The organism is Streptomyces sp. NPDC026589 (assembly GCF_040638385.1).
Classification (GTDB): Bacteria; Actinomycetota; Actinomycetes; order Streptomycetales; family Streptomycetaceae; genus Streptomyces.
Map to the genome: position 1 here is coordinate 328,481 of NZ_JBEZYG010000003.1, position 57,671 is coordinate 386,151.

Annotated in this window: 45 protein-coding genes and 2 tRNA genes (2 of these 47 running past the window's edge); 43 read left to right on the forward strand and 4 right to left on the reverse strand. The window is 71.7% G+C overall.

Annotated features, from left to right (window positions below; all coding sequences use genetic code 11):
- The 13 genes from rodA to AB0F29_RS07475 all read left to right on the forward strand — a co-directional run.
- Positions 1-984: the 3' portion of a rod shape-determining protein RodA gene (gene rodA / locus AB0F29_RS07415; protein ID WP_361868402.1), read on the forward strand. Its footprint begins 210 nt before the window's first position; the window shows 984 of its 1,194 coding nt (coding positions 211-1,194); its start codon lies off the left edge, out of view; the stop codon is at positions 982-984.
- Between the two features lie 30 nt (positions 985-1,014).
- Positions 1,015-2,541, forward strand: a complete 1,527-nt coding sequence (locus AB0F29_RS07420) for a CYTH and CHAD domain-containing protein (RefSeq protein WP_361868405.1) — start codon at positions 1,015-1,017, stop codon at positions 2,539-2,541.
- A gap of 52 nt (positions 2,542-2,593) precedes the next feature.
- Positions 2,594-4,522: a TIGR03960 family B12-binding radical SAM protein gene (locus tag AB0F29_RS07425; protein WP_361868407.1), complete on the forward strand. Its 1,929-nt coding sequence runs from the start codon at positions 2,594-2,596 to the stop codon at positions 4,520-4,522.
- Between the two features lie 68 nt (positions 4,523-4,590).
- Complete coding sequence (locus tag AB0F29_RS07430) at positions 4,591-5,772, forward strand: hypothetical protein (protein WP_361868409.1); 1,182 nt, start codon at positions 4,591-4,593, stop codon at positions 5,770-5,772.
- 122 nt (positions 5,773-5,894) lie between these two features.
- A complete protein-coding gene (locus AB0F29_RS07435; RefSeq protein WP_361868411.1) occupies positions 5,895-6,677 on the forward strand; it encodes a TIGR03936 family radical SAM-associated protein in 783 nt (260 codons plus the stop codon).
- Positions 6,678-6,905: 228 nt separating this feature from the next.
- The gene (locus AB0F29_RS07440) at positions 6,906-11,216 is read left to right on the forward strand and encodes an Rne/Rng family ribonuclease (protein WP_361868414.1); all 4,311 of its coding nucleotides are present in this window, start codon (positions 6,906-6,908) and stop codon (positions 11,214-11,216) included.
- Between the two features lie 335 nt (positions 11,217-11,551).
- Positions 11,552-12,670, forward strand: coding sequence for a DegT/DnrJ/EryC1/StrS family aminotransferase (locus tag AB0F29_RS07445; RefSeq protein WP_361868417.1), 1,119 nt, complete (start codon positions 11,552-11,554; stop codon positions 12,668-12,670).
- Positions 12,667-13,692 (forward strand): Gfo/Idh/MocA family oxidoreductase, encoded by a 1,026-nt coding sequence (locus tag AB0F29_RS07450; protein WP_361868420.1) that lies wholly within the window; start codon positions 12,667-12,669, stop codon positions 13,690-13,692. The genes AB0F29_RS07445 and AB0F29_RS07450 overlap by 4 nt, the downstream gene beginning before the upstream one ends.
- Positions 13,689-15,302, forward strand: a complete 1,614-nt coding sequence (locus AB0F29_RS07455; protein ID WP_361868422.1) for a glycosyltransferase — start codon at positions 13,689-13,691, stop codon at positions 15,300-15,302. The genes AB0F29_RS07450 and AB0F29_RS07455 overlap by 4 nt, the downstream gene beginning before the upstream one ends.
- Positions 15,303-15,306: 4 nt before the next feature.
- Entirely contained in the window at positions 15,307-16,593 is a 1,287-nt protein-coding gene (locus AB0F29_RS07460) for a nucleotide sugar dehydrogenase (protein WP_018959174.1), read from the forward strand.
- A gap of 2 nt (positions 16,594-16,595) precedes the next feature.
- Entirely contained in the window at positions 16,596-17,576 is a 981-nt protein-coding gene (galE, locus tag AB0F29_RS07465; RefSeq protein WP_361868426.1) for a UDP-glucose 4-epimerase GalE, read from the forward strand.
- A gap of 72 nt (positions 17,577-17,648) precedes the next feature.
- Complete coding sequence (locus AB0F29_RS07470; RefSeq protein WP_361868428.1) at positions 17,649-19,028, forward strand: glycosyltransferase; 1,380 nt, start codon at positions 17,649-17,651, stop codon at positions 19,026-19,028.
- On the forward strand, positions 19,025-21,136 hold the full coding sequence (locus tag AB0F29_RS07475) for a glycosyltransferase family 1 protein (protein ID WP_361868430.1): 2,112 nt from the start codon (positions 19,025-19,027) through the stop codon (positions 21,134-21,136). The genes AB0F29_RS07470 and AB0F29_RS07475 overlap by 4 nt, the downstream gene beginning before the upstream one ends.
- A gap of 138 nt (positions 21,137-21,274) precedes the next feature.
- Here AB0F29_RS07475 and AB0F29_RS07480 read toward each other — a convergent pair whose 3' ends face one another.
- On the reverse strand, positions 21,275-21,871 hold the full coding sequence (locus AB0F29_RS07480; protein ID WP_361868432.1) for an acyltransferase: 597 nt from the start codon (positions 21,869-21,871) through the stop codon (positions 21,275-21,277).
- A gap of 336 nt (positions 21,872-22,207) precedes the next feature.
- Between AB0F29_RS07480 and rplU the strand changes: the two genes are divergently transcribed.
- The 12 genes from rplU to AB0F29_RS07540 all read left to right on the forward strand — a co-directional run bounded on the left by rplU (position 22,208) and on the right by AB0F29_RS07540 (position 38,322).
- Positions 22,208-22,528, forward strand: coding sequence for a 50S ribosomal protein L21 (gene rplU / locus AB0F29_RS07485; protein ID WP_003969204.1), 321 nt, complete (start codon positions 22,208-22,210; stop codon positions 22,526-22,528).
- Between the two features lie 14 nt (positions 22,529-22,542).
- Complete coding sequence (gene rpmA, locus AB0F29_RS07490) at positions 22,543-22,800, forward strand: 50S ribosomal protein L27 (protein WP_026291105.1); 258 nt, start codon at positions 22,543-22,545, stop codon at positions 22,798-22,800.
- Positions 22,801-22,945: 145 nt separating this feature from the next.
- On the forward strand, positions 22,946-24,382 hold the full coding sequence (obgE, locus tag AB0F29_RS07495) for a GTPase ObgE (protein ID WP_361868436.1): 1,437 nt from the start codon (positions 22,946-22,948) through the stop codon (positions 24,380-24,382).
- Between the two features lie 320 nt (positions 24,383-24,702).
- Positions 24,703-26,202: a bifunctional cytidylyltransferase/SDR family oxidoreductase gene (locus AB0F29_RS07500; protein ID WP_361868438.1), complete on the forward strand. Its 1,500-nt coding sequence runs from the start codon at positions 24,703-24,705 to the stop codon at positions 26,200-26,202.
- Between the two features lie 225 nt (positions 26,203-26,427).
- Complete coding sequence (locus tag AB0F29_RS07505) at positions 26,428-28,533, forward strand: hypothetical protein (protein ID WP_361868441.1); 2,106 nt, start codon at positions 26,428-26,430, stop codon at positions 28,531-28,533.
- Positions 28,534-28,713: 180 nt separating this feature from the next.
- Entirely contained in the window at positions 28,714-29,952 is a 1,239-nt protein-coding gene (locus tag AB0F29_RS07510; RefSeq protein WP_361868442.1) for a glycosyltransferase family 2 protein, read from the forward strand.
- Positions 29,953-30,134: 182 nt separating this feature from the next.
- Positions 30,135-32,903 (forward strand): CDP-glycerol glycerophosphotransferase family protein, encoded by a 2,769-nt coding sequence (locus AB0F29_RS07515; RefSeq protein WP_361868444.1) that lies wholly within the window; start codon positions 30,135-30,137, stop codon positions 32,901-32,903.
- 173 nt (positions 32,904-33,076) lie between these two features.
- Complete coding sequence (proB, locus tag AB0F29_RS07520; RefSeq protein WP_361868446.1) at positions 33,077-34,231, forward strand: glutamate 5-kinase; 1,155 nt, start codon at positions 33,077-33,079, stop codon at positions 34,229-34,231.
- A 128-nt stretch (positions 34,232-34,359) separates the two neighbouring features.
- Positions 34,360-34,851: a hypothetical protein gene (locus AB0F29_RS07525; protein ID WP_361868448.1), complete on the forward strand. Its 492-nt coding sequence runs from the start codon at positions 34,360-34,362 to the stop codon at positions 34,849-34,851.
- Positions 34,852-34,939: 88 nt separating this feature from the next.
- Positions 34,940-36,226, forward strand: coding sequence for a glutamate-5-semialdehyde dehydrogenase (locus AB0F29_RS07530; protein ID WP_361868451.1), 1,287 nt, complete (start codon positions 34,940-34,942; stop codon positions 36,224-36,226).
- 155 nt (positions 36,227-36,381) lie between these two features.
- Positions 36,382-36,969 (forward strand): hypothetical protein, encoded by a 588-nt coding sequence (locus AB0F29_RS07535; RefSeq protein ID WP_361868453.1) that lies wholly within the window; start codon positions 36,382-36,384, stop codon positions 36,967-36,969.
- A 207-nt stretch (positions 36,970-37,176) separates the two neighbouring features.
- Positions 37,177-38,322 (forward strand): hypothetical protein, encoded by a 1,146-nt coding sequence (locus AB0F29_RS07540; protein WP_361868455.1) that lies wholly within the window; start codon positions 37,177-37,179, stop codon positions 38,320-38,322.
- Here AB0F29_RS07540 and AB0F29_RS07545 read toward each other — a convergent pair.
- The gene (locus AB0F29_RS07545; RefSeq protein ID WP_361868458.1) at positions 38,234-39,385 is read right to left on the reverse strand and encodes a M48 family metallopeptidase; all 1,152 of its coding nucleotides are present in this window, start codon (positions 39,383-39,385) and stop codon (positions 38,234-38,236) included. The two genes, AB0F29_RS07540 and AB0F29_RS07545, sit on opposite strands and share 89 nt — an antisense overlap.
- A 111-nt stretch (positions 39,386-39,496) precedes the next feature.
- Here AB0F29_RS07545 and AB0F29_RS07550 point away from each other — a divergent pair, with 111 nt between their 5' ends.
- The 15 genes from AB0F29_RS07550 to AB0F29_RS07620 all read left to right on the forward strand — a co-directional run bounded on the left by AB0F29_RS07550 (position 39,497) and on the right by AB0F29_RS07620 (position 53,883).
- Positions 39,497-39,649, forward strand: a complete 153-nt coding sequence (locus tag AB0F29_RS07550; protein ID WP_018961243.1) for a hypothetical protein — start codon at positions 39,497-39,499, stop codon at positions 39,647-39,649.
- A gap of 84 nt (positions 39,650-39,733) precedes the next feature.
- Positions 39,734-39,895, forward strand: a complete 162-nt coding sequence (locus AB0F29_RS07555; protein ID WP_018961242.1) for a hypothetical protein — start codon at positions 39,734-39,736, stop codon at positions 39,893-39,895.
- A gap of 38 nt (positions 39,896-39,933) precedes the next feature.
- A complete protein-coding gene (gene nadD / locus AB0F29_RS07560; protein ID WP_026291102.1) occupies positions 39,934-40,551 on the forward strand; it encodes a nicotinate-nucleotide adenylyltransferase in 618 nt (205 codons plus the stop codon).
- A gap of 19 nt (positions 40,552-40,570) precedes the next feature.
- Positions 40,571-42,421 (forward strand): LCP family protein, encoded by a 1,851-nt coding sequence (locus AB0F29_RS07565; protein ID WP_361868463.1) that lies wholly within the window; start codon positions 40,571-40,573, stop codon positions 42,419-42,421.
- 208 nt (positions 42,422-42,629) lie between these two features.
- Positions 42,630-43,061, forward strand: coding sequence for a ribosome silencing factor (gene rsfS / locus AB0F29_RS07570; RefSeq protein WP_018961239.1), 432 nt, complete (start codon positions 42,630-42,632; stop codon positions 43,059-43,061).
- Positions 43,058-43,711: a histidine phosphatase family protein gene (locus tag AB0F29_RS07575; RefSeq protein ID WP_361868724.1), complete on the forward strand. Its 654-nt coding sequence runs from the start codon at positions 43,058-43,060 to the stop codon at positions 43,709-43,711. Before rsfS ends, AB0F29_RS07575 begins: the two co-directional genes overlap by 4 nt.
- A gap of 139 nt (positions 43,712-43,850) precedes the next feature.
- Positions 43,851-43,923 (forward strand) — tRNA-Ala (locus AB0F29_RS07580).
- Positions 43,924-44,055: 132 nt separating this feature from the next.
- Positions 44,056-44,244 carry a hypothetical protein gene (locus tag AB0F29_RS07585; RefSeq protein WP_361868467.1) on the forward strand — a complete coding sequence of 63 codons (189 nt, stop codon included), beginning with the start codon at positions 44,056-44,058 and terminating at the stop codon, positions 44,242-44,244.
- A 3-nt stretch (positions 44,245-44,247) separates the two neighbouring features.
- Positions 44,248-44,481 (forward strand): hypothetical protein, encoded by a 234-nt coding sequence (locus tag AB0F29_RS07590; protein WP_003969224.1) that lies wholly within the window; start codon positions 44,248-44,250, stop codon positions 44,479-44,481.
- Between the two features lie 148 nt (positions 44,482-44,629).
- A tRNA-Ala gene (locus AB0F29_RS07595) sits at positions 44,630-44,702 on the forward strand.
- A 382-nt stretch (positions 44,703-45,084) separates the two neighbouring features.
- On the forward strand, positions 45,085-47,958 hold the full coding sequence (gene leuS / locus AB0F29_RS07600; RefSeq protein WP_361868470.1) for a leucine--tRNA ligase: 2,874 nt from the start codon (positions 45,085-45,087) through the stop codon (positions 47,956-47,958).
- A gap of 205 nt (positions 47,959-48,163) precedes the next feature.
- The gene (locus AB0F29_RS07605) at positions 48,164-48,949 is read left to right on the forward strand and encodes a hypothetical protein (RefSeq protein ID WP_361868473.1); all 786 of its coding nucleotides are present in this window, start codon (positions 48,164-48,166) and stop codon (positions 48,947-48,949) included.
- 122 nt (positions 48,950-49,071) lie between these two features.
- Complete coding sequence (locus AB0F29_RS07610; protein WP_361868476.1) at positions 49,072-49,917, forward strand: DegV family protein; 846 nt, start codon at positions 49,072-49,074, stop codon at positions 49,915-49,917.
- Between the two features lie 682 nt (positions 49,918-50,599).
- Positions 50,600-51,289: a ComEA family DNA-binding protein gene (locus AB0F29_RS07615; protein WP_361868479.1), complete on the forward strand. Its 690-nt coding sequence runs from the start codon at positions 50,600-50,602 to the stop codon at positions 51,287-51,289.
- Between the two features lie 179 nt (positions 51,290-51,468).
- Entirely contained in the window at positions 51,469-53,883 is a 2,415-nt protein-coding gene (locus tag AB0F29_RS07620; protein WP_361868726.1) for a ComEC/Rec2 family competence protein, read from the forward strand.
- Between the two features lie 11 nt (positions 53,884-53,894).
- Here the strand turns inward: AB0F29_RS07620 and AB0F29_RS07625 are convergent, their stop codons facing one another.
- Positions 53,895-54,353, reverse strand: coding sequence for a pyridoxamine 5'-phosphate oxidase family protein (locus tag AB0F29_RS07625; protein ID WP_361868482.1), 459 nt, complete (start codon positions 54,351-54,353; stop codon positions 53,895-53,897).
- Positions 54,354-54,462: 109 nt separating this feature from the next.
- On the opposite strand from AB0F29_RS07625, the gene AB0F29_RS07630 reads away from it, so the two are divergent.
- On the forward strand, positions 54,463-55,329 hold the full coding sequence (locus tag AB0F29_RS07630; protein ID WP_361868486.1) for an arylamine N-acetyltransferase: 867 nt from the start codon (positions 54,463-54,465) through the stop codon (positions 55,327-55,329).
- A gap of 372 nt (positions 55,330-55,701) precedes the next feature.
- Entirely contained in the window at positions 55,702-56,583 is an 882-nt protein-coding gene (locus AB0F29_RS07635; RefSeq protein ID WP_361868729.1) for a YceI family protein, read from the forward strand.
- Between the two features lie 39 nt (positions 56,584-56,622).
- On the opposite strand, the gene AB0F29_RS07640 is transcribed toward AB0F29_RS07635, so the two are convergent.
- The gene (locus AB0F29_RS07640) at positions 56,623-56,868 is read right to left on the reverse strand and encodes a hypothetical protein (protein ID WP_003969241.1); all 246 of its coding nucleotides are present in this window, start codon (positions 56,866-56,868) and stop codon (positions 56,623-56,625) included.
- A gap of 105 nt (positions 56,869-56,973) precedes the next feature.
- On the opposite strand from AB0F29_RS07640, the gene holA reads away from it, so the two are divergent.
- A protein-coding gene (gene holA / locus AB0F29_RS07645) for a DNA polymerase III subunit delta (RefSeq protein ID WP_361868490.1) crosses the window boundary here: on the forward strand, positions 56,974-57,671 show its 5' portion. It continues 289 nt past the right edge of the window; 698 of the gene's 987 nt are visible here — the first part of the coding sequence; it begins with the start codon at positions 56,974-56,976; its stop codon lies off the right edge, out of view.

Sequence of the window (57,671 nt, forward strand, 5' to 3'; positions counted from 1 at the left end):
CACGCCCTCAACACCGGCATCGGCCTCGCCCTGATGATCGGCACGATCTGGCTCGGCCACCGCACGCTGCGCGGGGCCGTCCCGGTCCTCTACGGCATCTCGGTGCTGCTGGTCCTGGCGGTCCTCACCCCGCTCGGCACCACGGTCAACGGCGCCCACGCGTGGATCAAGCTCCCCGCCGGCTTCTCGATCCAGCCCTCCGAGTTCACGAAGATCACCATCATCCTCGTGATGGCGATGCTGCTGGCGGCCCGTGTCGACGCGGGCGACCAGGCCCACCCCGACCACCGGACCGTCGCCAAGGCGCTGGGCCTCGCCGCCATCCCCATGGCCATCGTCATGCTGATGCCGGACCTCGGTTCGGTGATGGTCATGGCCGTCATCGTCCTCGGCATCCTGCTGGCCTCCGGCGCCTCCAACCGCTGGGTCTTCGGCCTCCTCGGCGCGGGCGTGGGCGGGGCCGTCGCCATCTGGCAGCTCGGCCTGCTCGACGACTACCAGATCGCCCGGTTCGCCGCCTTCGCCAACCCCGCGCTCGACCCGGCGGGCGTCGGCTACAACACCAACCAGGCCCGCATCGCGATCGGCTCCGGCGGACTCACCGGCACCGGCCTCTTCGAAGGCACCCAGACCACCGGCCAGTTCGTGCCCGAGCAGCAGACCGACTTCGTCTTCACCGTCGCCGGCGAGGAGCTGGGCTTCCTCGGCGCGGGGCTGATCATCGTGCTCCTGGGCGTCGTCCTGTGGCGCGCCTGCCGAATCGCCCGCGAGACCACCGAGCTGTACGGCACGGTCGTCGCCGCCGGGATCATCGCCTGGTTCGCCTTCCAGTCCTTCGAGAACATCGGCATGACGCTCGGCATCATGCCCGTCGCCGGGCTGCCGCTGCCCTTCGTCTCCTACGGCGGATCCTCGATGTTCGCCGTCTGGGTGGCGATCGGACTGTTGCAGTCCATCCGGGTGCAACGGCCCATGTCCGCCTGAACCCGGCACACGCCGGGTAGGTGTCCGTACATGGCGGACACCAAGCGCGAGATCGAGCGGAAGTACGAAGCCACCGACGACACCCGGCTGCCCGACCTGACCCGGGCGGCCGGGGTCGACCGGACGGTCCACCGCGGCCTGACCGAGCTCGACGCCGTCTACTACGACACCGCCGACCTCCGCCTCGCCGCCGACTCCCTCACCCTGCGGCGCAGGACCGGCGGGGCGGACGAGGGCTGGCACGCGAAGTTCCCGGTCACCGTCGGCGTCCGGGACGAGATCCACGAACCGCTCTCCGACGCGGTGCCGCCCCCGCTGGCGGCCCTGCTCCGCTCCCGGGCCCGCCACGCGGAGATCGCCCCCGTCGTCCGGCTGCTCTCCTCCCGCGACGTCCACCACCTGCTGGCCGCCGACGGGACCCTCCTCGCCGAGGTCAGCGTCGACAAGGTGCTCGCGGAGCGCCTCGCGGGGGAGGGGAGCGGCGCCACCGCCGCCTGGACCGAGATCGAGGTGGAGCTGGCCGACGACGGCGATCCCGCGATCCTGGACGCCGTCGAGAAGCGGCTGCGGAAGGCGGGGGTGCACCCTGCCGAGTCCCCCTCGAAGCTCGCCAGGGCGCTGGCGGAGACGACCCCCGTACGGGACGGGGAAGGGCGGGAGAAGGACGCGCCGCACACCGCGGGCGACCACGTCCTCGCCTACGTACGGAAGCAGATCTCCGCGATCGTCCGCCTCGACCCCGCCGTCCGCCGCGATCTGCCCGACTCCGTGCACAAGATGCGCGTCGCCACCCGCAGGCTGCGCAGCACCTTCAAGACCCACCGGGCCCTCCTCGACCGCGAGGTCACCGACCCCCTGGGCGCGGAGCTCAAGTGGCTCGCCGCCGAACTGGGACTCGACCGCGACCAGGAGGTCCTGGACGAACGCCTCGGCACCCGCGTGGAGGCCCTGCCCGCCCCCCTGACCCTCGGCCCGGTCCGCGGCCGCCTCCGCGCCTGGTCGGCCGCCCGCCGCACCGGATCGCGCCGGAGGATCATCGACGTACTGGACGGGAAGCGGTACCTGGACCTCCTGGACGCCCTCGACGCGCTGAGCGCCGACCCGCCCCTGCGCTCCGCCGCCGCCCGCGCGCCCGGCAAGGCCCTGCCCAAGGCGGTGCTCAAGGACTACAAGAAGCTCGCGCGCCGTATGGACCGGGCTCTGGAGCAACCGCCGGGCCCCGAGCGGGACACCGCGATGCACGAGGCCCGCAAGGCCGCCAAGCGCGCCCGGTACGCCGGCGAGGCGGCCCGCCCCGCGCTCGGTAAGCCCGCCAAGCGCTTCGCCAAGCGCGTGAAGGCCGTACAGAGCGTCCTCGGCGACCACCAGGACAGCGTCGTCGCCCGCGAGGCCCTGCGCGCGCTCGCGATCCAGGGGCACGCGGCGGGGGAGACCGCGTTCACCTGGGGCCTCCTGTACGGCCAGGAGGAGGCCGCCGCCGAGGCCCGGGAGCGCGAACTGCCCGAGGTCTGGGCCCGCGCGTCGGCCCCCGGACTGCGCGCGGATCTGAGGAACTGAGGAGCGGGGTACGCTGAATGGTCACCCCTGCCGGCTCACGAAGGTTCGCGAGATGTCTGCCGCATCGGTCTTCCCACAGCTCGAAGCTCTGCTCCCGCATGTGCAGAAGCCCATCCAGTACGTCGGCGGTGAGCTGAACTCCACCGTCAAGGAGTGGGACAGCTGCGACGTCCGCTGGACCCTCATGTACCCCGACGCCTACGAGGTCGGGCTCCCCAACCAGGGCGTCATGATCCTCTACGAGGTGCTCAACGAGCGCGAGGGCGTCCTCGCCGAGCGCACGTACAGCGTCTGGCCGGACCTCGAAGCGCTGATGCGCGAGCACGACGTGCCGCAGTTCACCGTGGACAGCCACCGCCCCGTCGGCGCGTTCGACGTCTTCGGGCTGAGCTTCTCCACCGAGCTGGGCTACACCAACATGCTCACCGCCCTGGACCTCGCGGGCATTCCGCTGGAGTCCAAGGACCGCACCGTCGATCACCCGATCGTCCTCGCGGGCGGCCACGCCGCGTTCAACCCCGAGCCGATCGCGGACTTCATCGACTGCGCGGTCGTCGGCGACGGCGAGCAGGCCGTCCTGGAGATCACCGAGATCATCCGCGCCTGGAAGGCCGAGGGCCGCCCCGGCGGCCGTGACGAGGTGCTCTTCCGGCTGTCGAAGACCGGCGGGGTCTACGTCCCGCGGTTCTACGACGTCGAGTACCTCCCCGACGGCCGCATCGGCCGTGTCGTGCCCAACCGGTCCGGCGTGCCGTGGCGGGTCTCCAAGCACACGGTGATGGACCTCGACGAGTGGCCCTACCCCAAGCAGCCGCTCGTCCCGCTCGCGGAGACCGTGCACGAGCGGATGTCCGTGGAGATCTTCCGCGGCTGCACCCGCGGCTGCCGTTTCTGCCAGGCCGGCATGATCACGCGACCCGTGCGGGAGCGAAGCATCACCGGCATCGGCGAGATGGTCGAGAAGGGCCTCAAGGCGACCGGCTTCGAGGAGGTCGGCCTGCTCTCGCTCTCCTCCGCCGACCACAGCGAGATCGGCGACATCGCCAAGGGCCTCGCCGACCGCTACACCGAGGACAAGGTCGGCCTCTCGCTGCCCTCGACCCGCGTCGACGCGTTCAACGTCGACCTGGCCAACGAGCTGACCCGCAACGGCCGCCGCTCCGGCCTCACCTTCGCCCCCGAGGGCGGCTCCGAGCGCATGCGCAAGGTCATCAACAAGATGGTCTCGGAGGAGGACCTGATCCGGACGGTCGCCACCGCGTACGGCAACGGCTGGCGCCAGGTGAAGCTGTACTTCATGTGCGGCCTGCCCACCGAGACCGACGAGGACGTCCTCCAGATCGGCGACATGGCGGTCAAGGTCATCGCCAAGGGCCGCGAGGTCTCCGGCCAGAACGACATCCGCGCCACGGTCTCCATCGGCGGCTTCGTGCCCAAGCCGCACACGCCCTTCCAGTGGGCACCGCAGCTCAGCGCCGAGGACACCGACGCCCGGCTGAAGAAGCTCCGCGACAAGATCCGCGGCGACAAGAAGTACGGCCGCTCCATCGGCTTCCGCTACCACGACGGCAAGCCCGGCATCGTCGAGGGCCTCCTCTCGCGCGGCGACCGCCGAGTCGGCTCCGTCATCCGCGCGGTCTACGAGTCCGGCGGCCGCTTCGACGGCTGGCGCGAGCACTTCAGCTACGACCTGTGGATGAACTGCGCCGGGAAGACGCTGCCCGAATTCGGGGTCGACGTCGACTGGTACACCACCCGCGAGCGCACCTACGAGGAGGTCCTGCCCTGGGACCACCTCGACTCCGGCCTGGACAAGGACTGGCTCTGGGAGGACTGGCAGGACGCGCTCGACGAGACCGAGGTCGAGGACTGCCGCTGGACCCCCTGCTTCGACTGCGGGGTCTGCCCGCAGCTCGACCTGGACATCCAGATCGGCCCGACCGGCAAGAAGCTCCTGCCGCTCAGCGTCGTCAACAAGTAGCGCGTTCCCGAACGAACCGCAGGCCCGGCCCGGCAACCCCGGACCGGGCCTGACGCGTCCTTGACGGCATGGACTACGGCAAGCACCAGGCCCCTCAGGGGGCTCCTCAGGCGTACGAGCCGGGCGAAGGCATGCTGACCACGCTGATCAGGGTCCCGGTGCGGATCGTGGTCGTGGTGCTCGTCCTGCCCGTCCGCATGGTCTGGGACGCGCTCACCGCCCTCTGGCACGCCGCCGCCCGTGTACTGCTGCGCCCGCTGGGCCGGGCCCTGGCGTGGCTCCTCGACACCCTCGTGCTGACCCCGCTGGCCTGGCTGTACACCTGGGTCCTCACACCGCTCGGCAGGGCCGCCTCCTGGCTGGCCGTCGCGCTCCTCCTGTGGCCCTGGATCGGCCTGTGGCGGTACGTGATCGTCCCCGTGGTCCGCTACGGGGTCGCCGCGCCGGCGGCATGGCTGTACCGGGCCGTCCTCACCCCGCTGGGCCACGGGCTGCGCTGGATCGGCACCGCCCTGCTGGCCCCGGCGGCACGCGGCCTCGGAACCGGCCTGGCCTGGCTGTTCGCCACCCTGCTCGTCCTGCCGGTCGCGGCTCTGTGGCGGTACGTGATCGTCCCCGTGGTCCGCTACGGCCTGATCGTCCCGGTGGCGTGGCTGTACGAGGCCGTCCTCACCCCCCTCGGCCTCGGCACCGCCTGGGTGCTGGGCCAGGTGTGGCGGGGGATCGCGGCCACCGGACGCGGGCTGGGCATCGCCCTCGCCTGGCTGGTCATGACCCTGCTCGTCGCCCCGGTCTCCTGGACGTACCGCCACGTCCTCGTCCCGGTCGGCCGGGAGATCGCCGCCGCGTTCGAGGTCGCCTGGCGGATCGCCGGGTACGTCTCCCGGGCCGTCGGCCGGGCCCTCGCGTGGCTGGTCATGACGGTGCTCGTCGCGCCCGTCTCCTGGGCGTACCGCACCCTGTGCACTCCCGTCGGCCACTTCGTGCGTGACTCCGTGTGGGCCCCCGCCCGCCGCGCCGCCGCCGAGGTGCGCCGGGCCGCCCGCGCGGCCCTCACGTCCGCCCGGGAAACCGTGCGTCAGGCGCGCCGCGACGCCTGGCGGGCGCTGGTCGGCTCCACGGACGGCGCACGGTCCCGGGAACCGGTGGGGATCCCTGCGCGTACTCTGGGTAGTACAACGACTGTCCCCAGCGCGGCGCAGGCGTCCGAGACCCCTCTGCTCGGCGAGAAACTCGTCAAGCGGGGGTGAGCCGGAGCGGCGCCCGGGGGGCACCCGAATCTCGTGGGCGGCGCGCCACCGCGCCCGCCCCGCACCGAGGAGAAGAACCACTGGGCAAGCGACAGCCCGAAGGCCCGCCGCCCGCACCGGCAGTGCAGCGCATCCGCCTGCGCTACACCAAGCGCGGCCGCCTCCGGTTCACCAGCCACCGAGACTTCCAGCGGGCCTTCGAGCGGGCACTGCGCCGCTCCGAGGTGCCGATGGCGTACTCGGCGGGCTTCACCCCCCACCCCAAGGTCTCCTACGCCAATGCCGCACCCACCGGCACGGGCAGTGAGGCGGAGTTCCTGGAGATCGCCCTCACCGAGGCGCGGGACCCCGAGGTCCTGCGCGGACTGCTCGACGCCTCGATGCCGGACGGCCTCGACATCATCGACGCGGTGGAGGCCCGCACCTCGGGCCTGGCCGAGCGGCTCACCGCGTCCGTCTGGGAGATGCGCCTGGACGGCGTCGATCCCGAGGACGTCCGCACCGCCGTGGCCGCGTTCAACGACGCCGAGGCCGTGGAGGTCCAGCGCAAGGCGAAGAACGGTATCAGGACGTTCGACGCCCGTGCCGCCGTCGCCGACCTCCGGGTCGTCGACGCTCCGGCCGATAGGCCGGTCGAGCGGCCCTGTGCGATACTGCGCCTGGTTGTTCGGCACGTGACACCTGCCGTGCGACCCGACGACGTCCTGTCCGGTCTCCGAGCTGTGGCCGACTTGGTGCCGCCCGTCCCCGCTGCGGTGACGAGGCTGGCGCAGGGGCTCTTCGACGAGGAGTCCGGCACGGTGACCGACCCTCTCGCGCCTGACCGCGAGGCCGCCCCGACCGCGCATCCCGCGGTCGCCGGGGCAGCCGTCGCGACGGCGCCGGAAGGCGCGGGTTCCGCGTAAGGCGGTCGTCGTAGCGCAGCCCTCCGACTCGGGAGCCACCGGGGTCGGGCCGCGCACTGACCCATAAGACTTTCGCCAGGCCGTAGGCACACCGCATACGGAACCGGCGAGCCAGACATCAGTTCCCGTGCGGCGCCCGCGCCCCGGACGGCGGTATCGCACCACTGCGGACCGTGCCGGACCGGAATCAGACGCGGCGCCCGGGAGCACGACGGGAGAACCGCCCGCATGCCTCAGCCGAACGAACCCGGCACGACCGGGAACAACGAAGAGAACACCCCCGGGGACAAGCTGCCGCCGCGCCGCAGGCGCCGCGCCGCTTCCCGCCCGGCGGGCCCGCCCGGCGCTGCCGTGGCCCCCGCCGAGGACGTCACGCCGGCCATACCGGCCGAGACGTCCGCCGCCCCGGCCACGGACGACACGCCCGGCGAGACGGTCGCCGAGACCGCCCCGCCCGCCCGTACGCGTCGTCGCGCCGTGCGGAAGGCCACCGCGCCCGCCGGAGCCCCGGAGCCGGTGGAGAACACCGAGCCCGCCCCGGTCGCCGAGGCCGCACCGGTCCCCGAGGCCGCACCGGCCGCCGCCGCCGAGGAGGAGCCGGCCGCACCCGCGCCGCGCGCCCGCCGCCGAGCGGTCCGCAAGGCGACCGCTCCGGCCGGTGCGCCGGAGGCCGCCGAGACCGTGGCCCCGGTCGTCGAGACCCCGGTGGAGCCCGCCGAGGAGGCCGAGCCCGAGGAAGAGGCCGAGGCCGTCGTCGAGGTCGTCGAGGAGCCCCCGGCGCCCCGCCGCCGTCGCGCCTCCCGCAAGGCCACCGCCCCCGCGGGCGCCCCGGCAGCGGCCGAGGCCGCCGTCGTGGTCGAGCCGGCCGTCGCCGCCGAGCCCGCCGCCGTGGTCGAGCCCGCCGCTGCCGTCGTCGAGCCGGAGCCCGCCGAGGCCCCTCGCGGCCGTGCCCGCCGCCGTGCTTCGGCCCCCGCCGGTACGCCGGGCGCCGCCGCGCCCGGCGCTCGGACGGTGACCGAGCCGACGCCCGTCGCCGCCGAGACCCCCGCGGCCGAGGTGGAGGCCGTCGAGGAGACGTCGGCCCCGCGCACCCGACGCCGCGCGTCCCGCAAGGCGTCCGCGCCCGCCGGTACGCCGCAGCCGGCCGCCGAGCCCGTCGAGACCCCCGCGGAGGCCGGCGAGAGCCTGCCCGCCGTCGTCGCCGAGGAGCTCGCCGCCGAGGTGGAGGAGGTCGAGGAGGCCGCACCGCGCGGACGCCAGCGCCGCCGGGCCACCGCTGCCGCCGGTCGCCCCGAGTTCACGACCAAGCCCGAGGAGCCGACGCGCAAGGGCCGGCGCGCGACGCGCCCCGCCGTCGCCGTCTTCCAGGCCCCGGTCTTCGCCGAGCCGATGTTCCAGACCCCCGAGACCGCGGCAGCCGCCGCTGCCGCGGCCGGTTCCCCCTCGGCGCCCGACGAGGCCGACGAGGTCGAGGAGCAGCAGACCGCCGAGGTCGAGCAGAGCGCCCCGCCCGCCGAGGCCGCGCCGCAGGGCGGCTCGCGCCGTCGTCGTCGCCGCCGTGGCGAGGCCGACGTGACCGAGCAGGCCGCCGAGCCCGCCGCTCCCGTGGAGGCGCCCGCCGAGCAGCCCGTCGACGAGGCCCCCGAGGCCGAGGCGGACGAGCACGAGGGCGAGGACGCCGACGAGTACGGCGACCGCCCCTCGCGCCGTCGCCGTCGTGGCGGCCGTCGCCGCCGTCGTGGCGAGGCCAACGACACGGACGACGAGCAGCAGCACACTGACGACGCTCCCGCGTCCCGCGCCGAGGAGACCCGCTCCGAGGACGAGCAGGACCGGGGCCGGGGCCAGGTCGCGGACGCCGCCGACGAGCAGGACGAGGACGACGACTCCTCGGCCTCCGGGTCGAGCAGCAGCCGCCGTCGCCGCCGTCGCCGCCGCCGCAGCGGTGACGCCGCGGCCGAGGCCGACCACGGCACCCCCGACGACCCGGAGCGTACGGTCGTCAAGGTCCGCGAGCCCCGTAAGAAGGAGGAGCGCGAGCCGGGCACCGGTTTCGACGAGGTCCAGTCCATCAAGGGCTCGACGCGTATGGAGGCCAAGAAGCAGCGCCGCCGCGAGGGCCGCGAGCAGGGCCGCCGCCGGGTCCCGATCATCACCGAGGCGGAGTTCCTCGCCCGCCGCGAGGCCGTCGAGCGCGTGATGGTCGTCCGCCAGAGCGGCGAGCGCACCCAGATCGGCGTCCTTGAGGACAACGTGCTCGTCGAGCACTACGTCAACAAGGAGCAGGCCACCAGCTACGTCGGCAACGTCTACCTGGGCAAGGTCCAGAACGTGCTGCCGTCCATGGAGGCCGCCTTCGTCGACATCGGCAAGGGCCGCAACGCCGTCCTGTACGCCGGTGAGGTCAACTTCGAGGCACTCGGCATGGCCCACGGGCCGCGCCGCATCGAGACCGCGCTCAAGTCCGGCCAGTCGGTCCTGGTCCAGGTGACCAAGGACCCGATCGGCCACAAGGGCGCGCGTCTGACCAGCCAGGTCTCGCTGCCCGGCCGCTACCTCGTCTACGTGCCCGAGGGCTCGATGACCGGGATCAGCCGCAAGCTGCCCGACACCGAGCGCTCCCGCCTCAAGACCATCCTCAAGAAGATCGTCCCCGAGGACGCGGGCGTCATCGTGCGCACCGCCGCCGAGGGCGCGAGCGAGGACGAGCTGCGCCGTGACGTCGAGCGGCTCCAGGGGCAGTGGGAGGACATCCAGCGGAAGGCGAAGGGCACCAGCGGCTCCAACGCGCCGACGCTGCTCTACGGCGAGCCGGACATGACCGTCCGGGTCGTCCGCGACATCTTCAACGAGGACTTCTCCAAGGTCATCGTCAGCGGCGACGAGGCGTGGGAGACCATCCACGGTTACGTCTCGCACGTCGCGCCCGACCTCACCGAGCGGCTCTCCCGCTGGACCTCCGAGGTCGACGTCTTCGCGACGTACCGCATCGACGAGCAGCTGATGAAGGCGCTGGACCGCAAGGTCTACCTGCCCAGCGGCGGTTCGCTGGTGATCGACAAGACCGAGGCGATGATCGTCGTCGACGTCAACACCGGCAAGTTCACCGGCCAGGGCGGCAACCTGGAGGAGACCGTCACCAGGAACAACCTGGAGGCGGCCGAGGAGATCGTGCGTCAGCTGCGGCTGCGCGACCTCGGCGGCATCGTCGTCGTCGACTTCATCGACATGGTGCTGGAGTCCAACCGGGACCTGGTGCTGCGGCGGCTCCTGGAGTGCCTGGGCCGCGACCGCACCAAGCACCAGGTCGCCGAGGTCACCTCGCTGGGCCTGGTCCAGATGACCCGCAAGCGGGTGGGCCAGGGTCTGCTGGAGTCCTTCTCCGAGACCTGCGTCCACTGCAACGGGCGCGGCGTCATCGTCCACATGGAGCAGCCGACGTCCGTCGGCGGCGGTGGCGGCGGCAAGAAGTCCAAGAAGCGCGGCCGCGGCGGCGCGGGTCAGGACCACGAGCACGGCCCGGACCACGAGCACGGTCACGACGAGCACGCGGCCGAGCCCGCCGAGACCGAGGCCGAGCTGGCCGCGGAGGTCGCCGCCCCGGTGTCCCTGGCGGACCTGGAACCGGCCGCCGACGAGGAGTTCTACAGCAGCCCCGCCGAGGCCGAGGCCGCCGCCACGCGCGGCCGTGGCCGCCGTCGGGCCTCTCGTAAGGCGTCGGCCCCGGCCGGTGCCCCGAGGTCCGAGGCGCCCGCCCCGGTCGTCGAGGCTCCCGTCGTCGAGACCCGGCCCGAACCGGTTCTCGCCACGCCCGCCGAGACCCCGGCCGCCGAGGCCGCCGCTGTGGAGGCCCCGGAGACCGCCGAGGTCCCCGAGGCTCCGGTCGAGGCCGCGCCCCAGGGGCGCCCGCGCCGTCGGGCCACCCGTAAGGCGACCGCCCCGGCGGGTTCGCCGAAGCAGGCCGAGGCCGCGGAGCCGGTCCGGCCGGCCGAGCCCACCACGGACCCGGTCGCGGTCGAGGACCCGGTCGTCGAGGCGCCCGCCGTCGAGACGCCGGCCCCGGAGGCTGCGGAGGAGAAGGCCCCCGAGGCCGAGACCCCCGTGGCCGCCCCGCCGCGCGCCCGGCGCCGGGTGACCCGCAAGGTCACCGCACCGGCGGGCTCGCCCACCGGGTCGGACGACGCGGAGGTCGTCGTGGTCGCTCCGGCGCCCGAGGCGAAGGCCGCGGAATCCGAGGACCTGGGCGCCACTCAGGGAGCCGCGGAATCCGGAACGGCGGAATCCGAATCCGAGTCCGCGGAACCGGCCCCGGCGAAGAAGACGGCCCGCAAGGCCGCGGCCAAGAAGGCGCCTGCGAAGAAGGCCCCGGCGAAGAAGGCCGCCGCCAAGAAGACCGTCGCGAAGAAGACCGCCGCCAAGAAGACAACGGCCAAGACGGCCGCGAAGAAGACGACGAAGAAGACCGTCGCCGCTGAGCAGTCGTCGCCGTCCGTAACGGCTTCCACGCCTTCCGTGGAGGGCGAGTCGTCGGCCGGCTGATGAATCCGTAACCGGTTGTTCATCTAAAGGTGTCCCGCTCCGAGCACATCGGGGCGGGACACCTGCTTTGTTTCAGAACTGATGCAGGAGCCGGTTAACGGGCCCGAAATGGGCTGAGAAATCCCTGATAATGTGACGGCGGTTGCCACGCGTGTGAGCGTTCTTCACGGAAACTACGGTTGGTGACAAGGCCCGGCGAACCTACCGACCGGGCCGGATTCCTCGGCAGGGCGTCGGCATCGCGCCGGTGGGGTTACGCGCGACCTCGGTAAGACGTCCCGCACCTCGGAGCTCTGCCTGGTAACGAGCTCTTGCGGTGTTCAAGGAGGACGTTCATGACGAGCATCAACGAGCAGCCGATTCCTGCTGCCCGCCCGGTCATCGGGGAAGACGAGATCGAGGCCGCCGTGCGCGTGCTGCGCAGCGGTCGCGTCGTGCAGGGCCCGGAGGTCGCGGCCTTCGAGGAGGGCTTCTCCCGCCTGGTCGACGACCGGCACTGCGTCGCCGTCAACTCGGGGACCTCGGCCCTCCACCTGCTGCTGCTGGCCCTGGGCATCGGCCCCGGCGACGAGGTGATCGTCCCCTCCTTCTCCTTCGCCGCCTCCGCGAACGCGGTCCGCCTCGTCGGCGCCGACGTGGTGTTCGCCGACATCGAGCCGGGCAGCTTCGGCCTCGACCCCGCCGCGGTCGAAGCCGCGATCACCCCCCGCACCGCCGCGATCATGCCGGTGCACCTCTACGGCCACCCCGCCGCGATGGACCGGCTCATGCCCATCGCCGACCAGCACAAGCTCGCCGTCGTCGAGGACGCCTGCCAGGCCCACGCCGCGGCGCTGAACGGGACCCCCGTCGGCGCGTTCGGCGCGGGCGGCACCTTCAGCTTCTACCCGACCAAGAACATGCACTCCTTGGAGGGCGGCATGGTCACCACGGCCGACGCCGAACTGGCCCGTACCCTGCGCCTCCTGCGCAACCAGGGCATGGAGCAGCGGTACGCCAACGAGATCGTCGGCGCCAACATGCGGATGACCGACGTGTCCGCCGCCGTCGGCCGCGTACAGCTCGGCAAGGTGGAGGCATGGACCGAGCAGCGCCGCGCCAACGCCGCGTACCTCGACGCCCACATCACCGCCCCGGCCGTCACCACGCCGCCGGTGGCCGAGGGCGCCCGGCACGTCTACCACCAGTACACCGTGCGGATCAGCGGTGACCGGGACGCCGCGATGGCGAAGCTCACCGAGGCGGGCATCGGCAACGCGGTCTACTACCCGACGCCGATCCACCGGCTCAAGCCCTACTGGGAGCCGGACCAGAAGGCCGGCCGCACCTGGGACCTGCCCGAGACCGAGCGGGCCGCCGCCGAGGTCGTCTCGCTGCCCGTCCACCCCTCGCTCACCGAGGGCGACCTGGAGCGGATCGCCGCCGCGGTGAACTCCCTGGGGGAGAACCTGTGAGCACCGTACTGAAGGCCGGACTCATCGGCCTCGGCTCCATGGGCCGCCACCACGCCCGCGTCCTCGCGAGCCTGGAGGGCGTCGAGCTGGTCGGCGTCGTCGACCCGATGGGTGACAAGAACGGCTGGGCCCAGGGTGCCCCCGTCCTCGCCACCGTCGAGGAGCTCATCGCCCTCGGCATCGACTATGCCGTCGTGGCCTGCCCGACCGCGCTGCACGAGGAGGTCGGCCTCCAGCTCGCCGACGCCGGAGTCAGCGCCCTGATCGAGAAGCCGCTCGCCGACACCGTCGAGGGCGCGCGCCGCCTCGTCGACGCGTTCGAGTCGCGCGGCCTGGTGGCCGGCGTCGGCCACATCGAGCGGTGCAACCCGGCGCTCCTCTCGCTCCGCGCCCGCCTGGAGGCCGGCGAGCTGGGCGACGTCTACCAGGTGGTCACGCGCCGCCAGGGCCCGTTCCCGCACCGGATCGCCGACGTCGGCGTGGTCAAGGACCTGGCCACCCACGACATCGACCTGACGGGCTGGGTCACCGGCCGTACGTACACCTCGATCGCCGCCCACACCGTCTCCAAGTCGGGCCGCCCGCACGAGGACATGGTCTCCGCCGTGGGCCAGCTGTCCGACGGCACGATGGTCAACCACCTGGTCAACTGGCTGAGCCCGCTCAAGGAACGCTTCACCTCGGTCACCGGCGAGCGCGGCTGCTTCATCGCCGACACCCTCACCGCCGACCTCACCTTCCACTCCAACGCCGCGGTCACCACCGAGTGGGAGGCGCTGCGCGCCTTCCGCGGGGTCTCCGAGGGCGACATGATCCGCTACGCCATCCCCAAGCGCGAGCCGCTGCTCGTCGAGCACGAGCTGTTCCGCGACGCCGTACAGGGCAAGCCGGCCGACATCTGCACCCTGCGCCAGGGGCTCCGTACGGTCGAGGTGGCCGCCTCCGTGCTGGAATCCGCCACCACCGGCACCACGGTGCTGATCCCGGCGGACCAGGATCAGGAGCAGGGGCCCAGAAGGTGACCACACCCGATGTCACGGTGGTCGTGGCCGTCTACAACACGATGCCCTACCTCACCGAGTGCCTCGACTCGCTGGTGGGCCAGAGCATCGGTCACGAGCGGCTCCAGGTCGTGGCGGTCGACGACGGTTCGACCGACGACAGCGGCAAGGAACTCGACCGCTACGCCCAGCGGTACCCGGACGTCTTCACCGTCGTCCACCAGCCCAACTCGGGCGGCCCGGCCGCTCCGAGCAACCGTGCCCTCGACCTGGCGACCGGTCGCTTCGTGTACTTCATCGGCTCGGACGACCACCTCGGCGAAGAGGCGCTGGAGCGGATGGTCGCCTGCGCCGACGCCAACGAGTCCGACGTGGTCGTCGGCAAGATGGTCGGCACGAACGGGCGTTACGTCCACCAGAAGCTGTACACGGGCAACCGCGACGTCACCCTCGACGACCCCGAGCTGCCCTACACCCTGGCCAACACCAAGCTCTTCCGCCGGGAACTGGTCGAGCAGCACGGGCTCCGCTTCCCCGAGGACATGCCGGTCGGCAGCGACCAGCCGTTCACCATCGAGGCGTGCGTCCGGGCCCGGAAGATCTCCGTGATCTCCGACTACACCTGCTACTACGCGGTCAAGCGCGGTGACGCGAGCAACATCACCTACCGGGCGAACCACCTGGCCCGGCTCCGCTGCGTCCAGCGGATCATGGAGCACACGGCCGCCCTGATCCCCGCCGGCCCGCGGCGTGACGCCGTGTTCAAGCGGCATTTCGACTGGGAGCTGACCAAGCTCCTGCAGAAGGACTTCCCCACGCTCGACGCCGACACCCGTCGCCAGGTGTGCGAAGGCGTCGGCGCCCTGGTGGACGCCCACTTCACCGACGGCCTGCGCGACGGCACCGGGGTCAAGCGCCGGGTGCGCTTCGGCCTCGCCCGGAGCGGCGCCGTCGACGAGCTCACCCGCGCCATCGCGGAGGAGACCGAGCGCGGAGCGCCGCCCTTCCTGCTGGAGGGCGACCGGGCCTTCGCCTCCTACCCCGGATTCCGCGACGCGGCCGTCGGCCTCGACGAGCGGTACTACGAGGTGCTCGGCGAGTCGGTCGCCGGGCGCCTCTCCGCCGGCACACGCCTGGAGTCGGCCGACTGGGAGCAGGAGGGCACGGACCTGGCCTGCGTCCTGCGGCTGCGCGCCGGCATCACCGGCGACACCTCCTCGGCCGTCGTCGCCCTCGCCCAGGGCGCCATGCCCCAGAGCGCGGACAAGTCCGGCGCGCGCAAGCTGCCCGCGGACGCCCCGCGCCCGGAGCGTGCCGGCACGCTCACCGCCGAAGCGGCGAAGGACGGCGGCACCCTGCTGACCGCCCGTATCCCGCTGGCGCCCACCCGCACCAAGAGGGGCGCCCGCCTCTACGTGAACGTGGCGGGCACCCCGTACGAGATCCCGGTCCGCACCGAAGGGCAGCCGATGCCGCTGGCCCGCCGCTGGGGGAGCACCGACCCCCACCGGGTGGCGGCGAACACCAACACCAAGGGCCGGCTCGTGATCACGACGGCCCCCCTGCGGGAACCGAAGCCAGGCGTGGGCGCACGGCTGCGCCGCACGCTGTCCAGGTCGAAGAGGAAGTAACCCGATGAATATCTGTGTAGTCGCGCTCGGCAAGATCGGACTTCCGCTCGCCGTGCAGTTCGCCGCCAAGGGCCACAAGGTCATCGGCGCGGACGTCAACGAGAAGGTCGTCGAACTCGTCAACGCGGCCACCGAGCCGTTCCCCGGTGAGCACGACCTCGACCGCCTGCTCAAGGAGACCGTCGGCGCCGGCCTGCTCTCCGCCACGACGGACACCACGGCGGCGGTCGCCGCTTCCGACGCCGTCGTGGTCGTCGTCCCGCTCTTCGTGGACGCCGAGGGCACCCCCGACTTCGGCTGGATGGACTCCGCCACCAAGGCCATCGCCGCGGGCCTGAAGCCCGGCACCCTGGTCAGCTACGAGACCACGCTGCCGGTCGGCACCACCCGTACCCGCTGGGCGCCGATGCTGGCCGAGGGCTCGGGCCTGACCCCCGGCGAGGACTTCCACCTGGTCTTCTCCCCGGAGCGGGTGCTCACCGGCCGGGTCTTCGCCGACCTGCGCCGCTACCCCAAGCTCGTCGGCGGCATCGACGAGGCGTCCGCCGAGCGCGGCGTCGCCTTCTACGAGGCCGTCCTCGACTTCGACGAGCGCGAGGACCTGCCCCGCCCCAACGGCGTCTGGGACCTCGGCACGGCGGAGGCCTCCGAGCTGGCGAAGCTCGCCGAGACCACCTACCGCGACGTCAACATCGGCCTGGCCAACCAGTTCGCCCGGTTCGCCGGCCAGAACGGCATCGACGTCAAGAAGGTCATCGAGGCCTGCAACAGCCAGCCCTACAGCCACATCCACCAGCCCGGCATCGCCGTCGGCGGCCACTGCATCCCGATCTACCCGCGGATGTACCTGTGGAACGACCCGGAGGCGACCGTCGTGCGCTCGGCCCGCGAGGCCAACGCCGCGATGCCCGCGTACGCCGTCGACCTGCTGGCCGCCGCCTACGGTGACCTGGACGGTGTCGGGGTCCTGGTGCTCGGCGCGGCCTACCGCGGCGGCGTCAAGGAGACCGCCTTCTCCGGCGTCTTCGGCGTCGTCGAGGCCCTGAAGGCGCGGGGCGCGGTGCCGTTCGTCTCGGACCCGATGTACACCCCCGAGGAGCTGACAGCCCTCGGCCTCGTCCCGCACGACGCCCACCAGGCCGTCACCGCCGCGATCCTCCAGGCCGACCACGCCGAGTACCGCGAGCTGTCCGCCGCCGACCTCCCGGACGTCCGCGTCCTGGTCGACGGCCGCCGCACCACGGACCCGGCGAACTGGGCCGGCGTGCGCCGCGTCGTCATCGGCGGCTGACGATGACCTGGCTGATCACCGGCGGGGCCGGCTACATCGGATCCCACGTCGTCGCGCAGATGGCGGGCGAGGAGCGCCTCGTCGTCCTCGACGACCTCAGCACCGGGCGCGCGGACCGCCTCCCCGAAGGTGTCCCGCTCGTCGTGGGCTCGGTCCTGGACCGGGAGCTGCTCGACCGGGTGCTGGCCGACCACGCGGTGACCGGCATCGTGCACATCGCGGGCAAGAAGCAGGTGGCGGAGTCCGTCGAACGACCGCTGTACTACTACCGCGAGAACGTCGACGGCCTGCGCACCCTGCTGGAGGCGGCGGCCTCGGCCGGTGTCCGCCGCTTCCTGTTCTCCTCGTCGGCGGCGGTCTACGGCATGCCCGACGTCGACCTGGTCACCGAGGACACCCCGTGTCTGCCGCTCAGCCCGTACGGCGAGACCAAACTGGCGGGCGAGTGGCTGGTGGCCGCGGCCGGCCGGGCGCACTCCATGGCCACGGCCTCCCTGCGCTACTTCAACGTGGCCGGGGCCGCTTCGGCGGAACTGGCCGACGAGGGCGTCTTCAACCTGGTCCCGATGGTCTTCGAACGCCTGGAGGCCGACGAGGCCCCCAGGATCTTCGGCGACGACTATCCGACCCCGGACGGCACCTGCGTCCGTGACTACGTCCATGTGGAGGACATCGCCTCCGCGCACGTCGCCGCGGCCCGCCGACTGGCCGGCGACCCGTCCGCCGCACTGGTCCTGAACATCGGCCGGGGCGAGGGGGCCTCCGTCGCCGAGATGGTCGGCATCATCCTCGACGTCACCGGCCGCACCGGCCCGCCCCCGGTCACCGGGGCCCGCCGCCCCGGAGACCCGGCCCGGGTGGTCGCCTCCGTGGACCGCATCGCCGGGGAGCTGGACTGGTCGGCCCGGCACGGCATACGCACCATGGTCGAGTCGGCCTGGGCGGGGTGGCGCCTGCGGCACGAGCCACGGGCTTCGGAATGAGGCACCGCACCCCGGGCCGGCCCGGACACCGGGCGTCACGAAGAACGACCACCGAAACCCAGCAGAACAGGAATGACTGAAGTGCCAGGCATGGACGAGCGCAGCGGACCGCGTCCGCATCTGCTGTACTTCGCGATCGGGTTCCCCCCCGCCGCGAAGAGTTCCGCCTTCCGGATGCGGGAGACCGCGAACCAGTTCGCCGCCGCGGGCTGGGACGTCACCGTCGTCACGATCGCGGAGGAGTCCTGGCTCCGCGACTCCGGCGTGGACCACACGCTCTCGGAGTCCGTCGACGAGCGGATCAGGATCGTGGAGCTGCCGCTGTCCCGGGCCGACCTGGAGACGGACATCCGGCTGTACTCCGAGGAGCGGGCGCTGGACCCCGTCAAGTGGCTGACCGGCTTCCGCAACGAAACGCTCAAGAGCTTCCCCGAGCCGGTGTTCGGTGGCTGGCGGGGCGCCCTGGAGACGGCCGCGCTGGAGCTCTACCGGGAGCGGCCCGCCGACCTCGTCCTCGCCAGCTGCGTCCCGTACGTCCAGCTCGCCGCCGTCCGCAGGCTCTGGGAGGAGCACAAGGCCCCGTACGCGATCGACTTCCGCGACGGCTGGTCCCTGGACGTCATCGACGGCGTGGAGGCCTTCCCGAAGGACTCCGAGTCCGGCCGGTGGGAGTCGGACCTGCTGGAGCACGCCCTGTCGCTCTGGGTGGTCAACGACCAGATCGCCGACTTCTACCGCGCCCGCTACCCGGAGCACGCGGACCGCGTCCACGTGGTGCGCAACGGCTACGACCGGGACAGCGTGCCGGAGGTCGAGCTCCGGCCCTCCGCCGGGCGGAACCTCGTCTTCGGCCACCTCGGCACGGTCAGTTTCTCCGTCCAGCTGCTGGAGTCGGTCCTCGCCGCCTGGCGCACCGCCCGGGAGCGGGAGCCGCTGCTCGCCGACGCCCGGTTCGAGGTGCGCGGGCACATCGGCGCGGGCTCCAACCGCGAGGCCAACCGGCACGTCGAGGTCCTGCGCGCCGCGGCCGACGACGGCGTCGTGGTGGGCGGTGCGGTACCGAAGGCCGAGGTCGCCGATGTGTACGGCGCCTGGGACGCCCTCGTGCTCGTCATCATCGGCGGGCCGTTCATGACCTCCGGCAAGGTCTACGAGTACATGGCCACCGGACTGCCGATCGTCTCGATGCACGCCGCCGACCACGACGCCTCGCGTCTGCTGGACGGCCGCCCGCTCTGGACCGGCCCCCGAGGGCTGGACGAGGAGCGGCTCGCGGACGCGTTCTGCGAGGCGGCCCGGATGGTCGTGGAGGCCACCCCCGCGCAACGCGCGGCCGCCCGTGACCACGGCACCGGCTACGCCCGTGATTCCCTGATGGCGAGCGCCGTGGAGGGCCTGACCGCTCTGGTGCTCGGCCAGAAGCCCGCACTTTCCGGAGGTTCCGGGTCATGACCGATGTACTGATGATCGCGGGTTCGACCCCGAAGGCGACCGTGGTGGCCGCGGCGGTGGACAAGTTCCGGCAGCTCGGGGCCCGCGTCCACCTCGTCGGCAACTTCAAGGCCGCCGACATCGACACCGACCTGGGCTGGGCCACCGTGCGCAAGGTGCCCGCCGGAGGCCCGGCGAGCAAGCACCTGCAGCGCAAGACGGACGCGATGCGCTTCCCGGAGCGGCTCTGGTTCCACCTGGAGCGCGACCGGACGGCCCAGGCGGCCGTCCGCTCCGCCGACCTCGTCGTGGCTCTCGACCAGCGCGCTGTGTACAGCGCCTGGCGCATCTCGCAGTTCAGACGACAGCCGGAGGTGTGCTTCGGGCTCGCCGCGGGGCTGCGTGCCCTGGAGAAGCGGCTGGAGACGGGCGCCGCACAGCCCGAGCACGTCCCCGGCCCCCTCACGGTGGCCACCGACGGGCTGCGCCGCCGCGTGCGGACCCTGCCTGCCGCCCTGCTGCGCAACGCCACCGGGCCGCTCGCCCTGCGGAGCCGCGTCGGCGCCCGCGCCTGGCGCGCCGCGGTCTCGGCACCGGGTGTGCCGGACTCGCTGCGGATGACGGCCACCGAGCAGGTCATCGAGGGCATGTGGCTGGCCGGACGCCAGTCCGGGGCGCTCGTCACCGCCCGTGCGGCCGCCGAGAAGCTCGCGGATCCGGCCATAAAGGCCCAGCTGCTGGACAACGTGGCGTCGAGGGTGATCAGGAACGGCCGGACGCCCGCCAACCTCACCGACGCGGTCACGGCCTATCTGGACCTGGCCGACCGGCGCTACGCGGCCGGTGACCTGACCGCTGCCGCCGACGCCCTGCTGCACGCCACGAAGCTGGCCTTCCACCGCGTCGTCCACATCGACCAGGTCCACAGCCCCCTGGCCGCGGATCCGGCCAAGTTCATCGCCCCGTTCCGGAAGTCCACGGCCGCCTCCGCCCTGGTCCGGCCGAAGGGCCGGCTGACCCCGGCCGCGGCCCCGCCCCGGGACCGGCCGCTGCGGCTGCTCGTCGCGACGACCTCCAACGCGAACTTCCTGCACCTGATCCGCTCGTACTACGAGGCCAACCCCGACGTCGAGCTGCGCTTCCTCGACATGGCGGAGCACCCGGGCATGAAGCGGCTCAACGGTGCCGCGCAGCGTCATATGGAGCACCGTCTGGGCGGGGAGCCGCTCTTCGCCCACGGCGTCGAGCAGCAGCTGCGGCCGTATCTGGACTGGGCCGACACCGTGTTCGTGGACTGGTGTGTGGCTCCGGCCGCCCTGTTCACCGTGGTCGACCCCGGAGACACCCGGATCGTCGTCCGGCTCCACAGCTATGAGACGTTCACCCGCTGGCCGCACATGATGGACTTCTCGCGCGTCGACGACGTGGTGTTCGTCGCCGATCACATCCGTGATCTGTCGGTGGCGTCGATCCCCGGACTGGGCGGCGAGCACGCCCCCCGTACGCACGTGATCGACAACGGCATGGACCTCGCCAACTTCCGGCGTACGAAGGACCCGGCGACCCGCTTCAACCTCGGGCTCGTCGGCATCGGCCAGGTGGCGAAGGACCCGCTGTGGGCCCTGAAGGTCCTCAAGCAGCTCCGGGAACGGGACGAGCGGTACCGCCTGTTCCTGATCGGCGGGGACATGGGCCGCCCGAGCAACGCGGCCAAGGCGTACGCGCGCAAGCTGGAGAAGGCGCTCAGGCCGCTCGTGGAGTCGGGCGCCGTCGTACGGGTCGGCTCCACCGACGACGTGCCCGGGGCGCTGGAGGACGTCGGCGTCATCCTCAGTACATCGGTACGCGAGGGCTGCCACGTGGGCCTCATGGAGGGTGCGGCCAGCGGCGCGGTCCCGGTGGTCCGCGACTGGCCGTTCTTCGCGGGCCGTGAGAACGGTGCGGGAACCCTCTACCCGGCCGAATGGATCGTGGGGACCCCCGAGGCCGCGGTCGAGCGGGTGCTGTCGCTCACGGCGTCCGACGAGAGCTGGCGCAACGCCGGGAAACTGGCCACCGAGCACGCGCTGACCACGTGGGACTGGCCGGTCGTCCGGCTCGACTTCGACCGGTTGCTGTTCGACCGCTGAGCCGGAACGTACGAGGGCCGGGAATCGTGGAGAAACGATTCCCGGCCCTCGCCGCCAGGGCGTCGGCGGTGCGCAGGTAGCGCGTCGGCGGTGCGCCGGCGGGCGAGGAAATTGCGCTCGCCGACGCGACCTGCCCGCTCAGCGCTCCGCGAGCACCCCGTCCCTCTCCTCGTACAGCGCTCCGCTCTGCGGGCACTCCCACACGCCCGGCTCGCCCTCGCGCGCCACCAGGCGGACCCCACTGCGGCCGACCCAGCCGATCCGACGGGCGGGCACGCCGACGACCAGGGCGAAGTCCGGGACGTCCTTGGTGACCACGGCGCCGGCCGCGACCATCGACCACCGGCCGACCCGGACCGGCGCGACACAGACCGAGCGGGCGCCGAGCGAAGCGCCCTCGGCGACCTTCACGCCGACCGCCTCCCAGTCGCCGCCGCGCTTCTGCTTGCCGTCCGGGTCGACCGAGCGCGGGTTGTGGTCGTTGGTGAGGACGACGGCGGGGCCGACGAAGACGCCGTCGCCGAGCTCGGCGGGCTCGTACACGAGGGCGTAGTTCTGCAGCTTCACGTTGTTGCCGATGCGCACCCCGGTGCCGACGTACGCGCCGCGGCCGACGACGCAGCCCTCGCCGAGCCTGGCTCCCTCGCGGATCTGCGCCAGCTCCCAGACGCTGCTGCCCGCTCCGATCTCGGCGGTCTCGTCGACCTGGGCGGTGGGCTGGACCCTGTAGTTCACGGCATGCCTTTCGGAGAGCTGGTGAGCCCCGAAAGCATAAGGCGGGCGGTGCGCCGCCTCCCCGGCCGGAGCCGCCCTCGGGGCCTTCCGCCCCGCTCCGGCCGGGGCCCGCCTCCGGCCCCTCGCCCCGGTTTGACCCCCACACCCGCGCCCCGTAACCTTGACCCTCGGTGTGTTTACTTGACGCACCTACCCCTGAGCACATCCCTCCCGGTAACGGTCGGTGTCCGCGCCGTCCGCCAGGAGAGGCCGCTCATCCTTCCGGATCGTCCCGGGCCCCGGCCCGTGCGAGCGGCTGGCATCAGGGGATCCGTTCCGAGCGAGAGAGAGATCCGCGTGTACGCCATCGTGCGCAGCGGTGGTCGCCAGCACAAGGTAGCTGTCGGCGACATCGTTGAGGTTGACAAGATTTCCACTGCCAAGGTTGGCGACACGGTCGAGCTCTCGACCCTGCTCGTTGTCGACGGTGACGCGGTCACCAGCGACCCGTGGGTGCTGGACGGCATCAAGGTCACGGCCGAGATCGTGGACCACCACAAGGGCGCGAAGATCGACATCCTTCGCTACAAGAACAAGACCGGCTACCGCCGTCGCCAGGGTCACCGCCAGCAGTACACGGCGATCAAGGTCACCGGTATCCCCGCGGCTGCGAAGTAAGGGACTGAGAACACATGGCACACAAGAAGGGCGCATCTTCCACTCGGAACGGGCGCGATTCCAATGCTCAGCGGCTCGGCGTGAAGCGCTTCGGCGGTCAGGCCGTCAACGCCGGTGAGATCCTGGTCCGCCAGCGCGGCACCCACTTCCACCCGGGCACGGGCGTCGGCCGTGGCGGCGACGACACGCTGTTCGCACTGGCCGCCGGTGCGGTGGAGTTCGGTACGCACCGTGGCCGCAAGGTCGTGAACATCGTTCCGCTCGCCGTCTGATCCCTTTCAGCGCGCGCAGAACGACACACAGCACCTTCCGAGGGCGGATCTCAGCTTTCCCGGCGAACGGGGAAGCGGGTCCGCCCTCGGCGTGTTACGACAGAGACAATCCCGTATTTTTCTGCTGTACCTGGAGGCACCAACCATGACCACCTTCGTGGACCGCGTCGAGCTGCATGCCGCCGCGGGTAACGGAGGCCACGGCTGCGCCTCCGTCCACCGTGAGAAGTTCAAGCCGCTGGGAGGCCCCGACGGGGGCAACGGCGGACGCGGCGGCGATGTGATCCTCGTCGTCGAGCAGTCCGTGACCACGCTGCTGGACTACCACCACAGCCCCCACCGCAAGGCCACCAACGGTCAGCCCGGCGCCGGCGACAACCGCTCCGGCAAGGACGGCCAGGACATGGTCCTGCCCGTCCCCGACGGCACCGTGGTCCTCGACAAGGCCGGGAACGTGCTCGCCGACCTCGTCGGCCAGGGCACCACCTTCGTGGCCGGTCAGGGCGGCCGCGGCGGCCTCGGCAACGCGGCGCTGGCCTCGGCCCGCCGCAAGGCCCCGGGCTTCGCGCTGCTCGGCGAGCCGGGGGAGAGCCGGGACATCGTCCTGGAGCTCAAGACCGTCGCCGACGTGGCCCTCGTGGGCTACCCGAGCGCGGGCAAGTCCTCGCTGATCTCGGTGCTCTCCGCGGCCAAGCCGAAGATCGCGGACTACCCGTTCACCACCCTCGTGCCGAACCTCGGCGTCGTCACCGCCGGCTCGACCGTCTACACCATCGCGGACGTCCCCGGGCTCATCCCCGGCGCCAGCCAGGGCAAGGGCCTCGGCCTGGAGTTCCTGCGGCACGTCGAGCGCTGCTCGGTGCTCGTGCACGTCCTGGACACCGCGACCCTGGAGTCCGACCGCGACCCCGTCTCCGACCTCGACATGATCGAGGAGGAGCTGCGGCTCTACGGCGGCCTGGAGAACCGGCCCCGCATCGTCGCCCTCAACAAGGTCGACATCCCGGACGGCCAGGACCTCGCCGACATGATCCGCCCCGACCTGGAGGCCCGCGGCTACCGCGTCTTCGAGGTCTCCGCCATCGCGCACAAGGGTCTCAAGGAGCTCTCCTTCGCGCTCGCCGGGATCATCGCCGAGGCGCGCGCCACCAAGCCGAAGGAGGAGACGACCCGTATCGTCATCCGTCCCAAGGCCGTCGACGACGCGGGCTTCACCGTCGCCCTGGACGACGAGGGCATCTACCGCGTGCGCGGCGAGAAGCCCGAGCGGTGGGTGGGCCAGACCGACTTCAACAACGACGAGGCCGTCGGCTACCTCGCCGACCGCCTCAACCGGCTCGGCGTCGAGGCCGCCCTGATGAAGGCGGGCGCCCGGGCCGGCGACGGCGTCGCGATCGGCCCCGAGGAGAACGCGGTCGTCTTCGACTGGGAGCCGACCGTGACCGCCGGCGCCGAGATGCTCGGCCGCCGCGGCGAGGACCACCGCCTGGAGGAGCCGCGCCCCGCCGCGCAGCGTCGCCGGGACCGTGACTCCGAGCGTGACGACGCGGAGAAGGAGTACGACGAGTTCGACCCCTTCTAGAGAGCGTTTGACCGAGGGCTTCCCCCGGTCATGGCCGACGGCCCGTCTCCCCGGAGGCGGGCCGTCCGGTAGCCTCGGGGCCGGGCGCCGGTGGTTTTCGCCGGTCACGCCGGGTGCACGCGCCACGGATGTGCGGATTGAGCAACACATCTGTGGGGTCGGTCACCCCGTGCGACCGCCCCGAAGCGCCCAACCTCCCTGGCCAGAGGGTGAACTGCGGGTATCCGCAGGACGATCGGCGGACGACGTCCACCTTGCGAGACGGTCACGGAGAGTGCGACCATCACACTGTTCCCCCGTCATAGCAAGGTAGGTCGTCTGTGTCTGTGCCGCATGAAGCCAAGCCCCGGACCACAGCGGTCGTGCTCGCCGGTGGGACCGGCCAGCGCGTGGGCCTGTCGATCCCCAAGCAGCTGCTGAAGATCGCCGGCAAGGCCGTCATCGAGCACACGCTGACCATCTTCGAGAACGCCGAGGGCATCGACGACGTCATCGTGCTGATGGCGCCCGGGTTCGTGCCCGACGTCGAGAAGATCGTCGCGAAGGCCGGACTGGCCAAGGTCACCCGGATCATCGAGGGCGGCAACACCCGCAACGAGACCACCGAGCGTGCCATCGCGGCCCTCGGTGAGGGCCTCGCCGAGGGCGAGGACCGCAACGTCCTCTTCCATGACGCGGTACGCCCCCTGCTGTCACAGCGTGTGATCGCGGACTGCGTCGACGCGCTGGACCGTTACCAGGCCGTCGACGTCGCCATCCCGTCCGCGGACACGATCATCGTCACCCGCACGCACGGTGAGGACGGCGAGTTCATCACCGAGGTGCCCGACCGCTCCCGGCTGCGCCGCGGCCAGACGCCTCAGGCCTTCAAGCTCTCCACGATCCGCAGGGCGTACGAGGTCGCGGCGGGCGACCCCAACTTCCAGGCGACCGACGACTGTTCGGTGGTCCTCAAGTACCTCCCCGACGTGCCGATCTATGTGGTCGCGGGCGACGAGTACAACATGAAGGTGACCCAGCCGGTCGACGTCTTCATCACCGACAAGCTCTTCCAGCTGGCCTCCACCGCCGCCCCCCGCCAGGCCGACGAGGCCGCCTACCGGGAGCTCCTCACCGGCAAGACCCTCGTCGTCTTCGGCGGTTCGTACGGCATCGGCGCCGACATCGCCTCCCTCGCGGAGAACTACGGCGCGAAGGTCTACGCGCTGGGCCGCTCCACCACCGGTACGCACGTGGAGAACCCGGAGCACGTGGACGACGCGCTCTCCAAGGCGTACGCCGAGACCGGGCGGGTCGACTACGTCATCAACACCGCGGGCGTGCTGCGGATCGGCAAGCTGGCCGAGACGGACAACACGACGATCCAGGAAGCCCTGAACGTCAACTACCTGGCGCCCGTCCAGATCGCCCGCGCCTCGTACAAGTACCTGGCGGAGACCCAGGGCCAGTTGCTGCTCTACACCTCCAGCAGCTACACCCGGGGCCGCGCCGAGTACAGCCTCTACTCCTCCACCAAGGCCGCCATGGTCAACCTCACCCAGGCGCTCGCCGACGAGTGGGCGGGCGAGGGCATCCGGGTCAACTGCGTGAACCCGGAGCGCACCGCGACCCCGATGCGCACCAGGGCGTTCGGCCAGGAGCCCGAGGGTTCGCTGCTCTCCTCGGAGGCGGTGGCCCGCACCTCGCTGGACGTCCTGCTCTCCTCCCTGACCGGCCATGTCATCGACGTACGGCAGCAGGACCCGACGGCGGGAGCCGCCGAGTCCTCCGGTTTCGAGCAGGCCCTGGCCTCCGTGCTGGACCGTCAAGCAGATGTGTAATAATTCTTGACAAATGTGCTTTTCCGGGCCTCTGTTGTCGCTTTGCGCGACGGCAGAGGCCCGAATGCGTGAAGCCGCACCTTCACATTTCCGCCAATACGTGAATCAACCGGCACCCCCTGGAGCAGGTTCTTCGTGATCTCGACAGCCATTCGCCTGGCCCGTGTGGGCAGCAGGTCGGAACTGGCGGCAGCGTTGTTGATGGGGCTGGGATATCCCTGCGTCATGCTTGCCGCGCTCACTCCCCACATCTGGTTCTTCGCGGCGGCCACCGCTGTCACGTACGCCACCGACTGGTACCTGCACCAGAAGGGGAGCTATCTGGTCAACCGCCTGGGCAAGGTGCGCGCCGGGCTGTCGATCCGCTTCCTGCTGCGGCAGCTCATGGTCATCCTGCTGCTGGCCCGGCTGGACCTCGCCGAGTCGCCGCTGTTCTACTCGGCGGTGGCCTGTTTCCTGCTCTTCTACGGGCTCCAGGCGCCGCACGGCGCCCTGACGACCCTGATCCGGCTCCGCCGCACCATGCCGGTCGTCACCCGCAACGTGGACCTGCACGCGGTCCGCATCCCCGACGCCCCGCCCGGCGCGCTGCTGCGGCGCTCCGCCGAGAAGATGCTGCACCTCGACATCCCGGCCGTGGTGGGCATCCTGATCGCCGCCGGTACCGGTGAGGACGTCGTCGGCTACGCGGGCATCGGCCTGACGCTGCTGCTGGCCCTGTTCTACCTCGCGCTGCTTTTCCCGTACGTGCGCCGCGGCCGGCTGGCGCCTCCGGCCCCCGCCGTGCTCAAGGCCGTCGACAGCTGGCTGCGCGACTACCAGCCGACCGTGGTGCTCTACTTCTCCGGCTCCAACGAGTCCGCCTACCAGGGCAACATGTGGCTGGAGACCATGGCCCGGGTCGAGGGCCGGCCGCTGATCATCATGCGGGAGCGCGGCCTGGTCCCGCAGCTGGCCGAGACCTCCGTCCCGGTCCTCTGCGTCCCGGCGGGCACCCACCTGATGAACCTGGACCTCTCGACCGTCCGGGTCTGTCTGTATCCCGCCAACGTCGGCAAGAACATCCACATCCTGCGGGTCCCGACGATGAAGCACGTCTTCATCGGGCACGGCGACAGCGACAAGCTCGCCAGCGTCAACCCGTACTCCAAGGTCTACGACGAGGTCTGGACCGCGGGCCGGGCCGGCCGCGACCGCTACGCGCTGGCCGACGTCGGCGTCCTCGACCAGGACATCGTCGAGGTCGGCCGCCCGCAGCTGGAGCCCATCAGGAGCTGGACGGGCGCCGTCAGGAACCCCATCCCCACCGTGCTGTACGCGCCCACCTGGGAGGGCTGGGACGACAACCCGGGCAACACCTCCCTGCTGCTGGCGGGCGAGAACATCGTGCGCCGGCTGCTGAACGCCGCCGACCCGGTCCGGATCATCTACAAGCCGCACCCCTTCACCGGTATCCGCAGCGGCAAGGCCAAGGCCGTCAACGCCCGGATCCGGGCGATGCTGGAGAAGGCCGCCGCCGAGCGCGCCGCCGAGCCCCGCTGGGCGAAGGAGGCGTCGTCGGCCGCCGCCGGGCAGAGCGCCGCCAAGGCCGAGCTGACCCGGATCGAGGCGAGGCTCGCGCAGCTGTCGGCCCCCGGCCACGCGGGCGGCGACGAAGCGGAGGAGTCGCGGATCTCACTCGCCGACCCCGCCCGCGAGGCGGAGACCGCCCGGCTGCGGGCCGAGTGGAACGACGCCTACTGGCGCTCCTTCGGCTGGTGGGAGCACCGTACGGTGACCGGCGCACAGCCCAAGCTGTACGACTGCTTCAACGAGTCCGACGCCATGGTTTCGGACATTTCCAGTGTGGTCTCCGACTTCATCGCGAGTGGCAAGCCGTACGCGGTCACCGACTCCGCCGCGCTCGGAGCCGAGGAGTTCAAGCGGCAGAACACCGCGGTGCGCGCCGCGGTCATCCTGTCCAACGGCGCCGAGGAGCTCGACGCGTTGCTGGCCGCGGTGGCCGACCCGACGGCGGACGCGCTGGCGGATGCCCGCCGCGAGCTGAAGACCTACCTCCTGGGGCCGGACGAGCCGACCTCCATGGAGCAGTTCAACGCCGCCGTCTCGACGCTGGCCGCCAAGGCCGAAGCCCGCAACCTGGGCGTCGCCCAGCGCCTCGGCGACCAGTCCGTGGCGGTGCCGGACGAGGAGTCCGTCACCAGCGGCGTCGGGGCCGGCGATCCGCAGGCGGTGGCCGAGGCCGACGCCACGGCGGACCCGGACGCACCGGAGGCCGAGGCGCCGGAGGCTCGGACGGCCCTGGCCGAGGGGTCCTCGTCCGTGCGCTGAGCGCGCCGTACGGCCGAGCACCGCACAACTGATCGAACTGGCTGAAAAGTAGGCAACCCTGATGGCGGCCCGTACGTCTCTCCTTGGGGGAGGGGTGTACGGGTCGTCCGGCATGCGGATGCGCAAAGGGTGCAGAGTCGGGCGAACTGCCCTCTTTCGTGATCAAATCGACAGGTGCACATGGCCGACATGCCCAGGAAGAACGACGAGCCCGATGTCAGTGTGATCATCGGAGCTTATGACGCGATGCCCTACCTGGTCCGGTGCCTGGAGTCCGTCGAGGCGCAGACCATCGGCGCGGACCGGATGGAGATCGTCGCGATCGACGACGGCTCCACCGACGGCACCGGCGCCTGCCTGGAGGAGTTCGCCGCCAGGACCGCGATTCCCATGAGAGTCGTCCGGCAGGCGAATTCCGGCGGGCCCAGCGGCCCGCGCAATCGGGGCCTCTCTCTCGCCCGCGGCCGGTACGTCTTCTTTCTCGACGCGGACGACTATTTCGGCGAGGAAGCCCTGGAGCGCATGGTCGCCATGGGAGACCGGGCGGGCACGGACGTGGTGCTCGGGAAGATCGTCGGCGTCAATCGCGGTGCCGCGAAATCGATGTGGAAAGAGACCGTCGAGCGAGCCGACCTGTATTCCTCCAACGTCAAATTCACGTTGAGCGCGCAGAAACTGTTCCGGCGCGACCTCCTCGTACGCCTCGGAATGACCTTCGACGAGAAGCTCAAGACGGGTGAGGACGCCCTGTTCACGATGGAGGCGTACATCCGCGGCAACGGGATCTCCGTAGTCGCCGACTACACCTGCTACTACCTGGTGGGCCGCGAGGACCGCAACCAGATGACCAAGAAGGGCAGCTACAAGCGCCGCTTCGACTCGGCCCGCGCCCTCATGGGGCTCATCGCCCGGTACGTGCCCCCGGGCCCCCGGCGCGACGTCCTGATGGTGCGGCCCTTCGTCATCACGCTGCTGCCCCAGTTCGGCCCCGGACTGCTGAAGCAGAAGCCCGAGGTCCGCGAGCGGAAGATGGCGCTCGCCGCCCCGCTCATGAAGACGTACTGGACCCCGGAGCTCGGCCGCAACCTCAAGGTGAACGAACGGCTGCGGCTGATGTGCCTCGCCGAGGACCGGCTCGACCTGCTCCTGGACATCGCCGCCTTCCTGCGCGCCAAGGAGGAGCCCGAACTCGTCCGCCGGGGGAACCCTCCCCGTCTCCACCTCGCCTACCCGCACTTCGGGGAGAGCTCCGTTCTCCCCGACCGGGCCTATGAGGTGACCATCACGGAATGGGTCGGCGGACGGCGGATCGATCCACCGCTGGACAAGCCCCGCGTCTCCTTCGCCCGGCGCGTGGTCCGCAAGGCCCGCCGGGTGCTGCTCGGCGCCGTGCGCACCCCCCGCGCCCACCGCGTCTGACCGGACGGGACCGGGGGAGAACAGGCCCCCTCTCCGCCCCGGTGACGACCGGGGCGGTTCGTCCTGTGAGAGGTGTCACGTCATACTGTGGGGCAACCATGAGACCGTTGGAGCCGTCTCATTAACGCCCCGTCCTCCTGGGGTTCATCATCTGCACGTCCCCCCGGAAAGGCCCTCCACCCGTGGCGTCCCTCGAAGCGATCCCCGACGAGCTCAGCCGGCTCATGAAGTACTTCCCGGAGACTCCGGTCGAGGAGCGCCCCGAATTCCACCGAGCGGCCAAGGACTTCCTGGCCCGTGCGGCCCCGAAGGTCGTACGGCAGTTCTCCCCGATGGCCCGGGTCAAGTGGCACCTGGCCGCCAGCGGCCGCGGTGACGAGCTGGTGGACCTGCTGCACTACGAGCGCGAGAACCCGGGAGCCTTCTCCGTCCGCGGCCTGCGGCGCGCCCGCATCGAGCTGCCCGGCGTCGAGAGCTCCTCACTCCCCTCCTCGGTACGCAACTTCAACCGCAGCGAACTTCCCGTACGCGGCAAGCTCCTCGATCTCGGCTGGGAGGACGGCAAGCTCCTCGTCAAGGGCTACGCCTACATCCCCAACGTCCCCTCGGCCACCGGCAAGCGGTCACTGCGCGTCGCCGTGCTCCGCCGCCAGGGCAGCCGCTCCACCCTCCCGCTGCGGATGCGCACCACCCTGGAACCCCGCGCCACCGCCGAGGCCAAGGGCGCCCTGCACACCTACGACTGGTCCGGCTTCGAGCTCGGCATCGACCCGTCCCGACTGCGCGTACGCGGCCAGTGGCAGCCCGGCACCTGGCGCCTGGGCATCGGCATCCCGCGCCCCGGCGGCATGTCCGTGGGCAGCATCACCAAGAACAACGCGGGCGCGTCCGGCCACAGCTACACCCGGGTCCTGGACGACGGCGTCCGCCTCGTCGCCGGCTTCGACCGCAACCGGCTCAAACTCTCCGTGGACGTCGTCCCCGCCGAGATCATCGCCCAGGAAGCCGACGGCGAGACCCTCACCGTCACCCTGCGCTCCCGCGTCACCACCCCCGCGGGCAAGTACCCCACCGCCCTGCGCATCGACCACGAGCCGAGCGGTTTCGCCACCGACCTCCCGCTCCAGCAGGGCGAGACCGGCGCCGACGGCTGGCTCCGCCACACCGCCCGCCTCGACTTCGCGGACCTCCCCGTCGACGACGTACGCCCCGGCAGGTCCGTCAAGTACCGCGCCCAGATCCTCTTCGCCGACGGCACCACCCGCCGCGCCACCAACGGTGCGCAGTCCGTCACCGGAGTCCACCCGCTGCCCGGGGGACGCGAGTTCGCGATCCTCACCGACGGCGCCGGGAACTTCACCCCCCAGGTCCGCACGGTCCAGCCCCTCGTCGACAGCGTCGAGTGGAGCACGGACGGCGAGCTGGTCCTCTCCGGCGTCTACACCGGCCCCGCCGAGCAGATGAAGATGGTCCTGCGCCACACGGGCCGCAACGAGGACCGCCCGCTGCCCGTCGAGTTCGACGGAGGCCGCTTCACCGCCCGCCTGCGCCCGGACACCATGCCCACCTACGAGGGCACCGTGCCGCTGCGCGCCGGCCGCTGGATGCCGCGCCTGCGCCTGCGCACCGAGTGGGACCACACCCGCGACCTCCCCGTCACGATCCGCCCCGACCTCGTGAACACGCTGCCGCTGGCCCACCGCGGCGAGCACCGCACGTACACCGTCGAGCGGCTCGACTTCGACCGGATCTTCGTGGAGTCCGGGCCGGTCCTCGACCCGGAGCTGCGCGGCGCCTACCGCCAGCGGCTGATGCGCGACGTCTACACCCCCGAGCAGCGCGAGCTGCCGCTGCGCGAGGCCGTGCTCTACAACAGCTTCGGCGGCAAGCAGTTCTCCGACTCGCCCCGCGCGGTCTACGAGGAGCTCAAGCGCCGCGGCACCGAGGTCGAGCACATCGCGATGGTCCACGACCAGCAGGTCGTCCTGCCGCCCGGCGTCCGCGGCGTCGAGTGGGGCAGCAAGGAGTGGTACGAGGCACTGGCCCGCAGCCGGTACGTCGTCACCAACGGCGGCATCCGCGAGTGGTTCGTCCGCCGTGAGGGCCAGGTCGTCGTGCAGACCTGGCACGGCACCCCGCTCAAGCGCATCGGCGCCGACCTGCTCGGCACCCCGAAGGCGAACCTGGCCTACATCGCGAGCCTTCCGCAGCGCTCGCGCCAGTACAGCCTGTTCATCACGCCGAACGCCTTCACCACCCCGATCATGACCAACTCCTTCCGCCTCCAGTGCGAGGTCCTGGAAGCGGGCTACCCGCGCAACGACGTCTTCCACGCCCCCGACCGCGTCAAGCGCGCCGCGGCCGTACGGGAGAAGCTCGGCATCCCCGCCGGCAAGAAGGTCGTCCTGTACGCGCCCACCTGGCGCGACGACCAGCGCTATGGCGGACGCCGCTTCAAGCTGGACAACCAGATCGACGTCGAGGCCGCGAAGCGCGAGCTCGGCGACGACCACGTGCTGCTCTACCGCAAGCACCACAAGGTCCTCGACTCCATCCCCGGCGCCGGACAGGGCTTCGTCTACGACGTCACGTACTACCCGGACATCGCCGACCTCTACCTGATCGCCGACGTGCTGATCACGGACTACTCCTCGGTGCTGTTCGACTTCGCGCACTCCGGGCGGCCGATGCTCTTCTTCACGTACGACCTGGAGCACTACCGCGACACCCTGCGCGGCTTCTACTTCGACTTCACCTCCCGCGCCCCCGGGCCGCTGATCAAGACCTCCGAGGACCTCGTCTCCGCGATCCGGAACATCGACGAGGTGAGCGAGGAGTACAAGGAGAAGTACGCCCAGTTCCGGGTCGACTTCTGCGAGCCCTCCGACGGCCGCGCCGCCGCCCGGGTCGTGGACCGGATGCTCGCCGTCAAGGACGAGCAGCGGAGCTGAGCCCACCGCGGCCGCCCCCGCCGCCCGCCCGCACCCCGTTCACCCGCCGTCCTTCGGCGTCCACCGAGCGGAACGGGCAGGCGGCGGGGGCGGCCGCTCGCGTACTGTGCTGTGCCGGGGCGGCACAGCGGGCCCCGCGTCGGACACCGGGGCGATCCAGAGCGAGGAAGCACGTGGCAGAGCAGAGGCCGTCGGGCCGCGAGCCGGCAGTGACCGGCGCCCGCAGGGTCGTCGTCAAGGTCGGCTCCTCCTCGCTCACCACCGCCTCCGGCGGCCTCGACGCCGACCGCGTCGACGCCCTCGTCGACGTTCTGGCCAAGGTCAGGGCCGGCGGCGAACGCGAGGTCGTCCTCGTCTCCAGCGGAGCCATCGCCGCCGGACTCGCCCCGCTCGGCCTCGTCCGCAGGCCCAAGGACCTGGCCCGCCAACAGGCCGCCGCCAGCGTCGGCCAAGGCCTCCTCGTGGCGCGCTACACCGCCTCGTTCGCGCGCTACGCCGTCCGCGTCGGCCAGGTGCTCCTCACCGCCGACGACACCAGCCGCCGCGGCCACTACCGCAACGCCTACAGCACCCTGGACAAGCTTCTGGAGATGGGCGCCGTCCCCGTCGTCAACGAGAACGACACCGTCGCCACCGACGAGATCCGCTTCGGCGACAACGACCGGCTCGCCGCCCTCGTCGCCCACCTCGTCCACGCCGACCTGCTCGTCCTGCTCTCCGACGTGGACGGCCTCTACGACGGACCGCCCGGCACTCCCGGCGCCTCCCGGATCGCGGAGGTCACCGGCCCCGACGACCTGACCGGCGTCACCATCGGCAGCGCGGGGAAGGCGGGCGTCGGAACCGGCGGCATGGTCACCAAGGTCGAGGCCGCCCGCATCGCCACCGCCGCCGGCATTCCCGTCGTCCTCACCTCCGCCAGCCGCGTCGCCGACGCGCTCGCGGGCCGCGACACCGGCACGTACTTCCACCCCACCGGACGCCGCTCCGCCGACCGGCTCCTGTGGCTGGCCCACGCCTCCACCCCGCAGGGCGCGCTCACCCTCGACGACGGCGCCGTACGGGCCGTGGTGGAGCGGCGCACCTCCCTGCTGCCCGCCGGAATCTCCGCCGTCGAGGGCGAGTTCAGCGCCGGCGACCCGGTCGAACTGCGCGACCCGCACGGCACCCCGGTCGCCCGCGGACTCGTCAACTTCGACGCGAAGGAGATCCCTCAGCTGCTCGGCCGCTCCACCCGGGACCTCGCCCGCGAACTGGGGCCCGCCTACGAACGCGAGGTCGTACACAGGGACGATCTGGTCCTCCTCGCGCCGCGCCTCACCCCCTGAAACGGCTGAAAGTCCCGCTATCCAGCGGGGACCTTCCCCAAAACCACCCCACGCCCGCCTGTGGACTGGTCCACTTTGTAGTGGGGGAACAGGGGTACCGCACAGCAACACATCACAGGAGGCCGCCGGTGAGACGAGCGCGCCCGGGGGCGCCGCCCCGAGGCACGGCCGACCGCGCCCTGACGAGCGTCGGAGCGGGGGCGGATTTCGACCAGAATCCGCTCCCGGCGGACACCGTCGAACGGGAGCCGGTCACGACGGCGAAGGAGGAGGCCCCGCAGTCCAAGCTCTGGCACATCACGCTCAGCGTGTCGGGCGCCGAGACTCCGCTGGGGGAGGTCAGACGCGGCCTGGAACAGCTCGCGCACGACCACCCCTTCCTGCTGACCAGCCGCTACGCGAGCGACCACGCGGAGATCCGCTACTGGGAAGAGGCCCGCGACCTGCACGACGCGGCCGCGGTCGCGCTGCGGTTGTGGGGCGAGCACCGCTCCAGCGCCCAGCTCCCGCCCTGGGAGATCGTCGGCCTGGAAGTCATCGACCGCGAGACCTACCACCTGCGGATCGCCGAGGGCTACGGGCCGCCGCCCGCGGCCCCCGTGGGCGTGCACCCCTACTGACCGCGATCCGGTGGCGTCCGCGCCCCGGGGCGTCTCGCATCACGGGATACGTGACGGATGCCCGCAGAGCGCGCATTACTCTGCGGGCATGACCACGCTCTCGCCCTACGACAACCTCTCCCCGGTCGCGCAGACCGCCTACCGGGCCCGCGCCGCCGCCGCCGACATCGCGCCACTTCCGCGCGCGGCCAAGGACGACGCGCTGCTGGCCATCGCCGACGCCCTCGAAGTGCGCACGAGCGAGATCGTCGAGGCCAACGCGAAGGACGTCGAGCGCGCCCGCGAGGCCGGGACGGGCGAAGGCATCATCGACCGCCTCACCCTCACCCCGGAACGGATCCGCGCCATCGCCGCCGACGTACGGGACGTCGCGGCCCTCCCCGACCCGGTCGGTGAGGTGGTGCGCGGCTCGACCCTGCCCAACGGCATCGACCTCCGGCAGGTGCGGGTACCGCTCGGCGTGGTCGGCATCATCTACGAGGCCCGGCCCAACGTCACCGTCGACGCGGCCGCCCTCTGCCTGAAGTCCGGCAACGCGGTCCTGCTGCGCGGCTCCTCCTCGGCCTACGCCTCCAACACCGCCCTCGTCCGGGTCCTGCGCGACGCGGTCGGCGGCTCCGGCCTGCCGGCCGACGCGGTGCAGCTCGTCCCGGGCGAGAGCCGTGACTCCGTGCGCGAACTGATGCGGGCCCGCGGTCTCGTCGACGTCCTCATCCCGCGCGGCGGCGCCTCGCTGATCCGCACGGTCGTCGAGGAGTCCACCGTGCCCGTCATCGAGACGGGCACCGGCAACTGCCACGTCTACGTCGACGCGCAGACGGACCTGGCCATGGCGGTCGACATCCTGATCAACTCCAAGGCCCAGCGCCCCAGCGTCTGCAACGCGGCCGAGACCCTCCTCGTCCACAAGGACGTGGCGGACGCCTTCCTGCCGCTCGCCCTGGACGCGCTGGCCGAGGCCGGGGTCACCGTCCACGGCGACGAGCACGTCCTCGCCCGCGCCGAGGGAACCAAGGCCTCGGTGGTCCCGGCGACGACCGAGGACTGGGAGACCGAATACCTCTCCTACGACATCGCGGCGGCGGTCGTCGACTCCCTGGACGCGGCGGTCGCCCACATCCGGCTCTGGTCCTCCGGCCACACCGAGGCGATCGTCACCACCTCGCAGGCCGCCGCCCGCCGGTTCACCCAATTGGTCGATTCGACGACGGTCGCCGTGAACGCCTCCACCCGCTTCACGGACGGCGGGCAGTTCGGCTTCGGCGCCGAGATCGGCATCTCCACGCAGAAGCTGCACGCCCGCGGTCCGATGGGCCTGCCCGAGCTGACCTCGACGAAGTACATCGTCACGGGGGACGGGCACACCCGGCCCTAGCGCCTCGGCCCCTTCTCGGCCCCTTCTCGGCCCCTTCTCGGCCCCGGCCCCTCCCGACGGGAGGGGCCGGGGCCGACCACGCGTTCTCCCGTGCCGATCCGGGGGAGTTCACGGGGTCCCTGCCCAAAAGGTCCCGGCCGGGCTACCCTGAAACCGTGCCGGACGACGTGGGGGGCAAGCCGTTTCCTGACGGCTGGGAGCCCGACGACGACCGCGGGGGCGCGGACGAGGACTTCGCCTCCGTGGTGTTCGACGAGGACTTCGTCCGGTCGGCGCCCGTCCATGAGCCCACCGCCGTGGAGCGCCTTCTCGCCGCCGCCGAGGCCCGTGCCGAGACCGACGCCGCCCGCGTCCGTCGGAGCCGCCGCGCGGACGACGACGCGTACGACCCCTACGACGGCCCCCGGGGCTACCACGACCCCCAGGACCTCGACTACGACCCCGACCACGGCATCGGGGACGACGACTGCGCCCCGGGGCCGTACAGCCGCCACGGCGGCTCCCTGCGCCCCTACCGCAACTCCGCCCGCTGGCACCGCCCGGTCGCCTGGCTGCTCGCCCTGGTGATGGGCGTCGGCATGGTCTCCCTCGCCTTCACCGCGGTCTACCGGGGCGGCTCGAACAACCGGCAGGACCAGGTGCCGCCGCCCGTCACCAGCGGCGTGGACAAGCCCGGGGCCGCCCCGTCGGCCTCCGCGGACCACTCCCGCCCCACGGTCTCCGCCGAGCCCCGGCTGCCCTGAACCCACCCCCTCCGTCACCCGATCGCCGACGGCCGCCCCAGGCGCTTGCGCACTTCCCATCCGTCTCCGCGTTTACGCGGGCCGCAATCGACCTACCCTCAAGATGTGACCCCTCGTTCCCAGGGGGGCTTCTCGCTGCGGAGGCCACTCGGCCGAAGCAGACCGTTGCGCACCGAACCGACCGGTGTGGAGATGGGGAGAGAAGTCATGACAGGCCGCTCAGAACCACCGGACGGTGCGCCCGAGAACCCCGCGGGCGGCGAGGACGAGTACCGCTCGCTCGTCTTCGACGAATCGTTCGTCCAGGCTGCGCGGATGCAGGAGTACTCGGCGCAGGAACGGATGGGCGAGCACGCCCGCGCCGTCCGGGCGCTGCCCGACACGCAGGTCATCCGCAGCGGCGGCTCCCGGGCTGCCGTAGCCCTGGTCGTCCTCATCGCCCTGGCCTTCGCGGTGGCCGTCTACATAGGATTCCGGAGCCCGTACCCCCAGCCGGCCGCCCGGCGGGCCGAACCCCTGCGGACCACCGTCGTCCCCCTGGCCCCCCGAGGAGCCGTACCGGGCGGATCACCCGAGTGGCTGTACCGGGCCGAGCCGGTCTCCGGATTCCGCACGGGCGCCGACGGCATCAACTTTCCCACCGTGCAGCGCACGCAGAACTTCTCCGACAGCCAGATCACCGCCGCCCTCGCCACGGTCAAGGACTACCTGGTGGAGTCGTCCCTGAACCCCGACGTCCTCACCGGCTCCGTACGCCGGCCCGTCGAGCACCTCCTCGACCCGGACCAGCGCGCCCAGTTCGAACAGAGCCTGAGCAGCCCGGCGGACGCCGAAGGCCACGCCGCCACCGGCTGGCTGGTGCGCTTCGACCCGGAGCAGGTGGAGCTCGCGGACCCGCAGATCCGGGTCGAGGGGACCCTCGGCTACGAGGAAGAGGGCCCTGGCGTGCTCGGCGTCGTCTCGGACCACACGTTCACCTACGCCCTGCGCCCGGCGGACGGGCCCCACCGGGACGACGACGCCTCCCTGTTCACCGTGCGGCGCGAGCTGCGCTTCCGCTTCGACCGGGAGGACCTGCGACTGCACCGCCTGGAGGTGCTCATCGCCCATGTCCAGGCCGGGCCGCAGTCCTGCTCGGCCGACGCGACCGGGATGCTCCGCCCGCTCCTCGCCGGGGAACGGGCGGACGCCCGCGGGCCCGCCGCCACCGACCCGTACGCCACGGGCCGGCCCACGGCGGCGCTGTGCGGGACCCTGGAGGCCGTCAGCTCCCCGACGGCCCCGACGACGTCCCCGGGCTCCCCTCCTCAGGGTCCTGGGGCGGCCGACCGGCCGTCCCGTCCCCGTCCGTAGCGGAACCGCCGGACGGGCCCTGCGCCCCGCCCTTCGCGCCCCCGGTTCCGGTGAACCGGTCACGCAGCTTGCCGCCCAGGTCTCCCGCCCCGCCGGCGATGTCGCCCACGAGCTTCATCAGCGGGTCCTTGCTGGTGCGCACCGTGTCCGCGTAGTGCGAGGCGGACTCCCGGAACGAGTCGGTCACCGAGGTGTCCTTGTCCTCGTCGCGCCGCGGGTAGTGGCCGTCCATGATCCGCTGGAAGTCGCGGGTCTCCGACCACTTCTTCAGCTCGGCGGCCCGCACGGTGGTGAACGGGTGAGTGCGGGGCAGCACATTGAGGATCTTGAGGACGGAGTCCCGGAGGTCGCCGCCCTTCTCGTACTCGTCGGCCTGGGCGAGGAAGGCGTCCACGTTCATCTCGTGGAGGTGATTGCCGCCCGCGATCTTCATCAGACCGCGCATGGAGGCCGTGATGTCCTGGCCGACCAGCAGCCCGGCCCGGTCCGCGGACAGCTCGGACTTGCGGAACCACTCGCGCAGCGCCGTCACTATCGCCATGATCGCCACATTGCCCAGCGGGATCCAGGCGACCTTCACGGCCAGGTTGGTCAGGAAGAGCAGTATCGTCCGGTACACCGAGTGACCGGAGAGCGCGTGGCCCACCTCGTGGCCCACCACCGCCCGCATCTCCTCCTCGTCGAGCAGCTCGACCAGGCCGGTGGTGACCACGATGATCGGCTCGTCCAGCCCGATGCACATGGCGTTGGGCTGCGGGTCCTGCTTCACGTACATCGGCGGGACCTTCTCCAGGTCCAGGATGTAACACGCGTCCCGCAGCATGTCGTTGAGGTGGGCGAACTGCGCGTCGCTCACCCGGACGGAGTCGGAGAGGAAGAGCAGCCGCAGGCTGCGCTCCGGGAGCAGCCCGCTGAGCGCCTTGAACACGGTGTCGAACCCGGTCAGCTTGCGCAGGGCCACCAGGGCCGAGCGGTCGGCGGGGTGCTCGTAGGCCCGGGAGGAGATCCCGGGAAATCGTCGGCGCTGCCTGCTCGGCACGTTCTCGTGACTGTTGTCGGTCATGGATGGCCCCCTGTTCGTACGAGACGTCGCTCGTCCCCCGGACAAAACCCAGCGTATGCGCTGGCGCTACGGTGTGCGGGGGGCTGTGGATAACTTTGAGGAGCGCCCGAAATGTCGCACACCGCCGTACTGCTCGCCGCCGCGTCCGAGGAGCAGGGACCGGGTGACACCCTCCGGATCGTGTTGCTCGTCTCGATCCTCGGAGCGGTGCTGCTCGCGTGGTTCCTGCTGCGCGGATACCGCAACGACGACAACAACGACTGAGTCGCCGTGAGCGTGCCCGGGGGGCCCGCATACGATGTGACCGACGTCTTCCTTCCGATTCACGATCGATAGGTCCTGCCGAAGATGAGCCTCACGAGCACCGCACACCAGCTGGTCACTCTCGCCTCCGAAGGCGGCGAGGGCGGCAACCACGAAAGCCTCAACCCCTACTTCGTCGGCGCCGGGGCGTTCCTCGCGCTGATGTTCCTGCTGTGGGTCACCACCCGCTTCAACCGCGACCGCTGAGTCAGAGGCGTACAGCTGTGCCAGTAGGCTCTGCACGCATGGGAGAGCAGGAAGTGCCTACCGGCCCCGGCAAACGCCGCATCGGCGTGATGGGTGGGACATTCGACCCGATCCACCATGGACACCTGGTGGCGGCCAGTGAAGTGGCCGCCCAGTTCCATCTCGACGAGGTCGTCTTCGTCCCGACCGGGCAGCCGTGGCAGAAGAGCCACAAGAAGGTCTCCCCGGCCGAGGACCGCTATCTGATGACGGTCATCGCCACCGCGTCCAACCCGCAGTTCTCCGTCAGCCGGAGTGACATCGACCGTGGCGGACCGACGTACACCATCGATACGCTGCGGGACCTGCGCGAGGTCCACGGCGACGCGGACCTCTTCTTCATCACCGGCGCCGACGCGTTGTCCCAGATCCTCACCTGGCGCGACGCGGAGGAGCTGTTCTCGCTCTCCCACTTCATCGGTGTGACCCGCCCGGGTCACGTGCTCACGGACGACGGACTGCCCGAGGGCGGTGTCTCCCTCGTGGAGGTGCCCGCGCTGGCGATCTCGTCCACGGACTGCCGTGAGAGGGTCGCGCAGGGGGAGCCGGTCTGGTACCTGGTGCCGGACGGCGTGGTCCGCTACATCGACAAGCGCCAGCTGTACCGCGGCGAATGAGCCACGGAGAGGGGCACCGGTGAACGACCCACAGAACCCGTACGACCCGTACTACCAAGAGCCGCAGATCATCGGCTACGACGCGTACGGGCAGCCGGTCTACCAGCAGCAGGGGCAACAGCAGTACGACCAGCAGGGCCAGTACGACCAGCAGCGTCAGCAGGGCCAGGGTTACGACCCCTACGCCGCACAGCCGGGTCAGGGACACCGGGCCCAGGACGCCGGCTACGGCTACGACGCGTACGGCAACCCCCAGCAGCAGCCCCGGAGTTACGACCCCTACGCCGCCCCGCATCCGGGTCAGGCGCCTCAGCCGCCCCGGACGCAGCAGGGCCAGGGTACGGACCCGGGGTACGGCTACGGCTCCTACACCGACTACGGGTACGCCGCCGGTCAGCAGCCCGCCGCGGTCGACACCGGTCAGCACTGGAGCATCCCGCAGCAGGGCGCGGCCCCCGCGCCGGAACAGGCCCCGCAGCAGCCTCCCGCTCCGCAACCGCAGCAACCACAGCAGTCACAGCAACCGCAGCAGTCACAGCATTCACAGCGGTCGGCGGAAGACGCGGCGGAGCCGGACGCGGAGCCCGCGCTTCCGGGGCAGCGCAAGCCCGCCCCCGACTACCGCACCGAGCAGTTCTCGTTCATCGAGGAGCCCGACGAGGACTCCGAAGACGTCATCGACTGGCTGAAGTTCACCGAGAGCCGCAGCGAGCGGCGCGAGGAGGCGCGGCGCAAGGGCCGCAACCGGATGGTCGCCCTGATCGTCGTAGCCGTTCTCGTCGTCGTCGGCGGGGCCGGCTATCTCTGGTCCGCCGACATGATCCCGGGCCTGTCCGGGTCGGAGGAGAAGAAGGCCGTGGCCGCCGGCGCCCAGCAGCGCGACATGATGGTGGTGCACCTGCACGACACGAAGAGGGGCGGCACCTCGACGGCGCTGCTCGTCGACAACACCACCACCAAGCAGGGCACCACCGTCCTGCTGCCGAACTCCCTCGCCGTCGCCTCCGACGACGGAACCACCACCACGCTCGGCAAGTCCGTCGAGGACGACGGCAGGACCGGTACCCGGGAGGCGATCGACACCCTCCTCGGCACCCGGATCACCGGCACCTGGCGGCTGGACACCCCGTACCTGGAGAACCTCGTCGAGCTGGTCGGCAACATCGAGGTCGACACCGACGCCGATGTGCCGGGTGCGAAGAAGGGCGAATCACCCCTGGTGAACAAGGGCGAGGGCCAGACGCTCAGCGGCGCGATGGCCGTCGCGTACGCCACGTACCGTGCGCCGGGGGAGCCCGAGGCCAAGCAGCTGACGCGGTTCGGCGAGGTCATGCGGGCCACGCTGCGCAAGATCTCCGAGGATCCCAAGGCCGCGACCGTCACCATCGAGACGCTGCTCCAGGTGCTGGACCCGTCGCTGCCCGAGAAAGACCTTGGGGCCTCGCTCGCCAAGCTGGCCTCGCGTGCCAAGGTCGGCGACTACAAGACGGCCCTGCTGCCGGTCCAGGAGGACGGCACGCTCACCGAGGCGGACACCCGCGACGTCGTCAAGGACATCCTCGGCGGCACGGTGAAGGCCCCCGAGGCGGGAGCTCCTCTCCGCGTCGCCGTCCGCAACGCGACCGGGAACGAGAAGGCCGCGGAAGCCGCCCGGGTCCAGCTGGTCAACGGCGGTTACGCCTTCGTGGACAGCGGCAAGGCAGGGGCCGAGACGTCGTCCGTCGTGCTCTACCGGTCCGCCGAGGACAAGGAGAAGGCCGTCGAGGTGGCCAAGACCCTGGGCCTCTCCGCGGGTGACGTGAAGAAGGGCGAGCCGGCCGCCAACGCCGATGTGTCCGCGGTCCTCGGACAGGACTTCGAGGTCCCGTAGCCCGCCCGGGACCACCGGTCGGCGCTCCGGCGCCGGCCGGTGGTCCCGCGTCCGAACCCGACCAGGAAACGCAGTTCGGTCCGGCCGGGAAACGGGGTGAGGCCCGGCCGGCAAACCCGGTGAGGCCCGGCCGGGAAACGCAGTAAGGCTCTGTCGGCGGTCCGTGAGACCCTAGAGGTTGCATCCGACCGCCGACGAAAGCCTGCATGTGACCGCCACGGACCGCTCCATCGAGCTCATCAACGCCGCCGCTCAGGCGGCCGCCGACCGGCTCGCGCACGACATCATCGCCTACGACGTCAGCGATGTGCTGTCGATCACCGACGCCTTCCTGCTCGCCTCGGCCCCCAACGACCGCCAGGTCAAGTCGATCGTCGACGAGATCGAGGAGCAGCTCCAGAAGGAGCTCGGCGTCAAGCCGGTGCGCCGCGAGGGCGACCGCGACGCCCGCTGGATCCTCCTCGACTACGTCGACATCGTCATCCACGTCCAGCACAGCGAGGAGCGCGTCTTCTACGCGCTGGAGCGCCTGTGGAAGGACTGCCCGGAGATCGCCCTCCCCGAGGACGCGGTCAAGACCCGTGGCAAGGCCGAGGAGCACGCACAGCTCAACGGCGGCACGGAAGGTGATCAGAGCTGAACGGCAGCAGCAGCGGCACGGGCCGCAGGATCGTTCTCTGGCGGCACGGCCAGACGGCGTGGAACCTGGAGCGCCGTTTCCAGGGCTCCACGGACATCGAGCTCACCGAGGCCGGCGTCGGGCAGGCCCGCCGCGCCGCCCGGCTGCTCGCCTCGCTGAAGCCGGACGCCATCGTCGCCTCCGACCTGCGACGGGCGGCGGCCACGGCTGCCGAGCTCTCCGCAGTCAGCGGCCTCTCCGTCGCCCACGACGCCGCACTCCGTGAGACGTACGCCGGTGCCTGGCAGGGGCTGACCCACCAGGAGATCATCGAGCGCTTCGGTGATCAGTACGCGGCGTGGAAGCGCGGAGAGCCCGTGCGTCGCGGCGGCGGCGAGCTGGAGACCGAGGTCGCCGACCGGGCGGCCCCAGTCGTTCTGGAGCACGCCGAGAAGCTTCCGGAGAACGGCACGCTCGTCGTGGTCAGCCACGGCGGCACGATCAGGACGACGATCGGCCGGCTGCTGGGCCTGGAGGCGCACCACTGGGAAGGGCTCGGCGGGCTGTCCAACTGCTGCTGGTCCGTCCTCGGCGAGGGTGCGCGCGGCTGGCGCCTGCTGGAACACAACGCCGGCACGCTCCCCGAGCCTGTCCTCGGCGACGACGACTAGACGCCGTCCGGAGGCAGTTGAGAGGCCGTTCGCGGGCCGTCCTCGGGCGGCGCGGGCCGGATTTCACTTTCCGGCCGGTCGCAGGCTAAAGTTCTTCTTGTTCGCAGCGCGGAAACGCAGGGAAACAACAGCGAACAGCGGGGCTATAGCTCAGTTGGTAGAGCGCCTGCATGGCATGCAGGAGGTCAGGAGTTCAATTCTCCTTAGCTCCACAATCAGGATCCCGTCCCCATCAGGGGGCGGGATCTTCTGTATAGGGAGCACCGAGCGGGCTGACCCCCTTGCGGGGCCATGGCAGAATCGGAACGCCGGAGGGGGCGACGTACCGATCGGGAGGGAGCGCGATGCCTGCGAGTCGCGAACACGTCCCCGACCAGCCTCTTGTCGCCGCCTCGTACCCCGCCCCCGTACCGCTCGAAGATCGATCCCGCCTCGGCTGCCCGTCCTGTGGTTCGTCCCATGTGGCCCAGGTTCTGGGTGACAACGGAGGGGTCTCCTACGTGTGCACGGCCTGCGGCCACAGCTGGAGCTGACTGATGGGTGCACACAGGCGTAAGTGCGACTGGTGCGGCAGCGGTACGCCCATCGTCAGGGACATGGACCCGGTGAACGCTGAGTACCAGTACTGGTGCGAGGAATGCGCGCGGGCGTTGATCATAAAAGGCGACCCCATCGAGACCTACCGGGAACTGGAGGGGGAGCCGATCTACGGGAGGCTCCTGGAGGAGCACTGCACACTCAAGCGCTTCTACTCCTTCGCGACCGCCTGACCTCGCGACCGCCTGACCTGCGGCTGACAATCCACCGTTCGGGATGATTCGGGCGTATCGGTGCGGACCGGAAACGATTTGGTGAAGCACCGGGGGGACCGTGTAATGTTCTCGATGTCGCCAAGGGAAACCGGGCGACACACAGCGAGGGGCTATAGCTCAGTTGGTAGAGCGCCTGCATGGCATGCAGGAGGTCAGGAGTTCAATTCTCCTTAGCTCCACAAGATCGACAGTGAAGAAGCGGGCCACCCGGATCGGGTGGCCCGCTTCTTTGTCCGGTTCTCTTGTTCCGGTTCTTGTCCGGATCACGTATGCCCGGATCGGCCTCGGCCTGGACCGGCCGCGTCCCCTGCCCAGCGCTCGCCGGCCCGTGACCGGGCGTTCCGTCCGCCGGGCGGACGCCCCGGAAGCCGTACTCCCCGCTCCCTTCCGAGCCCGTGCGGTACCCTGACGCCATGTGTGCCGTACGCCTTCTGCTTAGCGAGCCGCGCTGAACAGTCCCGACCGGTGAGAACGCCTGGTCGGAGTCAGCGCGGCGTCCCCTCCTGTGCGAGGGGATTTTTCGTTTCCCGGCAGATGACGATCGATGGAGCTTTGAGGATCATGAGCGAGACGAATTCCGCAGCCGAGACGGCCGCGCCGCACCGCTACACGGCGGCGATGGCCGCCGACATCGAGGCACGCTGGCAGGACTTCTGGGCCTCCGAGGGGACGTACGAGGCCCCGAACCCCACCGGTGACCTGGCGGGCGACCCGGAGCTGGCCGCCAAGCCGAAGAAGTTCATCATGGACATGTTCCCGTACCCCTCGGGCGCGGGGCTGCACGTCGGACACCCGCTGGGCTACATCGCCACCGATGTCTACGCCCGCCACCAGCGGATGACCGGCCACAACGTGCTGCACACCCTGGGTTTCGACGCCTTCGGCCTGCCCGCCGAGCAGTACGCCGTCCAGACGGGCACCCACCCCCGGGTCTCCACCGAGGCCAACATGGAGAACATGAAGGCCCAGCTGCGCCGGCTGGGTCTGGGCCACGACAACCGCCGCTCCTTCGCGACGATCGAGGCCGAGTACTACAGGTGGACGCAGTGGATCTTCCTGCAGATCTTCAACTCCTGGTACGACACCGAGGCCGACCGGGCCCGCCCGATCGCCGAGCTGGTCGAGCAGTTCGAGAGCGGTACGCGCGCGACCCCCGACGGCCGTGAGTGGAGCGCGCTGAGCGCCACCGAGCGCGCCGACCTGCTGAGCGAGTACCGCCTGGCGTACGCCTCCGACGCCCCGGTGAACTGGTCGCCCGGGCTGGGCACCGTCCTGGCCAACGAGGAGGTCACCGCCGACGGCCGCTCCGAGCGCGGCAACTTCCCCGTCTTCAAGGCCAAGCTGCGCCAGTGGAACATGCGCATCACCTCCTACGCGGACCGGCTGCTGAACGACCTGGACGGGCTGGACTGGCCCGAGGCCATCAAGCTGCAGCAGCGCAACTGGATCGGCCGCTCCGAAGGCGCCCGGGTCGAGTTCCCGGTGGACACCGCCGGCGGCATCACCGTCTTCACCACCCGCCAGGACACCCTGTTCGGCGCGACGTACATGGTGCTGGCGCCCGAGCACGACATGGTCGAGCGGATCATCCCGGCCGCCTGGCCCGAGGGCACCCACCCGGTGTGGACGGGCGGCCACGCGAGCCCGGCCGAGGCCGTCACCGCGTACCGCAAGCAGGCCGCAGCCAAGTCCGACGTCGAGCGGCAGGCCGAGGCCAAGGACAAGACCGGTGTCTTCACCGGCGCGTACGCGACCAACCCGGTCAGCGGCGAGAAGGTTCCCGTCTTCATCGCCGACTACGTCCTGATGGGCTACGGCACCGGCGCGATCATGGCCGTACCGGCGCACGACGCGCGCGACTTCGCCTTCGCGCGCGCCTTCGAGCTGCCGATGCGCTGCGTCGTGCAGCCCTCCGACGACCGCGGAACCGACCCCTCCACGTGGGACGACGCCTTCGCCTCGTACGACGCGAAGCTGGTCAACTCCGCCAACGAGGAGATCTCGCTGGACGGCCTGGGCGTCGTCGAGGCCAAGGCGAGGATCACCGACTGGCTGAAGGAGCACGGCGTCGGCGAGGGCACCGTCAACTTCCGGCTGCGCGACTGGCTGTTCAGCCGGCAGCGCTACTGGGGCGAGCCGTTCCCGATCGTGTACGACGAGGACGGCATCGCCCACCCGCTGCCCGAGTCGATGCTGCCGCTGGAGCTGCCCGAGGTCGAGGACTACTCCCCGCGCACCTTCGACCCGGAGGACGCGACCGCCCAGCCCGAGACCCCGCTGTCGCGCAACGCCGACTGGGTCAACGTCACGCTGGACCTGGGCGAAGGCGCCGGCCCCCGGCAGTACCGCCGCGAGACCAACACCATGCCCAACTGGGCCGGTTCCTGCTGGTACGAGCTGCGCTACCTGGACCCGAACAACGACCGTCAGCTGGTCGATCCGGCGATCGAGCAGTACTGGATGGGTCCGCGTGAGGGGCAGCCCACCGGTGGTGTCGACCTGTACGTCGGCGGCGCCGAGCACGCCGTGCTGCACCTGCTGTACGCGCGCTTCTGGTCCAAGGTGCTGCACGACCTGGGCCACATCTCCTCCGCCGAGCCGTTCCACAAGCTGTACAACCAGGGCATGATCCAGGCCTTCGTCTACCGCGACAGCCGGGGCATCGCCGTTCCCGCCGCCGAGGTGGAGGAGCGCGACGGCGCGTTCTACCACGAGGGCGAGAAGGTCAGCCGCGTCCTGGGCAAGATGGGCAAGTCCCTGAAGAACGCGGTCACGCCGGACGAGATCTGCGCCGAGTACGGTGCGGACACCCTGCGCCTGTACGAGATGGCGATGGGCCCCCTGGACGTGTCGCGCCCCTGGGACACCCGGGCCGTGGTCGGTCAGTACCGGCTGCTCCAGCGGCTGTGGCGCAATGTGGTCGACGAGGAGACCGGTGAGATCACCGTCGTCGACACGGAGCCCGGCGAGGACACGCTGCGCGCCCTGCACAAGGCCATCGACGGGGTCGGCCAGGACATGGCGGGGATGCGGTTCAACACCGCCATCGCCAAGGTCACCGAGCTGAACAACCACCTGACGAAGGCCGGCGGCCCGCTGTCGCGCTCCGTCGCCGAGCGGCTGGTCCTGCTGATCGCCCCGCTGGCCCCGCACATCGCGGAGGAGCTGTGGCGGCGGCTGGGCCACACCGGGTCGGTCGTGCACCAGGACTTCCCGGTGGCGGACCCGGCGTACGTCGTGGACGAGACCGTCACCTGCGTCGTCCAGATCAAGGGCAAGGTCCGGGCCCGCCTGGAGATCTCGCCCGCCATCACGGACGAGGAGCTGGAGGCGCTGGCCCTGGCCGACGAGGCGGTCGTCGCGGCGCTGGGCGGGGCCGGGATCCGCAAGGTGATCGTGCGCGCGCCGAAGCTGGTGAACATCGTCCCCGCGTGACGATTGCTGCGTGACCGCTGCTGTGTGACGACGGCCGGGCGGTGGCGGCCGGGTGATAGCAGCCGCGTGATGGTCCCTGGGCGTGGTGGGGGCCATCCCCTACGGGCAGGTTGGGGGTTCCGAAGGAACCCTCGGCCTGCCCGTTCCGTTTACGGTGGAGGGGCGACCGGTATCGGCGGCCGCATCGAGATATCGAGGGGCATTCATGGAAGCCGCGATCACGATCCTGGCGTTGCTCTTGGTCGCGTTCGTCGCGCTGGGCGTCTACGCGACCGTGAAGGCCGTCGGCGCGGCCAAGCGAGGTGTGGACCGCACGATCACGCAGGCCCGGCGCACCGTGGAGGACACCACGCTCCGGGCCAAGAGCTTCGGGCAGACGGGTGTCGCCGGCGAGCTGGCGCAGCTCCGGCTCGCCCTGCGCACCTCGATGCGCGCCACGCAGGACGCTCTGCACGCCGGTGCCGCCGAGGACGCGTCCCTGGCCGAGTCGGTGGCACTGTTCCGGAGGCTCAGCGAGCACGGCCTCGAACTGGACGACGAGCTGAAGCGGCTGGAGCGCGAGCCGGACCGGGCGACGGTCGCGGGCCTGCTGCCCAAGCTGAGGGAACGCACGCAGCGGATCACGCACTCGGCGGAGTCGCTGCGCTGGGCGGCGCGGGACCGGGCGCGGCAGTTCGCCGACGACGACCTGGACGCGCTGAACGCGCAGATCGACATCGAGGCCGGCGCGCTGCGGCACTGGACCGTCGAGGAGCCGCCGCAGGCATCCGGCGCGGGGGCACCCGCCTCGACACCGGGCCAGGGCCCCGGGACGGACTGGCCCGAGCCGGCCGCCTCGACGGACCCCTCGGCCGGGAACAGCAGCACGGCCGACCAGGCGTGGTCCGGACCGGCCCGCGAGGAGAGCCCGCAGGCGATCACCGCCCCGGACCCGCGGCTGCGCACGACCTACCCCTGGCAGAAGTCCACCCGGCCGGAAACGACGAACTGAGGCACACGCGACGGCTCGGGCGTATCCACGACCCGGCCGGATACGCTCCGAAGAGGCCATGAACGATCAGAGGGCCGGGGCCGGGCTGCCGCACTTCCACCACGCCAGGTAACCTCCGGCTCATGTCCCGCCATGTCGCTATCGTCACCGATTCCACGGCCTACCTGCCGCGCCCGACGATGGAACGGCACGGCATCACCGCAGTGCCGCTGACCGTCGTCCTGGGCGACCGGGCGCTGGAGGAGGGCACGGAGATCTCGGCCCGTTCGCTCGCCCTGGCTCTGCAGAAACGCCACTCCGTGACCACGTCCCGCCCCAGCCCCGAGGTCTTCGCCGCGGCCTACCGGGCGGCGGCCGAGGGCGGCGCGGACGCGGTGGTGTCGCTGCACCTGTCGTCGGAGTTCTCGGGCACGTACGACGCCGCGCTGCTCGCTGCGGCGGACGCCCCCGTTCCGGTACGTGTGGTGGACACCGGCATGGTCGCCATGGCCCTGGGATTCTGCGCTCTGGCGGCTGCGGAGACCGCAGAGGCGGGCGGTGGCCCGGACGAGGCGGTGTCGGCCGCGGAGAAGCGGGCCGCAGGCACGTCGGCGTATTTCTATGTCGACACGCTCGACTATCTGCGCCGGGGCGGACGCATCGGTACGGCGCAGGCCCTGCTGGGATCCGCGCTGGCGGTGAAACCGATCCTGGAGCTCGACGCGGGACGGATCGAGATGCTGGAGAAGGTGCGGACGGCGTCCAAGGCCATTGCCCGCCTGGAGGAGATCGTCGCCGAGCGGGCGGGGGCGGCCCCGGTGGACATCGCCGTCCACCACCTCGCCGCCCCGGAGCGCGCGGAGCGCCTGGCCGAGCGGCTGCGCGAGCGCGTTCCCGGCCTGGTCGACCTCCACGTCAGCGAGGTCGGCGCGGTGATCGGGGCGCACACGGGGCCGGGGCTGCTCGGCGCGGTGATCTCTCTGCGGTGATCTCACCGCGCGGATCTCACCGCGCTGCTTTCTCTGCGTTGCTTTCGCTGCGCTGATCTCCTCGCGCTGAGCGGGATTTCACCCCGTGGAGTGGTCGAGTTGTCCACAACCGCCGGTCTTTCCACAGGAATCGGTGCTGCTCAGCGGGTTCGGGCGGATGTGCCTAACGTCGTGAGGCATGGCCCTTCGATCTTCTCGAGCGTCGGCTCCCGATGCTCCTTCCGCCTCTGCCCCGTCATCCGACGCATCGTCCACGTTTCCACCTCCGCCCTCGCCTGAGCCGCCCGACCCGTTGTCGGCGAGGACGCCCGCACGGGTGCGACGCGGTTCCGGCACGCGCCCGAGTGGCCGGGCGGGCGTGGGCCCCGGCGCGCGTTCCGATGCACGCCATGGTGGGCGGCTGTCCGCGCGGGGGCGTTCCGCCCGTGCCGCGATGGCCGCGCGTCGTCGGGCGGACGCGCTGATGGCAGGTGTCCCCGGGCCAGGGCGCGGTACAGCGGAGCCCGTGCCCGTATCGGCACGTGAGGCGGAGCCCGTGCCCGTATCGGTATGTGAGGCGGAGCCCGCGCCCGTGCCCGTGTCGGAAGCCCCGGGGGTGGTGTCCGGGGGTACGGCTAGGGCGGGCCGTCTCGTGTCGGCCGTTCGGGAGCGGCTGCCGTTGTGGTTGCGGCTCCGGTGCGGGATGGCGCCGCGCACGCCGGTGGTGCTCGGACTGGTGCTGCTCGCCGCCGTGGGTGTCGCGGCGTTCCACTTCTGGTCCGTACGCCCCCAGGCCGTGCGCCCGCCGGAACCGGTCGCCGACGAAGCGGCGGCGCCCGCGTTGCCTCCGGACCCGTTACGGTCCGGGGGCACCGGACAGGCCCCCCGTCCGACCGCAGGGGCGCCACCGGACGTGGTTGGGGGCGGGGGAGGGCAGATCGTCGTCGATGTGAGCGGCAAGGTGCTTCGGCCGGGGGTCCGCCGGCTTCCGGCGGGCTCGCGGGTGGCGGACGCGCTCGACGCGGCGGGGGGTGTGCGCGCGGGCACGGATGTGACGGGGATCAATCGGGCGCGGGTCCTGCTGGACGGTGAGCAGGTCGTCGTGGGTCTGCCGCCCGGCCCGCCGCCCCCCGGGCCGGGCGGTGGCGGGCACGCCGGGGCCGACGGGCCGGGCGGCGCGCCGGGCGGGCCCGGGCCCTCGGCACCGCTGAGCCTGAACACGGCGACCGCGGAGCAGTTGGAAACGCTGCCAGGGGTCGGGCCCGTGCTGGCCCAGCACATGATCGACTACCGCACGGAGAACAACGGATTCCGGTCCGTCGACGAGCTCAGGCAGGTCAACGGGATCGGCGACCGCCGCTTCGCCGAACTCCAGCCGCTCGTACGGCCATGAGCAGCCGGGAGGCTGCCCGGCCCTACGTCCGGGGGGCGGGCGATGCCGCGGGCAGTTCGGCGTGTGCGCCGAGTGTTCCGGGAACGCCGAGTATTCCGGTTGCGCCGGGTGTTCCGGGTGCGCCGAGTGATTCGGGAACGCCGGGTGGTGCCGGGGCGCGAGCGGAGGGGCCCGCGGACCTGCGGCTCGTTCCGCCCGCCCTGGCGGTCTGGGCGGCTGCGGCGTCGACGCTGGGGCTGCCGGGGCGGTGGGCGGCCGCCGTGGCAGCCGCCTGTCTGGTTCCGGCGGTCGTTCTGCTGGTGGTGGCCTCGCGCACCTCGCGGGAGGGGCGGCCCGCCGGACGGTCCCGGGCCGTCGCCGCCGGGGGAGCCGTCCTGCTGTGCGCGGCGGCGGGCGCGGCCGTGGCCGGACTCCATGGGGCCGATGTCCGGAGCGGCCCGGTCCCCGGGCTGGCGGAGGAGTACGCGCGGATCGACGCCGACGTACGGGTGACCTCGGATCCCCGGACGACCCGCCCGGCGGTCCGGGGCAACCACAGCGCCCCGGCCCTTCTCCTGATCGACGCCGAGGTCGTGGAGGTGCGGACGCCGGACGGCTCGGGCACCCGGGTCCGGACACCGGTGCTGCTCATGGTCGCGGCGGGCGACCACCGGGCGGACTGGCAGAAGCTGCTGCCGTCCACCCGGCTCCGGCTCGGCGGCAGGCTCTCGCCCCCCGCCCATGAGGGCGAACACCTGGCGGCGGTTCTCCGGGTGGACGACGAGGGGGCGCCTCGGATCACCGGTCCGCCGACGCGGGTCCAGCGCATGGCCGGGGAACTGCGCGCCGGGTTGCGGGAGGCGACGGACGATCTGGACGCGGACGCCCGTGCGCTGTTGCCGGGGCTGGTGGTCGGTGACACCTCCAGGATCCCGCCCGAACTCCACGACGCCTTCAAGTCGACCGATCTGACGCACCTCTTGAGCGTTTCCGGGGCCAACCTCTCGATCCTGCTCTTCCTCCTCGTCGGGCCGCCGGGCTCGGCGCTGAGCGCGGAACGGCGCGGCGTGGCACCGATGTTGGGGCTCTCCCTGCGCGGGACCGCGTTGATCGGCGGTGGGCTGACCCTCGCCTTCATTGTCGTGTGCCGTCCGGAACCGAGCGTGCTCCGCGCGGCGGCCTGCGGTCTCATCACGCTCCTCGCGATCGGAACGGGCCGCCGGAGGTCCCTGATTCCCGCCCTGGCGGCGGCTGTCGTCCTCCTGGTCCTCTACGATCCCTGGCTCGCCCGGAGCTACGGCTTCCTGCTGTCGGTGCTCGCCACCGGTGCGCTGCTGACCCTCGCGCCACGGTGGAGCGCCGCGCTGCGGGCGCGGCGGGTGCCGGGGAGGCTCGCCGAGGTGCTGGCCGCGGCGGCGGCCGCGCAGGCCGTGTGCGCACCCGTGGTGGTGGTCCTGGCCTCACGGGTCAGCCTGGTGGCGGTCCCGTGCAACCTGCTGGCGGAGTTCGCCGTGGCGCCGGCGACCGTGCTCGGGTTCGCGGCGCTGGCCGTCGCCCCGGTCTCCCCGCCGGTGGCCGAACTGCTGGCCGGGATCGCCGGCTGGCCGGTCGGGTGGATCGCCACGGTCGCCCGCACCGGGGCGGGGCTCCCCGGAGCGGAGGCCCAGTGGCCCGGAGGGTGGTCCGGCGCGGCGCTGCTGGCCGGCCTCACGGTGCTGGCCGTGTTCCTGGCGCCGAGGCTGGCCCGGCGCCCGTGGATCTGCGCGGCCACCGGGCTGCTCCTCGTGCTGGCGGTGCTGAGGCCGGTTCCGCTGACCCGGATCATGACCGGATGGCCGCCGCCCGACTGGGCGTTCGCCCTCTGCGACGTGGGGCAGGGCGACGCGATGGTGCTCATGGCGGGGGAGGGCACGGGGGTGGTCGTCGACGCCGGACCCGATCCCCGTGCGGTCGACCGGTGTCTGCGCGACCTCGCGGTGACCCGTGTCCCCCTCGTGGTCCTCACCCACTTCCACGCCGACCATGTGCGCGGGCTGCCTGGCGTGCTCCGGGGCAGGGCGGTGGGCGCGATCCAGACGACGAGCCTCGAAGAGCCGCCGGAGCAGGCCGCGTTCGTACGGCGGACAGCGGCCGCGGCGCGGATCCCGACGATGCGGGCCGTGGCGGGTGAGCACCGCCGGGCGGGCCCGGTCGACTGGCGGGTCCTCTGGCCGCGCCAAGGGCCCGGGGGCACGGGGGCGCTGGTGCGGGAGCCGAACGACTCCAGCGTCACGCTGCGCGTACGGGCGGCCGGCGGGCTGACCCTGCTGCTCCTCGGGGACCTCGAACCCCCGGCCCAGCGGGAGTTGCTGCGCGGCCGGGAGGTTTCGGGTCCCGTGGACGTCCTCAAGGTGGCCCACCACGGCTCGGCGTTCCAGGACACCGGGCTGCTCCACGGCGTACGGCCGAGGCTGGCGCTCATCTCCTGCGGCGCGGACAACCCGTACGGACACCCCTCGGCCCGCACGGTGGCCGCCCTCAGGGCGGCCGGGGCCCGGGTCCTGCGCACCGACACCGACGGCCCGATCGCCGTGACGGGCACCGGGAAGGCGCTGCGGGCGGTGGGCCGGTCATGACATGGCGCGGGTCAGACCAGCCACGCTCCGGCGAGCATCAGGTCGCGGTCGGCCAGTTCGTTCACCTCGCGCCAGGCGCGCACGGTGTGGGGGGTGATGTGCAGAAACACCCAGGCGGGGGTGCGCGGGTCCCATCGGAGCTTCGCGGCGAAGGCTTCCCTTGCCGCAGGGGGAAGGTCGGCCCCCTCCAGGATCCTCGCCCCGCCCTCGATCAGCACCACGTCGCGCGTGGGGCCGAGGGTGATGCGGACCGGGCCGTCGGGAGTCACGTTGACGGCGGTGGGATTGGTCCGCCGGGTGGCCATGACCAGGGTGCCGGTGTCGTCGTCCCAGAGGAACGACAGCGGGACCAGAGTGGGCACGCCGTCCGCGGAGGCTGTCGCCACCCACGCGTCCTCGTCCTGTCGCAGACGATCCAGGGTGTCCTGCTTGCGCTGCTCACGGCTGCGCGCGGCATCGTGTTCGGTCATGCCCGTCAGGCTAGACCGCGATCACCGTGCCACGCCTCGGGCAACGGGCCTCGGTCAGGAGTCCTAGGACCGGTGGTCCGTGGGGCGGGAGCGGGCGCAGACTGGGCCCATGACCCCGCAGACACCCATGACGTCCGGCGCCTCCGTCCCGGGACCCGACGACAGCATCACCCCCGCTGCCGTCGACGCCTATCTCACCCGGATCGGCGCGGACCGTCCGGTGCGGGCCGACATCGAAGCGCTGCGCGACCTGCAGCACCGGCATCTGCTCGCCGTGCCCTTCGAGAACCTCTCGGTCCATCTGGGCGAGGACATCGTGCTGGAGGAACGGGCGCTCATGGCCAAGGTGACCGGCGGTCGCGGGGGCTTCTGCTACGAACTGAACGGCGCGTTCGGGGCGTTGCTGCGGGCCCTCGGCTTCCGGGTGACCCTTCTCCAGGCCCGGGGCTTCGGCGACGGCGGCCGGCTGGGCATTCCGTACGACCACATGGCGCTGCGGGTGGAGACCGAGGACGGTACGGGGCCCTGGCTGGCGGATGTCGGGTTCGGCGACAACGCGCTGTGGCCGCTGGCGCTCGACGACCGGGCGGAGCAGGAGGATCCCCGGGGTGTGTTCCGGCTCCGTCAGGCGCCGCAAGGGGATCTGGATCTGCTGCGCGGAGGCTCACGGCAGTTCCGGCTCGACCTGAGGCCGCGGACGCTGCCGGAGTTCCGGGGAGGGGCCTGGTACCACCGCACCTCGCCGGACTCGCACTTCACCCGATCCCTGGTGTGCTCCCGGTACACGGAGACCGGGAGGGTGACGCTGAGCGGGCGGACCCTGGTCACCACGGTCGGCGGGGATCAGCACCGTACGGAACTGGCCACGGACGAGGAGGTGCTCGCCGCCTACCGGGACCACTTCGGGGTGAGGCTCTCCCGGGTCCCCCAGCTCCGGGAGACGGTCGCGGCGCCGGGGCCCGCCGCCGACCGGTGACACGCGAAACGCTACGGACGAACGCCAGGGACGGACACCAGGGACGGATGCCACGGACGGATGCCACGGACGGATGAGGGACGGGTGCCGAGGGCGAATACAGCGGGCGACTGATCCACACCGCGGAACTTGTCATTCGGGCCTTCGGCAACACCTGCGTGGCCGCTCGACGCAGCTCATCGCACCTCGTCATACGTCCGTACACCTCATTACACCTTGTGGCAGCTTCGTACAAGACCCTCCGAGGCCCTCCGTTTGCCTCGAACGCCGCAATAGTGATCGAATGCGTATTCGTCGGCGGGCCACTGATCCGACAAGGACGTCCACATGTCAGGGGCCCGAAGCGTGCAGCGCCCCTGGGGGTACGTAGAGATGTTCGGCCGTTGGCTGGGAAACAGAGGCCAGGCGGGTCGGCGCGGTGGGTCCCTCGCCGGATTCCAGGTGCCCCGTACCGCGGGCGTGCTCAACTGCCGGGTGCTGGACCCGGTCAACGAACCGGTTCAGCAGGCCGAGTTCGTCGTGACCGACAGCGCGGGCCGCAAGGTGATCGGCGGGGAGACGGACCCCTTCGGCAGTGTTCTCGCCACGGTCCCTGCGGGCGACTACCGGCTGGCGATCACGGCCGAGGGCTTCACCCCGTTCCACGGAGCGGTCACGGTGGCCGAGGGCGCGCACGCCACTCTGGGCGATGTGACCCTCCAGGTGGCGCAGCCGCCGCAGCTGCCCGACCCCGGCGACTGGGACATCGAGCCGAACCACTCGCAGATCGCGTTCACCGCCCGGCACATCGGGCTGGCGCGCATCCACGGCAGGTTCAACACCTTCGCCGGGGCGGTCCGGATCGCCGACCGCATGGAGGACTCCGCCATGCACGTGATCATCGACGCGGCGTCGATCGACACCAATGTGCAGATGCGCGACGACCACCTGCGCTCCGGCGACTTCCTCGACGTCGGCCGCTACCCGACGCTGGAGTTCTACAGCGAGCGCTTCGTCCACCGGGGCGGCAGCCGGTGGGGTGTCACCGGGGCGCTGACCCTGCACGGCGTCAGCCGTACCGTGACGCTGGACACCCAGTACCTCGGGATCGGCAGCGGCCTGGAGGGCGAGACGCGCGCCGCCTGCCGGGCCACCACCGAACTGCACCGCGAGGACTTCACCCTCACCTGGCAGACCATGGTGGCGCGCGGGATCGCCGTGGTGGGGCCGAGCATCGTCATTGACCTCGACATCCAGATCGTGCCCAAGGGCTGAGCGGGCCGGACCGTTCCCGAGGGCCGGTCCGGCCGGGCGTCACGGCTTCTCCAGCCAGCCCTCGTACTCCTCCGCGAACGCGTCGAGCGCGGCCGGGTCCAGACGTCCGGCCGCGTCCTCCACGACCACCAGCCACTGGGCGTCCTCGGCGTCGTCCTCGCCGGCCAGCGCGTCCCGTACGAGCTGAGGCTCCTCGGCGACCCCGAAGCGGTCCGCCAGCTCCTCGGCCACCTCCTCCGCGGCGTCGCGGTCGGGGAGTACCAGTACATGTCTCACATCGCTCACCCGGCCATTCTCCGGTACGGGCGTTCGCGCACCGCGCACCGGCCTCGCGCCCCGACAGCCCGGGGCCGTCCGGGCTGTCAGTGGGGCGTGGGATGCTGGATCGCGATGGCCACCAGGAAGAATTCCACCGACGATCCGCTCGCGCCCCTCACCCTCGCCGTGGGCCAGGAGGACCTCCTCCTGGACCGTGCGGTGCAGCAGGTGGTGGTGGCCGCCCGCGCTGCCGACGCCGACACGGACGTACGTGATCTGGCGTCCGACCAGTTGCAGCCCGGCACGCTCGCCGAACTCACCAGCCCCTCGCTCTTCGCCGAGCGCAAGGTCGTGATCGTGCGCAACGCGCAGGACCTCTCGGCCGACACGATCAAGGACGTCAAGGCGTATCTCGGCGCGCCGGTCGAGGAGATCACGCTTGTCCTGCTGCACGCGGGCGGCGCCAAGGGCAAGGGGCTGCTGGACGCGGCGCGCAAGGCCGGGGCGCGGGAGGTCGCCTGCCCGAAGACCACCAAGCCCGCAGAGCGGCTCTCCTTCGTACGGTCGGAGTTCCGGGCGCACGGGCGGTCCGCGACGCCGGAGGCCTGCCAGGCGCTGGTCGACTCCATCGGCAGCGATCTGCGGGAGCTGGCGAGTGCGGTGTCCCAGCTGATCGCGGATGTCGAGGGCACGATCGACGAAGCGGTCGTCGGGCGCTATTACACCGGGCGGGCGGAAGCCTCGTCGTTCACCGTCGCCGACCGGGCGGTCGAGGGGCGCGCGGCGGACGCGCTGGAGGCACTGCGGTGGTCGCTGTCGACCGGGGTCCC

Coding starts and splice junctions, on each gene's coding strand:
- AB0F29_RS07470 (WP_361868428.1), top strand. CDS start 17,649: ATGACTGAAGTGCCAGGCATGGACGAGCGCAGCGGACCGCGTCCGCAT.
- AB0F29_RS07635 (WP_361868729.1), top strand. CDS start 55,702: ATGTTCGGCCGTTGGCTGGGAAACAGAGGCCAGGCGGGTCGGCGCGGT.
- AB0F29_RS07475 (WP_361868430.1), top strand. CDS start 19,025: ATGACCGATGTACTGATGATCGCGGGTTCGACCCCGAAGGCGACCGTG.
- nadD (WP_026291102.1), top strand. CDS start 39,934: ATGGGAGAGCAGGAAGTGCCTACCGGCCCCGGCAAACGCCGCATCGGC.
- leuS (WP_361868470.1), top strand. CDS start 45,085: ATGAGCGAGACGAATTCCGCAGCCGAGACGGCCGCGCCGCACCGCTAC.
- AB0F29_RS07615 (WP_361868479.1), top strand. CDS start 50,600: ATGGCGCCGCGCACGCCGGTGGTGCTCGGACTGGTGCTGCTCGCCGCC.
- galE (WP_361868426.1), top strand. CDS start 16,596: ATGACCTGGCTGATCACCGGCGGGGCCGGCTACATCGGATCCCACGTC.
- AB0F29_RS07585 (WP_361868467.1), top strand. CDS start 44,056: ATGCCTGCGAGTCGCGAACACGTCCCCGACCAGCCTCTTGTCGCCGCC.
- AB0F29_RS07545 (WP_361868458.1), bottom strand. CDS start 39,385: ATGACCGACAACAGTCACGAGAACGTGCCGAGCAGGCAGCGCCGACGA.
- AB0F29_RS07630 (WP_361868486.1), top strand. CDS start 54,463: ATGACCCCGCAGACACCCATGACGTCCGGCGCCTCCGTCCCGGGACCC.
- AB0F29_RS07510 (WP_361868442.1), top strand. CDS start 28,714: ATGGCCGACATGCCCAGGAAGAACGACGAGCCCGATGTCAGTGTGATC.
- rpmA (WP_026291105.1), top strand. CDS start 22,543: ATGGCACACAAGAAGGGCGCATCTTCCACTCGGAACGGGCGCGATTCC.
- AB0F29_RS07505 (WP_361868441.1), top strand. CDS start 26,428: ATGCTTGCCGCGCTCACTCCCCACATCTGGTTCTTCGCGGCGGCCACC.
- AB0F29_RS07610 (WP_361868476.1), top strand. CDS start 49,072: ATGTCCCGCCATGTCGCTATCGTCACCGATTCCACGGCCTACCTGCCG.
- AB0F29_RS07605 (WP_361868473.1), top strand. CDS start 48,164: ATGGAAGCCGCGATCACGATCCTGGCGTTGCTCTTGGTCGCGTTCGTC.
- AB0F29_RS07530 (WP_361868451.1), top strand. CDS start 34,940: ATGACCACGCTCTCGCCCTACGACAACCTCTCCCCGGTCGCGCAGACC.
- AB0F29_RS07550 (WP_018961243.1), top strand. CDS start 39,497: ATGTCGCACACCGCCGTACTGCTCGCCGCCGCGTCCGAGGAGCAGGGA.
- AB0F29_RS07555 (WP_018961242.1), top strand. CDS start 39,734: ATGAGCCTCACGAGCACCGCACACCAGCTGGTCACTCTCGCCTCCGAA.
- AB0F29_RS07440 (WP_361868414.1), top strand. CDS start 6,906: ATGCCTCAGCCGAACGAACCCGGCACGACCGGGAACAACGAAGAGAAC.
- AB0F29_RS07420 (WP_361868405.1), top strand. CDS start 1,015: ATGGCGGACACCAAGCGCGAGATCGAGCGGAAGTACGAAGCCACCGAC.
- AB0F29_RS07445 (WP_361868417.1), top strand. CDS start 11,552: ATGACGAGCATCAACGAGCAGCCGATTCCTGCTGCCCGCCCGGTCATC.
- AB0F29_RS07540 (WP_361868455.1), top strand. CDS start 37,177: ATGACAGGCCGCTCAGAACCACCGGACGGTGCGCCCGAGAACCCCGCG.
- AB0F29_RS07425 (WP_361868407.1), top strand. CDS start 2,594: ATGTCTGCCGCATCGGTCTTCCCACAGCTCGAAGCTCTGCTCCCGCAT.
- AB0F29_RS07460 (WP_018959174.1), top strand. CDS start 15,307: ATGAATATCTGTGTAGTCGCGCTCGGCAAGATCGGACTTCCGCTCGCC.
- AB0F29_RS07590 (WP_003969224.1), top strand. CDS start 44,248: ATGGGTGCACACAGGCGTAAGTGCGACTGGTGCGGCAGCGGTACGCCC.
- AB0F29_RS07430 (WP_361868409.1), top strand. CDS start 4,591: ATGGACTACGGCAAGCACCAGGCCCCTCAGGGGGCTCCTCAGGCGTAC.
- obgE (WP_361868436.1), top strand. CDS start 22,946: ATGACCACCTTCGTGGACCGCGTCGAGCTGCATGCCGCCGCGGGTAAC.
- AB0F29_RS07625 (WP_361868482.1), bottom strand. CDS start 54,353: ATGACCGAACACGATGCCGCGCGCAGCCGTGAGCAGCGCAAGCAGGAC.